We start from the raw sequence: 57,091 nt of genomic DNA, 5'->3' as shown, positions 1-57,091 counted from the left end.
CGACCTCGTCGTGCTCGACGTGAAGCTCCCCGACATGAGCGGTTTCGAGGTCTGCGAGAGGATCAAGACCGATTCGCGGTACGGCGTTCTGCCCGTCATCCACGTGTCCGCCCACGCGGTCGACGTCAACGACCGTACCCAGGGGCTGAACCGCGGCGCCGACGCCTATCTGGTCGAGCCGATCGAGCCGGACGAGCTGATCGCGACCGCGCAGGCGGTTCTGCGGTATTACCGGGCGCGCCAGCGGGCGGAATTGCTCGCCGCCCGGATGGTCCGGCTGGCCGAGACCACATTGGCGATCAACTCGGCGTCGACGCTGCCGGCCCTGCTGGAGGCGGCTGCGCTCGGGGCCGCGGACATCTTCGGTGGCCCGGTCGTGGTGGTCGCGGAGACGTCGGAGGGCGAGAGCCTGGCCGCGGCGGGGCCACCTCCGGCCGTACGCAAATGGGCAGTTCCTGGTCATCAAGTGGCGGTCGGATCGATGGTCCGCACCGACGAGGCAGCCGACTGGGATGTCGTCGAGTGGCCGCAGGGCGAGACCGTCGCGGTCGCGGCCGCGCGGCTGCGGGTCGATCGTCCACCGGTCTACGTCGCCGTCTCCGGCAGCTCGCAGACGCCCGGCTTCCCGGTGTTGCGGCAGCTCTCGCAGGCGGTCGCGGCCGCGGTGGAGGCGCAGCGCTCGTTCGACGAGGAGCACCGGATCGCGGTCACCCTGCAGCGCAGCCTGCTGCAGTCGCGGCTGCCCGAGGTGCCCGGGGTCGAGCTGGCCGTGCGTTACGAGCCGGCCGGCGCGCAGACCGAGGTGGGCGGCGACTTCTACGAGCTGACCGTGCTGGACGGGAAGCTGCTGGTGGCGATCGGGGACGTGGCCGGGCATTCGCTGCACGCGGCCACGGTGATGGCCGAGCTGCGGCACGCCGTCCGCGCCTACGCGGTGGAGGGCCATTCGCCGGGCGCCGTGCTGGGGCTGGCGAACCGGTTCATGCGCACGGTGCTGCCGGCCGACTCGGCGACCCTCTGCCTGTTCACGCTCGACCCGGCCACCGGGCGGATCCGGATGGCGTCGGCCGGTCACCTGCCGCCGCTGTTGCACGTCGACGGTGAGGTGCGTTTCCTGTCGCCGCGCGGCGCGCTGCTCGGCCTGGACGCGCCGGAGCGGGCCGAGCAGGAGCTGGTGCTGCCGCCCGGGGGCACACTGGTGCTTTACACCGACGGGCTGATCGAGCGCCGGGACGCGGACATCGACGAGGGACTGCGGGCGCTGGCCGAGTGTGCGGCCGAGGTCGGGCCGGATCTCGACGCGTTCTGCAGCCGCCTGCTCAACCGCCTCGGCGGCTCCGGTGAGCAGGCCGACGACATCGCGGTGGTCGCGCTCCGCCGGGTTTGAGCCTTTCGGCGTACGGCATCGTGTCTCCTTGACGTCGGCTATTCACTCGGTGAATAGTAGCTCACATGTCGACCGCATACGTGCTGCTCGGGCTCCTGGCCGGTGGGCCCCGGCACGGGTATGACCTGAAACGGGCGCACGACGACCGCCTGCCCCAGGCCAAACCGGTGGCCTACGGGCAGGTGTATGCCACGCTCGGCCGGCTCGAGCGGGACGGGTTCGTCACGCCGTCCGGCCAGGATCAGGAGGGCGGGCCGGAGCGCACCTCCTACGAGCTGACCGAGCTCGGCCGGGACCGGCTGGCCGCCTGGCTGACCGAGGTGGAGCCGCCGGCGCCGTATGTCAGCAGTGTGCTGTTCAACAAAGTGGTGGTCGCGCTGCTGACCGCCGGAACCGAGCAGGCCACCGACTACCTCGCCGCACAACGGGCCGCCCACGTGGCCCGGATGCGGGAGCTGACCGCGACCAAGACCAGGCCCGGCGCGTCCGTCGGCGATGTCGTCGCCGCGGATTACGCGATCGGGCACCTCGACGCCGACCTGCGCTGGTTGCAGACAACCCTCGCCCGGGTCGCCGACCTGCAGAAGGAAGTGACGGCATGAGCGAGCTTGCGAGCGGATCATCGAGCTCAGTCAAGAAGGTCATGACCACAGCACTGTTGAGCGGCAAAGGCATCACCAAGAGCTATGGCGCGACACCCGCTCTGCGCGGGGTCGACATCACTGTCGGTGAGGGGGAGATCGTCGCGATCACCGGGCCGAGCGGCTGCGGCAAGTCCACGCTGCTGCACTGCCTGGCCGGCCTCCTCCGGGCCGACGAGGGCTCGGTCGTCTACCGCGAGCAGGACCTGAGCCTGTGGTCCGAGGCGTCTCGGTCCCGGCTGCGGCGCACCGAGTTCGGCGTGCTGTTCCAGTTCGGCCAACTGGTGCCGGAGCTGACCGCGGCCGAGAACGTCGCCCTCCCGCTGCTTCTCGCCGGTTCGGGGCGGCGAGACGCACGGGAGGCGGCGCTCGGCTGGCTCGATCGGTTCGGTGTCGCCGACGTGGCCGACAAACGGCCGGGCGCGATGTCCGGCGGTCAGCAGCAGCGCTGCGCGGCGGCCCGGGCGCTGGTCACCGGTCCGCGGGTAATTTTCGCGGACGAGCCGACCGGCGCGCTGGACCAGCTCAGCGGCGAGCAGGTGATGTCCGCGATGGTTCAGGCCGTGCGGGCCGAGGGCAGCTCGGTCGTGCTGGTCACGCACGAGGCGCCGATCGCGGCGTACGCGGACCGGGAGATCGTGCTGCGCGACGGCGCGATCGACCCGAGCGGGATCGGGATCTTCGGATGAGGGCGGGCACGCTGGTCCGGCTCAGTCTGGCCGGGAACCGCACCGACCGGATGCGGACCGCGCTGACCGCGGGAAGTGCGGCGCTCGGTGCGGTGGCGCTGCTCGCGGCCGCGACCGTCGCGTCGATCCACGGCGGCGCGTCGATCGACGCCCCGACGGGCCTGAGGACTTTGTCGCCCGGTTCCGATCAGTACGCGAGTGCCCTGCTCGTCGAGCAGGGCCTGCGTCCCGGCGTGATCTTCGCGCTGATCATGCTGGCGTTGCCGGTCCTGGCCCTGGCCGGGCAGTGCATCCGGCTCGGTGCTCCGGCCCGCGACCGGCGGCTCGCGGCGCTGCGGCTGGCCGGGGCGACCCCGGGGCAGACCGTGGTGATCGCCGGGGCGGAGACCGCGGCGGCCGGGCTGCTCGGGTCGATCGCCGGGTTCGGTGTCTATCTGGTGCTGCGCGTCGTCCTGGACCGCCGGAACGGGGACGGGAAACTTCTGCTGCCCACCGACGTACGGCCGAATACGTTGATCTTGATTGTGGCTCTTCTGATCGTGCCGGTGCTGGCCGGGCTGATCGGGCTGCTGCTGATGCGCCGCGTGGTGATCACTCCGCTCGGCGTGGTCCGGCGACTGCGCGAGGACGGGCCGCAGCCGTGGCCGGGCGTGCTGATCGTGCTCGGGCTGGTCCTGTTCGCGCCACGGACGCTGCAGAAGATCCTGCACCTGGCGCCGGAGGGCGGGAGGCTGCCGGACTGGCTGCCGCTGCTCCTGATGGGTGTCGGTGTGCTCCTCGTGATGATCGGCGTGGTGGCCGGCACCGGATGGATCTCCTACACCGCCGGGCGACTGCTCCGACGGTACGGACGTGGTCCGGTCGCCCTGCTCTCCGGCGCCCGCCTGATGGCCGACCCGTGGAACGGCAGCCGCACGATCGGCGCCCTGCTCGCGGCCGTGGTGTTCGGCGCCGGAACGCTGGGTCTCCGGGCCGATCTCGCCACCGATTTCGCCGCGCAGAGGCGGTTCGACGAGCTCATCGACCCGGCGTCCGCCGCCCTGAACTCGGCCCAGGACACCGCTTTCTACTTCGGCGCGATCCGTCTGGTGATGGTCGCGGTGACGATCGCGCTGGTGGTCGCGGCCGGCGGGGTGCTCGTCGCGTTGGCCGAGGGCATCGTGGCGCGGCGGCGCACGTTCGCGGCGATGACCGCCGGCGGGGTGCCGCAGGCCAAACTCGGCGCGACGCTGTTCGTGGTCACGTTCGTGCCGCTGCTGCCGGCGTTGCTGCTCGCGCTGGTCTGCGGGGTGTCGCTGATGCGCAGCATGCGGACCGAGGTGGTGGTCACCGACGACACCCTGACCTTGGCCCTGCCGATCCCGGTCCCGATCGGGTCGCTGGCGCTGCTCGGTGCCGGGGCGGTGCTGGCCATGCTGCTGGTGGTCGGCGCCGGGATGCTGGTGCTGCGGTCGAGCACCGACCTCGAGGAGATGCGGGCAAGCTGACGGAACCCTCGGGAAACCCTCCCCGGCGGGTGAGGCGCCCGGCCCGGCCGCGGGGTCAGGGTGGGGCATGCCCAAGAACAAACACGAGGACGGCCCGCTCCCGCGCATGCGAGAGAAGGAATACCAGCACGAGTTGCGCCGGCTCCACGGCGAGCTGGTCGCCATGCAGGAGTGGGTGAAGCGGGCCGGCGCCAAGGTCTGCGTCGTCCTCGAAGGGCGCGACACGGCCGGCAAGGGCGGAGTGATCAAGGCCATCACCGAGCGGGTCAGCCCGCGCGTCTTCCGGGTGGTGGCGCTGCCGGCCCCGACTGATCGGGAACGGTCACAGCTGTTCCTGCAACGCTACGTGCCGCACCTTCCCGGCGCCGGCGACGTGGTCCTGTTCGACCGCAGCTGGTACAACCGGGCCGGGGTGGAACGGGTGCTCGGCTACTGCACGCCCGAGCAGACCCAGCAGTTCCTGCGGTCGGTGCCCGAGGTCGAACGGGCCATGGTCGACTCCGGGGTGATCCTGCTGAAGTACTGGCTGGAGGTCAGCCCGGAGGAGCAGACGCGCCGGCTGGAAGGGCGCATCAACGACCCGCGCAAAGTGTGGAAGCTCTCCGACCTCGACCTCAAGTCGTACAGCCGGTGGTACGACTACTCCCGCGCGCGGGACGAGATGTTCCGGACCACCGACACCGCCTGGGCGCCCTGGTTCGTGGCGCACACCGACGACAAAAAACGGGGACGGCTGAACATCATCAGCCACCTGCTGTCGAGCGTGCCCTACGAGCCGCTCGAACGCCACGACGTGAAACTGCCCAAGCGGGAGAAGCCGAACGGGTACCGGGAGCCGGCGCTGCCACTGCACCGGATCCCGGAACCGTTCTAGATCAGGCTGCTCCGGCGGTGTCGAGGATCCAGGCGAGGACGAAGGCCTCTTCCTTCCACGAGTCGTACCGGCCGCTCGGACCGGCGTGACCCGCGCCCATCTCCGTCTTCAGCAGGAACTGGCCCTCCGGGGCGACCACGCGCAGGCGAGCGACCCACTTGGCCGGCTCGTGGTAGAGCACGCGCGTGTCATTCAGGCTGGTCACGGCAAGGATCTTGGGGTATGGCAGCTTCGCGACGTTCTCGTACGGACTGTACGACTTCATGTACGCGTAGACCTCCGCCGACTCGAGCGGATTGCCCCACTCCTCCCACTCGGTGACGGTCAGCGGCAGAGACGGGTCGAGGATCGAGGTCAGCGGGTCGACGAACGGGACCTCGGCGACGATGCCGGCGAACGTTTCCGGCGCCAGGTTCGCCACCGCGCCCATCAGCAGGCCACCGGCCGAGCCGCCGCGGGCCACGAGACGGTCCGCGCTGGTCCAGCGGTTGCGGATCAGGGCCTCGGCGCAGGCGACGAAGTCGGTGAACGTGTTCCTCTTGGCCAGCAGCTTGCCGTCCTCGTACCACCGGCGGCCCATCTCACCACCGCCGCGGACGTGCGCGATCGCGAAGACCACGCCGCGGTCGAGCAGGGAGAGACGGGCGATCGAGAAGTACGGGTCGATGCTGTGCTCGTACGACCCGTAGCCGTAGAGCACGGCCGGGGCCGAACCGTCCCGCACGACGCCCTTGCGCGTCACGATCGACACCGGGATGCGCGTCCCGTCCGGAGCCGGGGCCCACTCGCGGAACTGCTCGTAGTCGGCCGGGTCGTAACCGCCCAGGACCGGCTTGCGCTTGCGCAGCGTCATCGTGCGCGTGACCAGATCCACGTCGTAGACCGACTCCGGGACGACCAGCGACGTGTAGCTGATCCGGACCGAGGCGGTGTCGTACTCCGGGTTGCCGCTGAGGCCGACGCTGTAGAGCGGCTCGGGGAACTCCATGTCATACGCGTCGGTGCTGCCGTCGCCCATCACGCGCAAGCCGGTCAAACCGTCCTTGCGCAGCGAGATCACGATGTGCCGGGCGAACGCGTCGACGGACTCCAGCCGGGTGCCGGGCTGATGGGCGACCAGCTCCACCCACTCGCCGGGGGCGTCGACCGACGTGTACGCCACGGCGAAGTCCTCGGCGTCCCGGTTGTGCAGGATCAGGAACCGGTGGCCGTGGTGCTCGATCTGGTACTCCACACCCTGCCGGCGTTCGGCGATCAGGACGGGATCGCTGGTGGGGGCGTCGGCGGGGATGACCCGTACCTCAGAAGTGATCTTGCTCTGGGCGTCGATCACGATGAACTTCTCGCTGCGGGTCAGCTCGACGCCGACCCAGAACCGCTCGTCGGTCTCGTGGTAGACGACCACGTCCTCCCGGGAGGGCTCGCCGACCACGTGCCGGTGCACCCGGTCGGGGCGCCACGCCTCGTCGACCGTGATGTAGAACAGCACGCTGCCGTCGGCTGACCAGGCGCTGCCGTAGAACGTGTCCGGCACCTCGTCGGCCAGCACCTCGCCGGAGCGCAGATCCTTGACCCGCAGGGTGAAGCGCTCGTCGCCCTCGAAATCGGTCGAGAAGGCCAGCCAGTTGCCGTCCGGACTGACGTCGAACGTGCCCAGCGCGAAGAAATCCCTCCCCTCGGCCAGCACGTTGCCGTCGAGCAGCACCTCCTCACCGGGGCGCTCGTCGCCGGCCGGCGGATCGGTCTCACCGGGGCGGACCGGGACGCGGCACTGGATGCCGTACTGCTTGCCCTCCTCGGTGCGCGTGTAGTACCAGAAGTTGCCCTTGCGGCTGGGGACCGAGAGATCGGTCTCCTGCGTGCGGCCCTTGATCTCCTGGAACACCTTGTCGCGCAGACCGGCGAGGTGTGCGGTGGCGGACTCGGTCCACGCGTTCTCCGCCTCCAGATAGGCGGTGGTGGCCGGGTCCTCTTTGTTCATCAGCCAGGCGAACTCATCGGTGACCGTGTCGCCGTGGTGGGTGCGCTCGGAGGGGTCCTGGCGGGCGGCCGGTGGGCCGGCGGGCGATTCGGTCGTCACCCGGACCACGTTACCGGCGGAATGGTCCGGGATCAGTTTCTTACACACCTCGACCTCGGTCATTCGAACATGTGTACGATATGCCAGAGTGGACGATCTTCAGCTCTGCGCTCCGGTCTGGTGGGGAGGCCTCGGACGTGACTGATTCCCTTCTCGACGCGCTCGTGGACATCTGTGGTCCCGACTTCGCCCGTCCGGCGAGGTCGGTGGACCAGGTGGGCGGGCACCGCGCCGGCTTCGTCGCGGTGCCCGCGACCGGGCCGGCCGCCGCGGCCACGCTGCGCCTCGCCGCCGAGAGAGGGCTCAGCGTCCGGGCGCGGGGTTCAGGCAGCAAAATCAATTGGGGTACGCCGCCGGCGGGGCTGGACATCATCGTCGACACGGGTCGCCTCAACGGCATGTGGCACCACCGCGGCGCGACCACGACGGTGGCCGCCGGGACACCCGTCTCCGCTGTTCAGGCCGCTCTCGCGTTGCAGGGCAAGCGGCTCGCGGTGGATCCGCCGTCACCCCGCGCCACGATCGGCGGGATGCTCGCGGTCAACGAGGCCGGCCCGCTCGCCCACCGGTTCGGCAGCCCGGCCGAGCAGACCGAGAGCGTCACGTTCGCCGAGGCTTCGGGCGCCGAGCGCGAGACCGACGGGGAGAACGGGCGGCCCGGCATCGCCGAGATCGACGGCGTGATCACGTCCGCGACTCTGCGGGTCCACCCGCTGCCTCCGGCCCGCCGCTGGGTGGGCCGCTCGGTGCGCACCCCGGCCGCGGTCGCCGAGCTGGTCGAGCAGGCGGTCGCGCAGAGCCTGGAGCCGAGCGCGATCGAGGTGGACCTGCCGGGCGCGGCCGAGGGCACGGTGGCGGTGCTGATCGAGGGCGACGCTGCGTCGGTCGACGGCCGCTCGGCGAAACTCGCGCAGGTCTGGGGTTCGGAGACCGTCCTGGCCGAGCAGGGTCCGCCCTGGTGGGGGCGCTACCCGTTCGGGTCCGGCGACGTGGCCGTGCGGATCTCGGTGCGGCCCGAGGGCCTCCAGGCCGTGACCTATGCGCTGCGTGATCTCTGCGGGGCGCCCGTGCCGTTGCGCGGGTCGGCCGGGTTGGGGACGGTGCATGCCGTGCTGCCCGCCGGCCTGCCCGTTCGCCGGTTGAGCGACATCGTGGCCGGGGTGGAGCAGGTGCTGCTGGCTCGGAGTGGGCGGGTCGTGGTGGTGTCCGCGCCGCCGGCCCTGGCGAGCGAGCTGGAGATGGCCGAGCCCCGTGACCTGTTCTAGATTTGCCCGCTCGGGAACCGGAGACTTGCCCCATGAGTTTGCTCGTCACCCTCGTCACTCCGCTCGGCCGGCTGCTGCGCAACAAACGACCCGATGAGAGCCTCAGCATCCGGCACGCCTCGGAGGTGGCCGCGCCGCGCGCCATCGAGCTGCGGTCGGCCGCGTTCGAGCACGGCGGTGAGATCCCCGACCGGCACTGCTCGCTCGACCTCGGGCCGAACATCTCACCCGAGCTCAGCTGGAGCGGCCTCCCCGACGGCACCGAGCAGTTGCTGTTCGTGCTGGAGGACATCGACGTGCCGATGAGCCGGCCCGGGCTGCACACGATCGCGCTGCTCCCGGCCGACCTCGACGGCCTCGCGGAGGGGGCGCTGACCACGGCGAACCCGGCGTTCCGGTTCGTGCCGGGCGCGCGGGGCCGGGTCGGCTACTTCGGGCCGCGCCCGTTGCCCGGTCACGGCCTGCACCGATACGGCTTTCACCTGTACGCCCTGGGCCGCGCGGTCCCCGCCGACGCCGCACTGCCGGGTCTCCCGGCCGTGCTCGCGACCGTTCGCGGTCACGTCCTCGCCGACGGCTTCCTGGAGGGCGTCAAGGCCGGCTGACAGACTTGGATCGTGGTCGACATCTATGAGCTCCTGCCCCGGGAGCGCACGCCCGGGCACTATCGCGACCTCGCCCTGGACCCGCGGATCGATCAGGAGGGGTTGCGAACTCTGGCGGTCAGCGGGTTTCCGTTCGTCCGCGCCGCCGTCGCCGGCAATCCGCGGGCCGACGCCCGGACGCTGGCCACGATCCGGTTGGACGACCTGGACAAGTACACACGCAACGGGCTGCTCACGACTCTGGCCCGGCACCAGAACGCGGACCGGGCGCTCCTCCTCGACCTGCTGCGCTGGGCGGTGTGGCTGCTCAACCAGCCGAACACGCGGCCGTATTCGCTCATGCTCACGCTGGCCGGGCGAGCGGAGCTCAGCCGGGCGGAGGTGCTGACCGTGACCAAGCAGCCCAACTCGTCACGGCGGATGAGCAACAGGGTGGCCCGTGCCCTCGACGAGCGCGGATCTGCCTAGAAGTGGGCGGGGAGCAGGGTGGCGGTCTCGGCGGCCAGGTGGCGGCCCATCCGGGCCACGTCACCGACCGCGTAGGTCAGGTAGGCGAACTGCCCGACCTCCCGCACTCCGGTCAGGATCAGCTCGTCGACGTGCAGCTTGTGGCGCAGCAGCGGCGTGCCCGAGCCCAGCACGGCCGGGGCGATGCCCAGAATGATCTCGTCGAGCAGGCCCTGCTGGGCGAACTGGGCGACCAGGTCGCCGCCGCCGGCCAGCCAGACGTTCTTGCCCTGGGCGGCGACGAGCATGGCCTCGTGGACCCGCCGGACGTCGCCGCTGATCATGAACACGTTGGCGTCCGGGACCGGCGGCAGGTCACGGTGGGTGAAGACCCAGCAGGGCACCTCGCCGTACATGTCGTGCCAGTTCTGCGGCTCTTCCAGCAGGTTGTCGTTCTCCAGCACCCATTCGTAGGTGGTCGCGCCCATGGCGAACGCGCCGACGCCGGCGAAGAACTCGCCGAACGGGTTCGCGGTTCCCTCGTCCACCTCGAAGAGCCAGTCCAGCGAGTTGTTCGCGTCGGCAATGTAGCCGTCGATGCTGGTGGCGGTGTAGTACTGCGTCTTCGCCATGCCAACACCATGCCACGCCGACGGCGACAAAAAGGGCAGATCGATCAAGCGGTTGGTGGGGTCACCGCGTACCGCAGATTGGCGAACTGACCGAGCTGACTCACCGACGTCAGGCTCAGGCGCTGCGAGGTGAGCCGCCGGGGCAGCAGCGGAGCACCGGTACCGAGCGTTGCCGGGGCCACCCCCAGGATCAGCTCGTCGAGCAGGCCGGCGTCGGCGAACGACCCGACCAGTTCACCGCCACCGACCAGCCACACGTTCTTCTCGCCGGCCGCGGCGGTCATCTCCCGGTGCACGGGGGCGACTTCACCGCGTACGAAATGCAGGTGTGCGCCGGGAATGCGCGGCAGCTCACGGTGAGTGAAGATCCAGGCCGGAGTGTCGCCGTAAGGCGAAAGCCACTTCTCGGGTTCCTCCACCGCGTTCTCGTGCGCGAGGACCCACTCGTAGGTGGTCGCGCCCATGGCGAACGCGCCGACCCCGTCGAAGAACTCGCCGAACGGGTTGGCGTCGCCGCCGTCGTCGACTTCGAAGAGCCAGTCCAGCGAGTTGTCCGGGTCGGCGATGAAGCCGTCGATCGTGGTCGCGGTGTAGTACTGGGTCTTCATCCACCCACGATGTCAGGCGTCGTTGCGCAGCACCAGAATCGCGATGTCGTCGCGCGGCTCCTCCACCGAGAAGTTGATCGTGGTGGAACGCAGCCGGGCCGCCATCGCGTCGGCCGGGTAACCGGCCAGCGGCGCGGCCGCCTCCCGCAGCCGGCCGGACCCGAAGAGCTCCCGCCCGCGGCGCCGCTCGGTCACCCCGTCGGTGTAGAAGATCAGCGAGTCGCCGGCGAGGAGCGTGACCTCGGCGTTCGGAGAAGTGATCGCCTCCAGCAAACCCAGCGCCGTGCCGCCCTCGCCGACGAACGTCGTCCGGCCGTCGTTGCGCACCAGCACCGCCCGGTCGTGCCCGGCCAGGTGCAGGCAGACGCGGAGGCTGCCGTCCGAGTGGCGGGTCACGGAGGCCATCGCGAGCGTGCAGTACCGCCCGCCGCCGCGCTGCACCAGCGTGCGGTTGACCCGCTGGAGAATCTCGCTCAGCGACTTGCCGTCGTCGACCAGGATCCGGATCACGTCGCGGACCAGGCCGGTCACGGTGGCCGCCTGCACCCCCTTGCCGGAGACGTCACCGACCACGACCAGCCAGCGATCCTCCCCGAAGGGCATCACGTCGTAGAAGTCGCCACCCACCTCGGAACCGGTCGGCACGTATTCCGCGGCGAACCCGATGCCGTCGACGTGCGGCAACGCCGGGGGGAGAAGAGAGGCTTGGAGCGTACGCGCAACCGTGCGCCGCTCGTCGTGAATCCGCGCGTTGTCGATGGCCAGGGCAGCCCGCCGCGCCACGTCCTCCAGCACCGCCACCTCGTCGGCGTCGTGCCGATGCTTCGCGTGCCGCCCCACCGCGAGCGTGCCGAGCCGCGCCCCGCGGGCCACCAGCGGCACCGCGAAGCCCTCCAGCGGCGCCCCGAACATCACCTGGGTGCCCAGCCGGGACGCCTCCTCGAGCCGGGCCAGTATCGACTCGGGGCCGGACTCGGCGAGCGTCGCGTGCAGGTTGGCCAGCGTGGACTCCTCGGCGTGGGTAGCCGCGGCCAGCTGCAGCCGCCCCCACGCGTCGGTGGTGTGCACCGCGCACCACTGGCCCAGCCGGGGCACCACGAGCTGCGGGATCAGCGCCATCGTGAGGTTCACGTCGAGGGACTGGGCGAGCAGCTCGGACGCCTCGGCCAGGAATGTGATCCAGGTGGCCCGGCGCACGTCGGCGCGACGCAACCGGTCGTTCTCCAGGTGCAGCGAGAACCGCTCGGCGACCATGGCGGCCAGCGACTGCGCGTAGCCGACCGGGGCCGCGTCCAGCTCCAGCTCCCCCGAGTACGGCCGGTGCACGCTCAACGGCACCCGGATCGTGTCGGCGTTGTCGCGCGGGGCCCGGCCGTACCGTGCGAGAAGTTGTCTTCCCATGCCGTCACCGCGGTCGACCCGCAGCACGCCGCCGGCCGCCCCGGTCAGCCGGGCCAGCCGGGAGAGCAGGTCGTGGGCCAGGTCCGCGAGACCCTCGTCGGTCTGCCGGTCGGAGCCGCTGCGCAGCAGCCCGGTCAGCGCACCCAGGCTCGGGGTGTCGGCCGTCGCCGGGATCCGCGACCCGTCGGTGCCGTCGGGCGCGTGATGGTCGAGGTGGAACCAGACGCCCTTGCCGTCGCCCTCGTGCACGGTGCCCCAGCGGCTGGCGAAGTGGTCGACCAGCAGCAGGCCACGGCCGCGCTCGGCGACCTCACCGATGTCCGGGCTCTCGTTCTTCGGCCCGACCGCGAGCTGCTCGACCGGGCCGGGCGCGAAGTCGGTGACGGTCACGGTCAGCCCGGACGTGTCGGCGGTGACCTCGATGTCCAGGTCGGTGTTGGCGTGCACCACCGCGTTGGTGGACAGTTCGGTGGTCAGCAGCAGGGCCTCGTTGAGCAGGCCGTCCAGCCCCGCCTCCTCCAGCACCGAGCGGACCAGCGCGCGCGCCGCCGCCGGAGTCCGGCGATCATTGGGGAGGCGGGCCCGGCGCACCAGGGTGCCGGACGTCGCTCCCGCGGGGATGCTCGTCCTGGTTCCTACCTCGGCTGGCACAGCATGCATCCTCTCCCTTGGGTGGGTGTATGCACAAAGTCGTCTCTCGCATTGACCCGGTCGGGCGAGAGAGGATAGGTACCCCCGGCAGCTTGGAACAGCGAGTGAGGACAGCATGACTGCGGCCAAGGAAGCCAGCGTCGGCGGCCCCGACGAGACCGTTCTGCTCGGTGAGCTCGCCGAGGCGCTGCGACGGGTCCGGCGCGGTGATCTCAAGGTTCGCCTGCCCCGGCGTGGCGGCCCGGCCGGTGCGGTGGCGGAGGCGTTCAACGAGGTCATCTCGCTGCAGGAGCGGCAGAATCTCGACCTCAAGCGGATCAGCCGGATCGTCGGCCGCGAGGGCCGGCTCACCGAGCGGCTGGACGAGGAAGGGCTGGACGGTTCCTGGGCCGACAGCGTCCGTTCGATCAACTCGCTGATCGACGATCTGGGCCGGCCGACGACGGAGATCTCCCGGGTCGTCGGCGCGGTGGCCGAGGGCGATCTCTCCCAGCACATGGCGCTGGAGATGGACGGTCGCCCCCTGCGGGGTGAATTCCTGCGCATCGGCCGGACCGTGAACACGATGGTCGATCAGTTGTCGTCCTTCGCCGAGCAGGTCACCCGGGTCGCCCGCGAGGTCGGCACCGAGGGTGAGCTGGGCGGTCAGGCCGACGTCCGCGGCGTCGCCGGCACCTGGAAGGACCTCACCGACTCGGTGAACACGATGGCGTCCAACCTGACCCATCAGGTGCGCTCGATCTCGCAGGTGGCGACCGCGATGGCCCGCGGCGACCTGTCGCAGAAGATCACGGTGGCCGCCCGCGGCGAGGTCGCCGAGCTGTCCGACACGATGAACGGGCTGACCGACACCCTGCGGCTCTTCGCCGAGCAGGTCACCCGGGTCGCCCGCGAGGTCGGCACCGAGGGCAAGCTGGGCGGTCAGGCCGAGGTGCCGAACGTGGCCGGCACCTGGAAGGACCTCACCGACTCGGTGAACTCGATGGCGTCGAACCTGACGAGTCAGGTCCGCAACATCGCCCAGGTCTCCACCGCGGTGGCCAAGGGTGACCTGTCGCAGAAGATCACGGTGGCCGCGCAGGGCGAGATCCTGGAGCTCAAGGACACCGTGAACACGATGGTGGATCAGCTGTCGTCGTTCGCCGACGAGGTGACCCGGGTGGCCCGCGAGGTCGGCACCGAGGGCCGGCTCGGCGGTCAGGCCCAGGTCCGGGGCGTCTCCGGCACGTGGCGTGACCTCACCGAGAACGTGAACCAGCTCGCCGCGAACCTCACCGCCCAGGTCCGCAACATCTCGCAGGTCTCCACCGCGGTGGCCAAGGGCGACCTGTCGCAGAAGATCACGGTCGACGCCCGCGGCGAGATCCTGGAGCTGAAGAACACCGTGAACACCATGGTCGATCAGCTGTCGTCGTTCGCCGACGAGGTGACCCGGGTGGCCCGCGAGGTCGGCTCAGAGGGCAAGCTCGGCGGTCAGGCCCAGGTCAAAGGCGTTTCCGGTACGTGGCGTGACCTGACCGACAACGTCAACTACATGGCGTCGAACCTGACGAGCCAGGTCCGCAACATCGCCTCGGTCACCACCGCCGTGGCGAAGGGCGATCTGGGCCAGAAGATCACGGTCGACGCGCGTGGCGAGATCCTCGAGCTGAAGTCCACTGTCAACACGATGGTGGATCAGCTGTCGTCGTTCGCCGACGAGGTGACCCGGGTGGCCCGCGAGGTCGGCACCGAGGGCAAGCTCGGCGGTCAGGCGCAGGTGCGCGGCGTGGCCGGCACGTGGCGGGACCTGACCGACAACGTCAACTCGATGGCCTCCAACCTGACCAGCCAGGTCCGCAACATCGCCCAGGTCTCCACCGCGGTGGCCAAGGGTGACCTGTCGCAGAAGATCACGGTCGACGCCCAGGGCGAGATCCTGGAGCTGAAGAACACCGTGAACACCATGGTGGATCAGCTGTCGTCGTTCGCCGACGAGGTCACGCGCGTGGCCCGCGAGGTCGGTTCGGAGGGCAAGCTCGGCGGTCAGGCGCAGGTGCGCGGCGTGGCCGGCACGTGGCGGGACCTGACCGACAACGTCAACTACATGGCGTCGAACCTGACCGCCCAGGTCCGCAACATCGCCTCGGTCACCACCGCCGTCGCCAAGGGTGACCTGGGGCAGAAGATCACCGTCGACGCCCGTGGCGAGATCCTCGAGCTGAAGAACACCGTGAACACCATGGTCGACCAGCTGTCGTCGTTCGCCGACGAGGTGACCCGGGTCGCCCGCGAGGTCGGTTCGGAGGGCAAGCTCGGCGGTCAGGCCCAGGTCAAGGGCGTTTCCGGTACGTGGCGTGACCTCACCGACAACGTCAACCAGCTCGCCTCCACCTTGACCATCCAGCTCCGTGCGATCGCTGAGGTCTCTACCGCCGTGACCCGCGGTGACCTGACCCAGAGCGTGGCCGTCGAGGCCCAGGGCGAGGTCGCCGAGCTGAAGGACAACATCAACCAGATGATCGTGACGCTCCGCGACACCACCAAGACCAACGCGGAGCAGGGCTGGCTCGACTCGAACCTGGCCCGCATCGGCGGCCTGCTGCAGGGCCAGCGGGACGTCGGCGAGGTCTGCCGCATGATCATGACCGAGGTGACGCCGCTGGTGGACGCGCAGCTCGGCGCGTTCTTCCTGGTCGACAACGAGGAAGCGGTGATGCGTCTGCGACTGGCCGCGGCGTACGGGTACGTCGCCCGCGACCACGAGGTCACCTTCGGCCCGGGTGAGGGCCTGGTCGGTCAGGCCGCGGTGTCGCGCCGCACGATCCGGGTGCGCGCGACTCACGACGGCATCCTGACCATGCGCTCGGCGCTGCTCGCGATGCCGCCGAACGACCTGGTCGTGCTGCCGGTGCTGTTCGAGGGGGAGATGCTCGGGGTGATCGAGTTCGCCTCGGTGGCCGCCTTCTCGGGCCTGCACCTGACCTTCCTGGAGCGCCTGGTCGCGACGATCGGGGTGGCGTTGAACACGATCCAGGCCAACCGGCGTACCGAGGAGTTGCTCGCGCAGTCGCAGCGGCTGGCCCGGGAGATGCAGGACCAGTCGGCCGAGCTGCAGCGGACCAACGCCGAGCTGGAGGACAAGGCCAAGCTGCTGAGCGAGCAGAAGGCCAACATCGAGCTGAAGAACCGGGAGATCGAGCTCGCCCGCCTCGGCCTGGAGGAGAAGGCACAGCAGCTGTCGCGGGCCAACACGTACAAGTCCGAGTTCCTGGCCAACATGAGCCACGAGCTGCGGACCCCGCTGAACTCGTTGCTCCTGCTGGCCCGGTTGCTGGCCGACAACACCGACCGGAACCTGACCGAGAAGCAGATCGAGTTCGCCCGGACCATTCACAGTGCCGGTTCCGACCTGCTCTCGCTGATCGACGACATCCTGGACCTGTCGAAGATCGAGGCCGGCCGGATGGACGTCGAGCCGGACGTGGTCGACTTCGACGGCATCCGCAGCTACGTCGAGCAGGCGTTCGCACCGCAGGCCGAGGACAAGGGGCTGCGGTTCGAGGTGGAACTGGCCCCCGACCTGCCGGACTCGATCGTCACCGACCCGCAGCGGCTCCAGCAGATCCTGCGCAACCTGCTCTCCAACGCGGTGAAGTTCACCGACAACGGCTCGGTGACGCTGAGCATCTTCGCCGCCTCGCGGGACAGTGATCGGGACGTCCCGTCCCTGGTCAGCGGGGAGCAGATGGTCGCGTTCGCGGTGCGGGACACCGGGATCGGCATCTCGGACGAGAAACTCGCGATCATCTTCGAGCCGTTCCAGCAGGCCGACGGCACGACCACCCGGAAGTACGGGGGCACCGGCCTGGGCCTGTCGATCAGTCGCGAGTTCGCGGCGCTGCTCGGCGGCACCATCGCGGTCCGCTCGGTGCCGAACGAGGGGTCGACGTTCACGCTCTACATGCCGGAGGCGCTGACCTCCGACGCGATTCCGATGCCGGCTCTGCCCGCGGCGCCGGCCAAGGCGATCTCGGTACGCCCGGTGGCGTCCCTGGACATGCCGCTGATCGAGCGCTCCCGCCCGGAGGAACCGGCGCCGATCCACCCGGCCGGCCGGCAGCTGGACGGCGCCACGGTGCTGATCGTCGACGACGACGTGCGCAACGTGTTCGCCCTGACCAGCGCTCTGGAGATGCACGGGCTGAACGTTCTCTACTCGGACAACGGGGTGGACGGCGTCCGCATTCTCAACGAGCATCCAGAGGTGGACATCGTGCTGATGGACGCGATGATGCCGGACCAGGACGGGTATGAGACCACGCGGGGAATCCGCCGGAATCAGCGCTTCCGCGACCTACCGGTAGTGTTCCTGACAGCGAAGGCGATGCCCGGTGACCGGGAGTCGGCTCTCGCCGCCGGCGCCAGTGACTACATCACCAAGCCGGTCGACCTGGACGAGTTGATCGAGTTGATGGCGCGCTGGGTGAACGCGGAGACCACGGAACCGGAACGCGGCTGAGACCGTCTCTCTGACGGGGAGCCGCGGCGGAAGGAACGAGGTGAGCACGCGTGGGTGAGCGCGCCAAGGCATTGCTGGTCGACGACCGGAAGGACAACCTGCTGGCCCTGGAGGCGATTCTGCAGGGTCTTCCGGTGACCGCGGTCGCCGTCGAGAGCGGTGAGGCCGCGCTCAAACAGCTGCTCACCGATGATTTCGCGGTGATCCTGCTGGATGCGCACATGCCCAACATGGATGGTTTCGAGACGGCCAGTCACATCAAACGGCGGGAACGGACCAGGCACGTGCCGATCCTGTTCCTGACCGCGGCCGACCGGGACGCCCAGCTCGCCCTCCGGGGTTACGCCGTGGGCGCGGTGGACTATCTGACGAAGCCGTTCGACCCGTGGGTGCTGCGGGCCAAGGTGTCCGTCTTCGTCGAGCTGTGGGGGAAGAACCAGCAGCTGAAGGCGCAGTCCGAGGCAACCCGGGAGCGAGATGCGCAGTGGGCCCGGCTGACCGAGACGGTCGACGAGGCGGCCCGCGTGCTGCGGGCCGGCGGCGAGGACGCGGCCACCGAGGCCCTGGCGCTACTGGAGAAGGCTCGCTGGGGTAGTTAACTGCATGTGACCTAGGTCACCTGGGGCAACGAAGTTGATCGCCCGCGCCACAAGCGGTCGAAGCCTCTTCCCCCAGGAGCTAGGAGCAACATGCGGCACGCACACCCCGACGACGCCATGGCCGCGAGCCGTCGTCGCCGCCGGATGATCACGGGCCTCGGCGCTGCGGGAGCCGCCGGTGCGGTCACCGCGCTCGTGGCGGTTCTCGTCCCCAACGCTTCGGCCAGCAGCACGACGTTCAGCGACGACTTCGAGAACGGCACGAGCGCCTGGTCGAAGTCCGGCGGCACCTGGGCCGTGGTGACCGACGGGTCGAAGGTGTACAACCAGTCCAAGGCGGACAGCGAGCTCGCCCGGGTCTTCGCCGGCGACACCTCGTGGGGCGACTACTCGGTGCAGGCCAAGGTCAAGGGCGGCACGTTCGGCAGCGGCGGCCTGGCCGGCATCGCGGCCCGGGCCAGCAGCTCCTCGACGATGTACCGGCTGGCCCTGCTCGGCACCGGCAAGGCCGAACTGCAGGCGGTCAAGGGCAGCACCGTGTCGGTGCTCGCCTCGACGCCGGTGAGCGGCGCCACGGCCTGGCACACGCTCCGCATCGACGCCTCAGGATCCACGATCAAAGGCTTCCTCGACGGTACGGCCATCGGTAGCGCCACCGGCACCCTTGCCGCCAAGGGCCGGATCGGCCTGGTCACCAGCTTCGCCTCGGCATCGTTCGACGACGTCGCGGTGACCCCGGTCTCCGCCGCGACCGCAACGGCCACCGCCACGGCGACCGCGACCGCCACGGCGACCGCCTCGCCGAGCGCGACCAAGACGGCCACGGCTTCCCCGAGCGCGACCAAGAGCGCCACCGCCACGCCGACCAAGACGGCCACGGCCACCCCGACCGCGACCACGTCCGCGTCGACCACCTGGCCGACCGCGACCGGGTCGAAGGCGGTCACCGCCACCATCGAGGTGAAGACCAGCCTGGACGGCGGCAACGTCCGCTACTTCGGCAGCGGTGACCTGGGCACCGACTCGCAGGACGAGGACCAGGGCCCGCTCTTCGAGCTCGCCGACGGCGCCACCCTGTCGAACGTGATCCTCGGCGACCCGGCCGCGGACGGCGTGCACTGCCTCGGCTCCTGCACCCTGACCAACGTCTGGTGGGAGAACGTCGGCGAGGACGCCGCGACGTTCAAGGGCGGCACCTCGGCCGTCTACACCGTGAACGGCGGCGGGGCCAAGGGCGCCGACGACAAGGTCTTCCAGCACAACGGCGGCGGCACTCTGACCATCAAGAACTTCCAGGTCAGCGACTACGGCAAGCTCTACCGCTCGTGCGGCAACTGCAAGACCCAGTACAAGCGCTCGGTCGTCGTGCAGAACGTGATCGCCACCGGCAAGGGCAAGGCGCTGGTCGGCATCAACACCAACTTCGGTGACACCGCGACGCTGTCCGGCATCACCGTGGTCGGCGCACCGACGCTGAAGGTCTGCGACAAGTTCAAGGGCAACAACACCGGCGCCGAGCCGACCGAGATCGGTTCCGGGGCGGACGGCGTGAACTGCATCTACTCGGATTCCGACATCACCTTCAAGTGATGTCCGGTGGCCGCCGGGTGCCAGCCCGGCGGCCACACACCCCGATTTGAAGGGTCCCGATGCGCGACGCCGCATTCCACGCGTACTTCGAGCGGCACTACGACTCGTTGTCGCGGCTTGCGTACCTGATGATCGGGGACGCGTCGGCCGCCGACGACCTGGCGGCCGACGCGATGACCGAGGTGTGGCGGCACTGGGACCGGGTCCAGGCCGCGGACGACCCCGCGGCGTACGGGCATGGGATCTTGATGAATCTCGCCCGGAACTGGATCCGCAGACGCAGCCGGGAACGCCTGTTCTCGCTGGAGGTCCTGAAACGGGCCCCGGAGTCGGACGTCCCGGCCGTCCTGGACGTGCGCCGGGCTCTGGCCCGGCTGCCGCACCGGCGGCGGGCCTGCGTGGTTCTGCGGTACGCGTTCGACATGTCCGAGCGCGAGGTCGCCACGACCCTCGGGATCTCCGAGGGTGCGGTGAAGAGCGCGACCTCGCGCGGAGCGAAACAACTGGCCGAGATGCTCGGCGGCAGTCTGGCCCGGATCAACGGATGGGAGGCGGCGGCGTGATGCTCACCGACGACGAGCTGCGCGCGGTGCTGCGCGCCGAGGCGGCGGCCCACCAGCCCGACCGCGCCGTGATCCTGAACCGGGTCACCAGGAGCGCGATGCGGACCGAGGCGGCGCGGCGACGCGCGCCCCGGGTCCGGATCGCCGGAGCGGCGGCGGCCGTGGCCGCCGTCATCGGGGGCGGCGGCTTCGCCCAATGGGCACTGGCCGGCGGAACGGGATCCAGCCGGCCGACGCCGCCGCCCCCACCCGTCACCACCACGGTGACCACCCCGGCCACCCCGCAGCCTTCGGCGAGCTCCTCGCCGAAGCCCAGCCGGACCAGCTCGTCGCCGAAATCACACCGGTCCCCGTCCGCGCCGCCGTCCTCCGCCGCGCCGGCCGGGACGTCGCCGCTGTGGGCCGACGGGTCGGTCGACGTCGGCGGGAAGACGCAGGCCAGCAGCGTGGTGACGATCAAGACGAGCGAGTCGCTGACCGCGCTGGACGTGACGATCCGGCTGGCCGAGACGGCCGAGCTGACCTCCCGGGGCGGCAGCCAGCAGGTGCCGGGCGCGAGCGTCAACAGCAGCGTCACCGAGGAGGCGGGCGTGCTGGTCTACCACTTCACGCTGTCGTCGGGGGACACGATCGCGCCGGGGACGTACACGTTCTTCGCGCGTTACACCTACGCCTCGGGCGGCCGGGATGCCGGTGCGGACACCTACGCCGTGTCCGCGACCAGTGGATCCGGGGCCGCGCTGACGGCCGGCGGCGCTTTCGGCTGAGCTTCCGGCTGAGCTTTTGGCTGAGCGCAGCCGCGGTTGTCCACAGGGGAAAACCGGCTCCCAGGCTGGTGTGACAGCATCGGGGCATGCCCGACCTGACGTTGCGGGAGATGCCCGCGAGCGACTTCGACGAGTGGTATGACGCCGCGGTCCGTGGCTATGCCGATCTTCAGACCTCGGCCGGCGTGTGGCGGGCCGAGGAGGCGCTGCGGCTCTCCGCCGAGAAGCACGAGAGCCTGCTGCCGGCGGGCCGGGCCACCCCGGAGACGATCCTCCTGCAGGGCCTGCGCCCGGACGGCGCGGTGGTCGGCACGCTGTGGATCAGCCTCGTGCACCCGCGCGGCGTCGCCGACTGCGCTTACCTGTTCGACATCGAGGTCGTCGAGGAGCATCGCTCCGCCGGTTACGGCCGGGCCCTGCTCACGGCGGCCGAGGGCGTGGTCCGCGACCGCGGGATCAGCGCGCTGGAGCTCAACGTCCACGGGGACAACACCCGCGCGATCAACCTCTACGCGTCTTCCGGATATCGGCTGGTGACCCAGCAGATGCGCAAGGACCTCGGCTCAGGGCGTGGTGATCATGAGGGCTGACCTCAGCCCGGTGATGTCCAGCACCCGCATCAGGAAGTCACCCACGTTGGCCAGCGCCAGCACCGACTGGTTGTGCTGGGCCTTGCGGCTGAGCACCACCAGCGTGCCGAGGCCCTGCGAGTCGCAGAACGTGACACCCGCCATGTCCAGCACGATCCGCGTCGGCGGGTCAGCCGCGAGGACGTCATTGACGAGGGTGGACAACTCCGTGACCGTGAGCACGTCGATCTCCCCGGCGAGCAGCATGGTCATCTCGTCCGGGGCGGTCTGAACCGTGATGGACAGCTCGGCTCGCTCCACGCGGCCAGCCTATCCTCTTGAGGGCGAATCGGCCCGTCCGGCGCGGTCGAACCGGGCCGATCCGGACATCATCCGGTGATGTGAACAACCCTCTCAACATAGGCGACCGTGCCCGCTGACAGAATGGGAACCGCTGTGACCACGACATATCCCACCGCGGATCTTCCGTACCCGGAGGACGCCCCGGTTTCCCAGGCCCTGTTCGACCGCGCCCAGGCCATCGTCCCGGGCGGGGTCAATTCACCTGTGCGGGCGTTCCGCGCGGTCGGCGGCACGCCCCGGTTCATGGCCCAGGGCAGCGGAGCGTGGCTCACCGACGTCGACGGCCGGCGGTATGTGGATCTCGTCTGCTCCTGGGGTCCGCTGATCCACGGTCACGCCCACCCGGCGATCGTCGAGGCGGTGCAGACCGCGGCGGCGCTCGGCACCAGCTTCGGCACGCCCACCGCGGGCGAGGTCGACCTGGCCGAGGAGATCGTCCGGCGCACGGCCGTCGACGAGGTGCGGCTGGTCAACTCCGGCACCGAGGCGACGATGACCGCGATCCGGCTGGCCCGGGGCTACACCGGCCGGTCGAAAGTGGTGAAGTTCGCCGGCTGCTATCACGGCCATGTGGACGCGCTGCTGGCCGCGGCCGGTTCCGGCGTCGCGACGCTCGGCCTGCCCGACTCACCCGGGGTCACCGGCGCGGCGGCGTCCGAGACGATCGTCCTGCCCTACAACGACGTCGACGCGGTGACCGCGGCCTTCGCGAAGGACGGCGGCGAGATTGCGGCGATCATCACCGAGGCCGCGCCGGGCAACATGGGCGTGGTCGCCCCGCGCGACGGCTTCAACCAGAAACTTGCCGAGATCGCCCACGCGCACGGCGCGCTGCTGATCGTGGACGAGGTGATGACCGGCTTCCGGGTCTCCGCCGGTGGCTGGGCCGGGCTGCACCCGGTCGACGCCGACCTGTTCACCTTCGGCAAGGTGATGGGTGGCGGGCTGCCCGCGGCGGCGTTCGGCGGCCGGCGGGAGATCATGTCCCGCCTCGCCCCGGCCGGCCCGGTCTACCAGGCCGGCACGCTCTCCGGGAACCCGCTGGCGTGTGCGGCCGGCCTGGCCTCGCTGCGGCTGGCCGACGCGGACGTCTACAAGCGCCTCGACCAGACCGCGAGCACGATCGGCGAGCTTGCCGTGGCGGAACTCGAGCGTGCCGGCGTCCCGCACCGGATCTCGTACGCGGGAAACATGTTCTCGATCTTCTTCACCGAGAACCAGGTGGTCGATTACGACTCGGCGAAGACGCAGGATGCGGCCGCTTTCAAGGCGTTCTTCCACTCGATGCTGGCGCACGGGGTCTACCTGCCGCCGAGCGCTTTCGAGTCGTGGTTCGTGTCCACCGCGATCGACGACACGGCATTGGAGCAGATCGCGTCCGCGCTGAAGCACGCCGCGCGGGCCGCCGCGGCCGGGAGCCGGGCGTGAGCGACCGAAGGGAGCTCACCATGGGGCTCAGTTCTCACATCCATGACGGTGTGGAGCGAAGCGGAGCAACGGCATGAATGAGTTGACGAAGACCACGGTGCACGTGTTCAGGCACGGCGAGGTCTTCAACCCCACCAAGATCCTGTACGGGCGCCTGCCCGACTTCCACCTCTCCGAGCTGGGTCACCAGATGGCGAAAGCCGCTGCTCAGGCCCTCTCCGGGCGGGACGTCACGCACGTCGTGGCGAGCCCGCTGGAGCGTGCGCAGGAGACCGCCGCCCCGATCGCCGGCGAATTCAAGCTCGACATCGCCAGTGACGTGCGGCTGATCGAGAGCGCGAACTTCTTCGAGGGCAAGAAGGTGTCGGTCGGCGACGGCGCGTTCAGCAACCCGCGGAACTGGTGGGTGCTGCGCGACCCGATCACCCCGTCCTGGGGCGAGCCGTACCTGGTGATCGCCCAGCGCATGTTCGAGGCGCTCCAGGCGGCCCGGGTCGCGGCCGAGGGGCACGAGGCGGTCTGCGTCTCCCACCAGCTGCCGATCTGGACACTCCGGCGGTATGTCGAGGGCAAGCGCCTGTGGCACGATCCGCGTAAGCGGCAGTGCGGGCTGGCCAGCCTGACCTCGTTCCGCTTCGAGGGGTCCAAGGTGGTCGGCATCGACTACACCGAGCCGGCCGCGCACCTGGTCGCGCTCTCCGCCACCGCCAAGACCGCCAAGGGAGCCTGACGTGCGCCGTCTCCTCGCTGCCGCCCTGGCCGCCACCGCCACTGCCGGCGCCCTGGCCGGTTGCGGTGGCGGGGAGAACTGGGCGAAGAACTGCACCACCACCAACGGTGTCGTCGAGTGCGACGTGGCCGATCGCCCGCAGGTCGGCGCGGTCACCGGCGAGCTGCTGGACGGCGGCTCCTACGACGTGGCGAACGACCGCGGCAAGGTGGTGGTCGTCAACTTCTGGGGTTCCTGGTGCGCTCCGTGCCGCGCCGAGGCCGCTGACCTGGAGAAAACGTACCAGGCCACGCAGTCGAGGAACGTGACGTTCCTCGGCATCAACACGCGCGACGACAAGGATTCGGCGAAGGCGTTCGAGAAGGGCCGGGTCACGTACCCGAGCATCTACGACGTCGACGGTGACGTCGGGCTGAAGTTCGACGTGACGCAGACCAGCACTCCCGCGACCCTGATCCTGGACCGCCAGGGCCGGATCGCGGTCGCGCTGCGCCGCTCGACCACCACCGCCGAGCTGCAACCCCTGGTGGAACGGGTGGCGGCGGAGGCGAACGGCTGATGGGCGCCACCTTCCACGACGCCGCGATCAGCGCCCCGCTGTTGCTGGCGATCGGTGCCGCCCTGATCGCCGGCCTGGTCAGCATCCTCTCGCCGTGCGTGTTGCCGCTGGTCCCGGGCTACATCGCCTACGTGACCGGCCTGGCCGGCTCGGACCTGGAAGCCGTGGTCGGCAGTTCGGGGCCGCCCACGACCACGAAGACCCGCACGGTGACGCTGAAGAGTCGCGTCCTGGCCGGCAGCCTGCTCTTCGTGCTCGGCTTCTCGGTCGTGTTCTCGCTGGTGGTCACGCTGGTGGCCAACGTCGCGTTCACCCTGCAGACCAACCGGGACACGCTGAACCTGGTCCTCGGCATCCTGATCATCCTGCTCGGCGTGATCTACCTGGGCTGGATCCCGGGGCTGCAGGGGGAGGCCCGGATCAGCAAGCTGCCGTCGGCCGGCCTGCTCGGCGCTCCGGTCTTCGGCGCGATCTTCGCGGTCTCCTGGCTGCCCTGCACCGGCCCGACCCTGGGCGCGGTGATCGGCCTGGCCACCACGACCGGCAGCACCGACCGCGCGGTGATCCTGGCGCTCGCCTTCAGCCTCGGGCTGGGCGTGCCGTTCATCCTGTTCGGGCTCTTCTTCCGCAAGCTGATCGGCGTCTTCAAGGCGATCCGGCGCAACAGCAAGTGGGTCACCCGGGTCGGCGGCGTGCTGCTGATCGCGGTCGGGGTCACCCTGGTCAGCGGCCAGTGGCTGGTCTTCCTGGCCTGGCTGCAGACCGCGTTCCCCTTCTTCGGCGACGGGACGCTGCTGTGACGATCGTCGAGGACCGGCCGGAGACCGCCGAGGTGCCGCCGCCGCGCCGGGTGAACCCGGTCTGGGCCCTGCTGCGCAACTCGTGGCGGCAGCTGACCAGCATGCGTACCGCCCTGGTCCTGCTCTTCCTGCTGGCCGTCGCGGCGATCCCGGGGTCGTACTTCCCGCAGACCTCGGTGAACCGCGAGAAGGTCTCGCAGTACTACACCGCGCACCCGCAGCTCGCGCCGTGGGTGGACCGGCTCGGCGGCTTCGACGTGTTCGCGTCACCGTGGTTCGCGGCCATCTACCTGCTGCTGTTCACCTCGCTGATCGGTTGTGTGCTGCCCCGGCTGCGTGACCACGCCCGCGCGCTGCGCACCGTGCCGCCGGACGCTCCGAAACGCCTGGAGCGGCTCCCGCGGCACGCCCCGGCGCGAACCGGCCCGGAGTCGCCCGCCGACGCGGCGAACGCGCTGGCCAAGACGCTGCGCGGCAAGCTGTTCCGCACCCGGGTACGGGAACTGCCGGACGGCCGGTTCTCGGTCGCGGCCGAGAAGGGCTACCTCAAGGAGACCGGCAACCTGCTCTTCCACTTCGCCCTGCTGTCGGTGCTGATCGGGGTCGGGTTCGGGCACTGGTACGGCTGGCACGGCAACCGGATCCTGGTCGCCGGCGAGGACCAGGGCTTCTGCAACTCGATCACGCAGTACGACGACTCGGCGCTCGGCCCGCGCGTGACCGCCGCCGACCTGCCGAAGTTCTGCCTGCGGATGACCGACTTCGAGGCCACCTACCAGAGCACCGGCCAGCCCAAGTCGTTCATGGCGAACGTCGAGGTCAAGGAGGGCTCCGGGGCCTATCGGGCGGACAGTTTCACGGTCAACGACCCGCTGCGGCTGCACCACGCCAACGTGCACCTGATCGGCCAGGGCTACGCGCTGGAGCTGCGCTACACCGACCGGTACGGCGTCTCGCAGACCAAGGTCGTCCCGTTCCTGCCGACCGACGGCATGCAGACCAGCGAGGGCGTCGCCCAGTTCCCCGACGTCAACATCGACCCGAAGACCAACCGGCGCGACGATCAGTTGCAGGTCGGCTTCGAGGGCGTCTACCTGCCGACCGGCGGCACCGACGGCAGCGCGGTGTCGAAGTTCCCGGCCGAGAACAATCCGGTGCTCTACGTCGCCGCATACCGCGGGAACCTGGGGCTGGACGTCGGCCGGACCGGTTCGGTGTACGCCCTGGACCGCGGTCAGATCAGCAACGGCGAGCTGAAGAAGGTCAGCGGCGAGCGCCCCCAGGCGTTGAAGCCCGGCCAGTCCTGGACCCTGGACGACGGCACCAGGCTGGAGTTCGTCGGCACCCGCAAGTACGCGACGCTGTCCATCCGCTACGACCCCACCCAGTCGTTGCTGCTGGTCGGCGCGGTGCTCGGGCTGATCGGCCTGATGCTGTCGCTCTTCGTTCACCGTCGTCGCGTCTGGTTCGTGGTGTCCCCAGCCAACGATCAGGAAGCCGGGGGTAGCGTGATCGAAGCCGGTGGTTTGCCCCGCACCGACTATCCAGGGTTCGCGGCCGAGTTCGCCGCGCTCACCGGGCCTGCCGAGGAAGGAACGCCCTGATGGCGCAGTTGTCCAACCAGCTCATGGCGCTGACCGTGCTGGCCTATCTGGCCGCGATGGTCTGCTACGCGGGAGAGTATGCGTTCGGCAAGCGCAGCCACGTCGGCCGGGCCGCCGCCCGCCAGCTGGTCGGGGCCGGCGCCCCCGTGGAGGAGTCCGCGCCGGTCGTCGTCGCCCCGGCAAAACTGGGCCGCAGCGAATGGTCCGGCTGGATCGCCGCGGTGCTCAACGTCATCGCCCTCGTCCTGCACCTCGGCACCCTGGTCACGCGCGGGATCGCGGCCGACCGCATGCCGTGGGGCAACATGTATGAGTACATCCTCTCCGCCACCTTCGTCGGCTCGGCGGTCTGGGTCGGCGTGCTCCTGCGCCGTCCGGCTCTGCGGCACCTCGGCCTGTTCTCGTCGCTCGCCCTCGTGGTGCTGCTCGGCGCGGCCGCGCTGGTCGCCTACACCCCGGTCGGCCCGCTCGTCCCGGCCCTCCACTCGTACTGGTTCATCGTCCACGTCTCCAGCGTGATCATCTCGTCCGGCATCTTCCTGATCGGTGCGGTGCCGGCGCTGATGTTCCTGATCAAGAACGGTTACGACGAGGGCAAGCGCAGCTTCCCGTACACGCTCGGCAAGCGCGTCCCGACCCCGGCCGTGGTGCTGGAGCGGTTGACGTTCCGCCTGCACGCGTTCGCGTTCCCGCTGTTCACTTTCGGCGCGCTGATCGCCGGCCCGCTGTGGGCCGAGGCGTCCTGGGGCCGTTACTGGGGCTGGGACCCGAAGGAGGTCTGGGCGTTCATCTCCTGGATCGTCTACGCGGCCTACCTGCACGCGCGTGCGACGCCGAGCGTGAAGCGCACCGTGGCGACGTGGATCGCGCTGTTCGGCTTCGTGACGATGCTGATGAACCTGTTCGGCGTCAACCTCTTCTTCGAAGGCCTCCACAGCTACGCCAACGCCAAGTAACGACGTCAGCAGAGACCCGCCCACCGCGCCCATCGCCTGGTGCAGCAGTGACGTTCGCGGCCGGCGAGGTGTGTTCGTCGTGCTGTCGCCGGTCGGGTTCGCGAGGTGGGCGGCTGGACGCGGTAGCGGCTGGATACAGCGCCGGCCGGCCGGTCAGGTGGTGCAATCGCCGGCGTTCCAGGTGTCGTAGCGGGTGACCCAGTTGAGGCAGTAGTCACCGCTGCGCTGCTGCTGGCCCGGAGCGACCCCGGTCAGCGTGCTCACGTCCTCCCGCCAGAACCGCGCCGGCCCACCGCCCGGCGGCCGCAGCTGAACGTTGTCGGCCTTCACCGGCGGCACGTCGATCCGGCCGGGCTGTTTCGCGTCGGCGTGCACCTCGACGTACTGCTCGACGGACGCGCTGCTCCCGATCGGCAGTTTCTGCGCGGTCAGCAGGTTCCACCGGTTGTTCCACCACAGCCACGCCTGCCACACCCCGCCCGAGTCGGTGTGCAGGTCCAGCCAGACGGTGTCCCCGGCCTTGATCGGGTACTGGTCGTAGAACTGCCACGCCTTGGTGTTGGTGTTGTAGGTGTAGACGCGCGGCTGCCCCGGGGACCGCCACCCCGTTTCCGCCCATCCGGCTTCCAGCCAGGCGATGTTCCCCTTGCCCAGATCCCGTTTCACCATGAACCGGCTGGCGACGAAGTCGTAGGTCCCGGCCCGTACCGTGCCGTCCACCACGGAGAACCGCCCGGACACCCCACCCCATTCGCCGGCCGTGCCCGCTCCGAGGTGGTGGTAGCCGCTGGGCGTGAAACCGGGGGCCTGCGACAGCCGTACCGCGGACTCGGTGAGAGCGACCCGGCAGGCACCCGGCGCCGATGGGGATGCCGGCGCCGGAGGCGGCCGGTCCGAGGCCGGACCGGTGGTGCAGAGCGGCAGCCGGGCGGGCGCGGAGTCGGCGGGGGCGGTGACGGCCAGCGCCGCCAGCAGACCACCCAGCGCGAAATACCGGGCCGTTCTGCGGGGAGTCACGACCCCTCAACGCGAATCGCAGATCACGAGTGACGGCCCCGGCACGCTTGCTCGCCGGTGCGGTGCCAGACTGGTGCGCATGGCGTCTCGTGGGTTTCCCTATGCCGATCTGCAGAGCTTCCTCGCCGCCCTTGAGCAGGCCGGTGAGCTGCGCCGGGTCACCGTTCCGGTGGATCCGACGCTGGAGATCAGCGAGATCGTGACCCGGACGGTGCGGGCCGGCGGCCCGGCGCTGCTGTTCGAGAAGCCGACCCGCGGCGAGATGCCGGTGGCGATCAACCTGTTCGGCACCGAGAAGCGTATGGCGATGGCGCTGGGCGTGGAGACGCTCGACGAGATCGGCGACCGGATCGGTGCGCTGGCCAAGCCGGAGTTGCCGGTCGGCTGGTCCGGGATCCGCGAGGGCATCGCGAAGGTGTTGCAGCTCAAGTCGGTGCCGCCGAAGAAGGTGAAGGTCGCGCCGTGTCAGGAGATCGTGCTCAAGGGCGACCAGGTCGACCTCAACAAGCTGCCCGGGCTGCAGGTGTGGCCCGGTGACGGCGGGATCTTCCACAACTTCGGGCTGACCCACACCAAGCACCCGGAGACCGGGAAGCGCAACCTGGGGCTCTACCGGTTGCAGCAGCACTCGAAGAACACGCTCGGCATGCACTGGCAGATCCACAAGGACTCGACCGCCCATCACGCGGTTGCCGAGCGGCTCGGGCAGCGCCTGCCGGTGGCGATCGCGATCGGCGCCGACCCGGTGGTCTGTTACGCGGCCAGCGCCCCGCTGCCCGGTGACATCGACGAGTACCTGTTCGCCGGTTTCCTGCGCGGCGAGCGGGTCGAGATGGTCGACTGCGTGACCGTGCCGCTGCAGGTCCCGGCGAACGCGCAGGTGATCCTGGAGGGCTATCTGGAGCCGGGCGAGCGGTTGCCGGAGGGCCCGTTCGGTGACCACACCGGTTATTACACGCCGGTCGAGCCGTTCCCGGTGCTGCACATCGAGTGCGTGACCATGCGCAAGGACCCGATCTACCACTCGATCGTCACGTCGCAGCCGCCGCAGGAGGATCACGGCCTCGGCAAGGCGACCGAGCGGATCTTCCTGCCGCTCGCCAAGATCCTAATCCCGGACATCGTCGACTACGACATGCCGGCCGCCGGTGTCTTCCACAACTGCCTGATCGTGTCGATCCGGAAGCGCTACCCGAAGCACGCGCAGAAGGTGATGAACGCCATCTGGGGCGCCCACCTGATGTCGCTGACCAAGCTGATCGTGGTGGTCGACGAGGACTGTGACGTTCATGACTACAACGAGGTCGCTTTCCGGGCGTTCGGAAACGTTGACTACGCGCGGGACCTGTTGCTGACCGAGGGCCCGGTGGATCATCTTGACCACGCGTCCTACCAGCAGTTCTGGGGTGGCAAGGCGGGAGTCGACGCCACCCGCAAGCTGCCGGCCGAGGGCTACACCCGCGGCTGGCCCGAGGAGATGGTGATGAGTCCGGAGGTCACGAGCCTGGTGGACAAGCGCTGGAAGGAATACGGCATATGACAGCGGCCGCCCCGGAGAAGCCCGGCAAGGTCAAGGCCTTCCTGCGGCTGGTCATGATCGAGCACTCGGTCTTCGCGCTGCCGTTCGCCTACCTGTCGGCGCTGGTCGCCATCGACCGGGACGGGACCGGACGGCACTGGGGTGACCTCGCGCTGGTCACGGTCGCGATGGTGTCCGGGCGGACGTTCGCGATGGCGGCGAACCGGATCCTCGACCGCAGGATCGACGCGCTGAACCCGCGGACGCAGAACCGGGAGCTCGTCACCGGCGCGGTGAGTGTCCGTACGGCCTGGACCGGCGCGATCGTCTCGCTGGTGATCCTGGTCGTGGCGGCCGCCCTGCTCAACCCGCTCTGCCTGGTGCTGTCGCCGCTCGCGGTGATCCCGCTGGTGATCTACCCGTACGCGAAGCGGTTCACCAATTTCCCGCACTACGTGCTCGCGCTCGCGCAGGCCGTCGCCCCGGTCGGCGCGTGGCTGGCGATCACCGGCACGTTCAGCGGCTCCGGCCCGGCCTGGGTGCTCGGCGTCGCGGTCGGCCTGTGGATCGGTGGCTTCGACATCATCTACGCCTGCCAGGACGTGGAGGTGGACCGCCGGATCGGGGTGCATTCCACCCCGGCCCGGTTCGGCGTCAAGAACGCGCTGATCATCTCCACCGTCACGCACGTCGTGTCGTTCGTGCTGTTCGTCACGTTCGGTCAGCTCGTCGGCCTGAGCTGGCTGTGGTGGGTCGGTCTCGCCATCACCGCGGCCGGTCTGATCTACCAGCACGTGGTGGTGACCGCCGATGATCTCTCCAAGGTCGGCCGGGCGTTCTTCACCGCGAACGGGTTCATCGCCATCGCGCTGTTCGTCTTCGCCCTCCTGGACCTGATCCTGCTGTAACCGAATCGACGATGACCTCCGTCCTATCCGCGTGAGCGATAGAGAGTCCGAGTTCCGGACGTTCGCCGCCGCGCGGATGGAGTCGCTGCGCGGACTGGCCTACCTGACGTGCGGCGACTGGCAAACAGCCGAGGACGCGGTGATGTCCGCGCTGTCGAAGCTCTACGTCAGGTGGAGCCGGGTCGAAAACCCGGAAGCCTATGCGCGTACGGCCGTGGTCCGCGCCGCCATCGACGAAACCCGCCGCCCGTGGTGGCGCCGCGAGCGGGCGCACGGCCACGCGCTGCCCGACCGTGTCGTCCCGGACGGCGCCCCGGTCGTCGACGAGCGCCTCCGGATGCGGGCAGCGCTGGGCCGTCTGCCCGCCAAGCAGCGCGCCGTGATCGTGCTGCGCTTCCTGGAGGGCCTCAGCGTCCAGCAGACCGCGTCCACCCTCAAGTTCCCCGAGGGAACCGTGAAGGTCTACACCGCGCGTGGCCTCGAAACGCTCCGGCAGATTCTCGGCACCGAGCTGGAGGCTTGTCATGAAGCAGCTGTCTGACCTGCTGTGGGAAGCGAAGGCTGACGCCCCGCCGCCCCGCTTCGATGTCGACGACGTGGTGGCCGCCGGTCGCCGCCGGAAACGCCGCCGATCCGCGACGTGGGCTGCGGCTGCCGCGGCTGTGCTGGTGACGGCCGGGGTAGCGCAGGTCGTGCCGCGGGGGCCGGCCGTCACCACGGCGGCCCCTTCGGTCGCGCCGTCCTCGACGGGGTCCTTTTATACATTTTTGTTCCGTGGTTACCGGGCCGGGGACTTCGTGGTGGACGATCCCAGCCAGCTCGACTTGGGGGCCAGCACGTCCTATGTGCGGAAGACCGGCTCCACCGAGGTCGTGGCCAATGTCATCGTCTACCCGCCTGGGGTCGTTCCACTCGGCATGGGAACGCCGGGGAAGGACAAGGGGACCGTCAACGCCGAGCCGATCAACGGCCGCCGGGCCTACTACCAGGGTCCGCAGCTCTTCTGGGAGTACGCCGACAACGCTTTCGCGGACGTGGTCGGGCTCAAGCCGTCTCGAGCGGACCTCCGGGCGATTGCCGAGGCTTTTGTCCCTGGTCAGGGACAGCCCGGACGGGTCGCGGCGAGGGTCGGCTACTTCCCGGCCGGGTTCCGGTTGATCTCGATCAACGGGTCGACCGAGAGCTTCTCGATGAACTTCCTGCCCACGTCGACGACCTCGAAGCTGATGGCCGGCCCGGATCGGAACGTCGAGGTCGGCCTGCTCAGCGAATTGCTCCAGATCAGGATTGCCGAACCTGTCCGCGGACGCGCGATTCCTGACGTACTGACCTGCGACGCCCGTGAGAAGACCTGCGCGGTCTCGGCCGGTGGGGGTAAACAGCTGACCGTGAGCGGCGGCGAGATCCCACTGTCCGAGGTCAGGAAGATCGCCGAGAGCATCGCGCCGGCCGACCTGACCGATGTCGGGAGCTGGCCCACGGTGGGTGAGGCGTTGCCCACGTCGGCCCTGCTCACCGAAACCAGGTAGCACACTGGAAGCATGCGCGAACCGTGGATCATCGGCGTCTCCGGAGCCTCCGGCACCCCGTACGCCAAGGCGGTGATCGGAGCCCTGCTGGACGCCGGTGAGTCCGTCGACCTGGTCGTCTCCAAGGCGGCCAGGTTGACGCTCCTGGACGAGACCGGCGCCACGATCCGCGACGCGCATTGGAAGGACGACGTCGCCACCTGGCTGGGCCGCGATCTGGGCGACCTGGCGTACTGGCCGGCCAACGACCTGGCGGCCGGCCCGAGCAGCGGCTCGTATCCGGCCCGTGGCATGGCCGTGGTTCCGGCGAGCACCGCGGCCTGCGCGGGGATCGCCATCGGCCTCTCGAAGGACCTGCTGCAGCGTGCTGCCGAGGTCAATCTGAAGGAGCGCCGCCGCACCGTCGTGGTGCCGCGGGAGACTCCGGTGACCCGCAGTCACCTGGAGCACCTGATCGCCCTGATCGATGGCGGTGCGGTGGTGCTGCCGGCCAGTCCCGGTTTCTACGGGTCCGGTGCAGACGCCACCGCACAGCAACTCATCGATTTCATTGCGGGCAAGGTGCTGGACTCGCTAGGGGTGGAACACACCCTGATGCGGCGATGGAGCGGACAAATCGGTGAGCGCTAGCGCAGACCGTTCGGCGGGCCGTAACCCGCACCCGGGTTGGTCGGGCCGCTGTTCCGCGGCTTGTTCGCCGCGTCGTCCTCGCGCATTTCCTCGATCACGCCGTCGCCCTCAAGAAGGGCCTTGACTTCGGATTCGCGGAATCGGCGGTGTCCACCCGGAGTACGGATGCTGCCGATACGGCCGGCTGCGGCCCAGCGCGTGACCGTTTTCGGATCGACGCGAAACAATGCGGCCACCTCGCCCGGTGTCAGCAGACGGTCTCCAGTGTCCACAACCCCCTCCTCGGTTCTGTTTTCTGGAGCGGCCGGTGGTCACACTGAGTGTCGGCATGCTCGATCGGGACGTAAAGCCATTAGAGCACCGCCCCTGAAGCAAGTCCGTGAAATGCGGAAAAAGCCCCGATTGCGACAACGATCATTATCCTGCCCCCCATTCGCCGCTACCGGGCGTGAGTACCGGCGAGCCACCCGATTAGGGTTTCAGGCATGGACTCCATCGACCTCCGGCTGATCGACCTGCTACGGGAGAACGCGCGCTCGTCGTACGCCGAACTGGCTCGCAAGGTCGGGCTCTCCGCCCCCGCGGTGCACGAACGTGTGGGTAAGCTCGAAGCCGCCGGCACCATCCGTGGCTACCGGGCCGACGTCGACCACGAGGCGGTCGGCCTCGGCGTCACGGCGTTGATCGGCATCGTCGAGGATTCCGGCGCCGACACCGACGACGTGCTCACCGCGGTCCGTGCCATGCCCGAGGTGGAGAGCTGCTACTTCATGGCCGGCGTCGAGTCGTACCAGCTGATCGTCCGGGTCGGCACGATCGCGGAGCTGGAGCAGCTGATCGTGCGGATCAACCGGACCCCCGGCGTCGCCTCGACCCGCACCGCGATCGCCCTCTCCACCAAGTGGGAAAATCGCCCCCAGCCCGGCGTCGCCTGAATGCAGATTCCGATTGGGTACGCCCACAGCGGTTCACTGCCCACGCCGCGTTCCGTGCCTGTCCCCCGCGGCGCCCGCTCTTGCCCCCGCGCCTCCCACCCCAACTGGCTTGAGGGGTCTCTCAGAGCCCTCGAAGCACCTCTGAGAACCAGCCGGAACCGGGAGTCGCGCTTCGACCGTGAGGCGGGATCGGCTCGCGGGCCCGGCCCGGGTCGAGCGTGCGAGCCGATCCGTGCCGCGTAGGTTCCGGTGAGGGCGGGCGTGGCTATCGCCGTACGGGAAAATGGGTTGAATTTGGGTGAAGCGGACCGAGCGCACGGCAGCGTCTAGGCCACATCGATGCGTCGTGATTAGATCCGGCGCGTGGAAGATCTTTCGCATCCGGAGCGCCCCGAGCCGTTGGCGCCTCCGGAGCACCCGGCGCCCTCCGGAAATCCCCACCCGGAGCACCCCGCCGCGCCGGGGTACCAGTACCCGGCGCCCCCTGGATATCCACATCCGGAGCACCCGGGCTTCCCGGCTGCCGTGTGGCACCCGAACCCGGGATACCCGGCGCCGATGGGGCACTCGAACCCCGACTGTCCGGCGGCTATGGGGTACCCGAATCCGAGCCGTCCGGCGCCGGCAGCGCACCCGGGCCCGGGATGGCCGCAGTTCGCCGGATATCCGGCACCGCCGCAACGGTCGCGCAAGCCCGCCCTCATCGCCGCCTTGATCGCGATCGTCCTGGCCGGCGCCGGCGCGGTCGTCTTCTGGCCGGCGAAGGACGACGCCGCGGTCGCGACCGCCACCCCTGAACCGTCCCGGCCGGCCACGCCGTTCGAGCTCGCCGCGCAACGCCTCGAACTGCAGGCGAAAGCCCTGCAGGACGGGGATGAGAAGGGCTGGCTGGCCCCGGTCGACCCGGCGAAGACGGTGCTGGTCACGCGGTACCGCGCGATCTTCCGCAACCTGCGCGCCCTGGAGATCACCCACGCCGAGTTCCACAGTGACAAGCTGGAGATCGTCCCGGGGCGGGTCGTGGTCCAGGCGGCGCTCGGCTACTGCCTCTCCGGCGTGACCTGCCCGGACTGGCACGGCAACTACGGCGAGGGGCCGGCCAAGGCCACGTACAAGCTGACGTTCCAGATCATCGGCGGTGTGTGGACGATCACCGGGCTGGACGACGCGACCGGGGTGAAGGACAACTACCTGCAGCCCGCGCCGTGGGACAACGCGACGCTGACCCTGGTCAAGGGCGAACGGGTGATCGTCGCCGGCCCGCGCGGCCAGGCCACGAAACTCAAGCAGGTGCTCACGATGGCCGAGAAGGCGGCCAGGGTCGTCGACAAGTACGCCGGTTACGTCGACAACCCGCAGAAGCGCTACCGCATCTACGTCGCCGACGAGAACGGCTGGAAGAGCTGGTACGGCGGGGTCAAGCAGGACTGGATCGTCGGTTACGAGATGCCGCTGAACTCGACCGGCGGTGACATCATCCTGCGCGCCAAGTCCAGCGCGAACTCCCGCCAGCTGGCCGTGACGATTCAGCACGAGCTGACGCACGTCGTCACGCTCGGCGGCGAGGACTGGGCGTCCGACAACGATCAGTGGCTGGTCGAGGGCATCGCGGAGTACGTCGGCGCGCTGCCACGGAAAGCGCCGGACACCGGCAACCGGGACGTGCTCGCCGAGGCGTTCAAGAAACGCGGCGCGCCGAAGACGATCGCGCTGCCGTCGCTGGCCGACAACGCCGACGACCTGACGGTCAACACGCTCTACGCGATGGGGCATTACGCGACGGCGTGCATGGCCGACAAGTTCGGCGAGCGCAAACTGTTCCAGTTCACGAACCTGGTGCTGCGTGAGGCGAAGAAGCCGGACGAGGCGTCCCGGACCGCTTACGGCAAACCGTTCGCGACCGTCGACAAGGCGTGTGTCAGCTGGATTCGGCAGCGGGTCTGACACCGGCCGCGACCCGCCGCGCCACCCCCGGGTACTCCACCACGAAGCCGTCGCCGTCGACGGTCAGATCGGCCGCGAACGTCTCGCTCGCATACCGCACCTGATCCCCGCCCAGCGGCGTGTAGATCTGGTCGGCCTGGACCACCTCCAGGCTCGGCACCAGCACCCAGGCCACGCTCAGCCGGTGCGACAGACCGATCTCGCCGTGCAGCAGGTCCAGCCGCCGGATCGGCAGCGTGTTCGTCAGCGGCGAGCAGCCCAGGTCCACGTCGAACGCGCCGAACAGCCGGTCCGGATCCTCGATCCCGGGCAGGCCGGCGCGAGCGTGCCCGGCGGCGGCCAGCGCCGCGTCGAGGTCACCCTGCTCGGAGGTGGTCACCCGCCAGCGGCCGGCGGCCATCTCGAGCCGCACCCCGCGCGCCCAGCCGGCGCCCTCGGTCCGCACGTCCAGCGAGACGCTGGCCCAGCCGGGATCGGTCTGGAGCTCATACCGGCAGGAGTAGATGACCGGCGTCGCCGCCAGCGCCACACCCTGCGCATACAGCCCGTTCTGTGCGTCGAGGCGCACATGCTCGCTGCCGGGGGCATCCCGGCGTTCCCAGAACAATCCCGTAGACAGCATGCCCATACGGGCAAGCTACCTGCGCGGCGCCGCTTTCGCTGCCGGTGGCGGCCGCGGCTCTCGCCGCGTTCAATTTTCTTCCCGTACGGCATGAGCCGCCCGCCCCCGAGCTACCGCCCGGATCCCGCTCGTGCGGCGCCTGTGGACAGCCCTGTGGATAACGAAAGCCCCGGCTCGCGGATGCGAGTCGGGGCTCCCGTGCGATTCAGTTGAGCAGCCGTGCCGCAGCCACCCGGTCAGCGGCCGTCAGCCACCGGATCAGCGGCCGTCGGCCGGGCTTCTCGCCGCTGGGTCAGCGGCCGTCAGCCACCGGATCAGCGGCCGTGGGCCGGGCTTCTCGCCGCTGGGTCAGCGGCTGGGAGCCCGGCTTGCCGGCTGCCTGATCAGTGGCTGCGAGCCGGCCGGGACGTGTTGAAACGGCCCGGGCCCTCACGACGGTCCGTGCGCTGCCCGTCCCGACGCTGGCCGGAGGGCCGGTCACCGAACGAACGGTCGCTGCGCGGACGGTCGCCGAAGCGCCGGTCCCCACCCCGGTCACCGAAGTTCCCACGCTCACCCGAGCCGGCACCCTGCCGGTCACCGAAGCCGCCACGGTCACCCGCGGGACGGTCGCCGAAGCCACCGCGGTCGCCCGCGGGACGGTCGCCGAAGCCGCCACGGTCGCCCGCGGGACGGTCACCGTAGCCACCGCGCTCGCGGTTCGGGCGGTCACCGAAGCCCGCACGGTCGCCGGCCGGCCGGTCACCGTAGCCACCGCGCTCGCGGTTCGGCCGGTCACCGAAGCCGCCACGGTCGCCCGCCGGGCGGTCACCGCGGTAGCCCCCACGGTCGGGACGGTCGCCGAAACGGTCGTTGCGGTCGCCGTAGGAACGCTGCGGCCGGTCACCGTAGCGCGGCCGGTCACCCCGGTCGCCACCGAAGCGGCCACGCCCGCCACCGGACCGCTCACGACGCGGCTCCGGCTCCTCGACCACCGGGACGCCGCTCGGCTCCTGAGCGCCGGTGATCGCGGCGAGCTTCTCGTCGCCGACACGCACCCGGACCTCGGCCGGCGCGACGCCCGCCTTGGCCATCATCGCCTGGGTGGAACGACGCTGCTTCGGCAGAACCAGCGTCACGACCGCACCGGACTCGCCGGCTCGCGCGGTGCGCCCGGCCCGGTGCAGGTAGTCCTTCGGGTCCTTCGGCGGGTCCACGTGCACGACCAGGGAAACCCCGTCGACGTGGATGCCCCGGGCGGCCACGTCCGTGGCGACCAGGACGTTCGTCCGGCCTTCCTTGAACTCGGCCAGAGTCCGGGTGCGCACCCGCTGGGTCTTGCCGCCGTGCAACGCACCGGCCCGCACACCGACCGCGTGGAGCTGCTCGACCAGCCGGTCGACGCCCATCTGGGTCCGCGCGAAGACGATGGTCTTGCCGGCCCGGTTCGCGATCCACGAGGTGATCGGGAACTTCTCGGCCGGCGGGATCAGCAGCAGGTGGTGATCCATGGTGGACACGCTGGCCTCGGCCGGCGCGGTGGAGTGCGTCACCGGGTCGTGCATGAAGCGCTTGACCAGGGTGTCGACGTCACCGTCCAGAGTGGCCGAGAAGAGCAGGCGCTGCGCGTTCTCCGGAGTCTTCGCCAGCAGCTCGGTGACCTCGGGCAGGAAGCCCATGTCGGCCATCTGGTCGGCCTCGTCGAGAACCGTGACCTCGACGTCGTCGAGCTTGCAGGCGCCCCGCTCGATCAGGTCGGCGAGCCGGCCCGGGGTCGCCACGATGACCTCGACGCCGCGGCGCAGCGCGTCCATCTGACGGTCGTAGGGAACACCGCCGACAGCGGTCTTCAGGAAGACGCCGACCGAGCGGCCGACCGGCATCAGCGAGTCGGCGACCTGCATGGCCAGCTCGCGGGTCGGAACCAGGATCAAAGCCTTCGGGTAGTGCGGGCGCGCCTTGCCGCCCTGGGCGGTGCGGGCCAGCACCGGCAGGCCGAAAGCGAGCGTCTTGCCGGAGCCGGTCTGGCCACGGCCGAGCACGTCACGGCCGGCCAGAGCATCCGGCACGGTCGCGGCCTGGATCTCGAAGGGGGTGGTGATGCCCTCACGGGTGAGGACTCGCACGATCTCGGCCGGGAGGCCCAGGTCGGCGAAGCCGGCGACGGCGACCGGCTCCGGCTCGACGGCGGACGGCTCGGTCTCGATGATCTCGACGGTCGCGGTGGTCTCGACGACCTCGGGGGTTTCGGTGCTCGTCGCCGGAGCTGTGGTGCCAGTGTTCTCGGCGGTGGTGCTGGTGTTCTCGGGGGTGTTGCTGCTGTTCTCGGGGGTGTTGCTGTCGAAAACGGACGGGAACGTGCTGGGGTCAGCGAAAGTGGTCAAGAGAACCTCTCTACGGGGGCGCATGCTCGCGAATAGCCCGCCGCGGTTGTCGAGAACCGCCCGCTGAAATGCCCGCAAGAACGCCCGAGGCGCGCACCGGGTGGGCGCGCCGCGTCAATAACTGCCATAAGTGTACGTGTGAACGCTCGCCCCACCGACCGCATTCCCGTCGGGTAGTGGGCAGGCTCACCTCAGTGCACAACCTCGCCAGCTTAGAGCAGCTCTCCCCGAGCAGCAAAATCCGGGGAGAACCGCCGTGGCGATCGTTCAGCCCGTGGCGCCCTTCAGCATGTCGGTGAAGCTGGAACCCACAGTGAGGACGAAGATCAGGCTGACCGCCACCAGCAGACCGAGAACGATCAGCATGGCGATCACCACCTTGAGGTTGCCGCGGCGCTGGTCGACCTTCGCGTCGTGCCAGCCCTGGGCCAGGATGTGCCCAGTCAGCGACCCCGAGTTCTCCACCGGGTCGCCGACCGGCATCGTCATGTCGATCGACGGGTAGCCGCCGGTGCTGCCGTAGACCTGACCACCCGGATGGCGCTGCGCGGGCGCGTGATTCGGCTGCGTCGGCACGTAGTTCACCGGCATGGTGGCGTCGATGTTCGTGGCCGCCGCCAGGTTCACCGGCAGGGTCATGTCGCTGGTACCGGGCGCGGCCAGATTCACCGGCATGGTCATGTCGGCGTTGGCGCCGGCCAGGTTGAGCGGCGTGGTCCGGTCGAAGTCACCGTTCGCGGCCGCGGTGGACAGCGGCATCGTCATGTCCGGGTTACCGGCGCCGGTGCGCAACGGCTGGGTCAGGTCAGGATTTGCCGGGGCCGGCGGGAAGCCGGGGATGCCGTTGGACATGGGCGGAAGGACTCCCGTCGGGCCGCCGCTCTCCGGCGGCATCGTGTACGTAGGCAGACCGTTCCCGATCACCGGAGGCGGCGGGAACACCGGACCCGGGCCGGGCGGCGGCGCGGGCACCGGACTCGGCCCGGGCGGCCCGGGAACCGGGCTCGGCATCGGGCCGGGCGGAACCGGGGACGGACCGGGGCCGGGCGGCACCGGAGAAGGGCCGGGACCGGGAGGAACGGGGCTCGGCGGGTACGGATCCGGCCCCGGGCCGGGCGGCGTGGGCGCCGGACCGGGCTGGGGCGCAGGCGTGGGGAACGGGCCCGGCTGCGGGCCTGGGATCGGCCCGGGCGGCGGCTTGATCGGGTCCGGGACGGTGGGCTCCGGCTCGGCCGGTTTCGGCGCACCGGGCTTCGGCGGTGCCGGGACGGGTCGGGGGTCGGCCGGGCGAGGCTCGGGCTTGTCCGGCTTGTCCGGCTTGTCCGGCTTGTCCGGCTTGTCCGGCTTGTCCGGCTTGGGCTCGGACGGCTCGGGCTGGCCGGGTTTCGGCTCGGCGGGCTCGGGCTGGCCCGGTTTCGGCTCGGACGGTTTCGGGTCGGCGGGCTTGGGATCAGCCGGCGTTGGGTCTTTGGGCTCGGCCGGTTCGGGCTCGGCCGGCGTCGGGGCCGGATCGCCCGGCTCCGGCTCGGGAGTGGCGGCCTTGCCGTAGATGGTCGGGTGCTCCGAGGTGGGAGTGCCGTAGACCCGCCCGGCCCCACTGGTCGGCGCGGCGGAGACCGGGGCCGAGCCGAACGCCTTCGCGCTGGCGACAATAGCCGAGGTCGCAGTGCCGGAACCGGACCTGGAAGCCTGCTTCGGCACCGAGGCCGACCCGGCCGCCGGAGCCGCTGAGACGGGCGCTGAGCCGGACGCCGGGGCTGCCGAGACGGGCGCTGAGCCGGAAACCGGGGCCGCGGAGACGGGTGTTGAGGCGGTGGGGACCGAGGCCGAGGTGGAGACCGGGACAGCGGAGACCTGGGCCGAGCCGGAGACCGTGGTGGGCCGCGCGGCGGCCCACAGGGCACCCGGCCCCGGCGGCGGAGGCGGCGCGTAACCCTCGGTGTCGCCCGCGGGCTGCCGGCCCGGCGGCGGCGTGGAGCTATCGCCGTCCCTGGTCGCCTGCTGCTCGTCCATGGGGCCTCCCGACCGCCGCTGCCGACGGTTGAGGACGTCGGTCGCTGACCTTAACCGTGCCACATCAGTCGGTGTTGACGCACCCGGCATAGACCCGACCAGCCCTCCGACAAAACGGTCGAGGGGCTGGTGCCTTGTTACCTGATTCGCGGACTAGTTGTCACTAGCACTGGAGGAGGACGACGAGGCTTCCGCCGACGAGGAATCGGCCGACTTCGTTGCGGTGGCCGACTTGGTCGCGGTGGCTGACTCGGTGCTGGCCGCCGACTTGGTGGTGGTGGCCGACTCGGCGGGCGTCGAGTGATCGTCGTCATCCGAGCCGCCGGACGAGCTCGAGCCGCCGTTGGACGGTGTCGTGCTGTCCGACTTGTCCGGCTCCGGGCTCGTGGACGGGGTGCCCGACGAGGTGCCCGGGTTCGGCGTCTTGACCGGCGTGCTCGGGGAGGAGCTGCCCGGGGTCGGGCTGCTCGAGCCGGTGCCGGCGCTCGGCTTGGTCGTCGAGGACCCCGACGGCTTCGGCGTGCCGGTGGACTTGCTGCCGGACGGTTTCGGCGTCGCCGTCTTCGTCGGTGTGGTCGGTTCCACCTCGGGGTCGGGCGTGCCGAGGTCGATCGCGCCGGCGCCGCCCTCGACGGAACCGAACACCCGGGTCGCGCCGAAGAGCGTGCCCCAGCGGACCGGGACGAGCCGCACGTTCAGGCCGGTGCGCGGGGCCTCGACCATCATGCCGTTGCCCGCGTACATCGCGACGTGGTGGATGCCGGTCCAGCTGTTGGTGTAGCTCCAGAACAGCAGGTCACCGGGGAGCAGCGAGTAGCGGTCGACCGCCTTGCTGCGGGTCTGCCAGTACTGATCGCGGGAGACGCGGACCAGCGGGAAGTTGACCGAGTGGTACGCCGCGTACATCAGGCCGGAGCAGTCGTACTCGTCGGGGCCCTCCTCGGACCACACGTACGGGTCGCCGCGCTGGGCCAGGGCGAACTGCAGTGCCTGGATCGCCCGCGGGTCGGCGCCCTGCCCCTGCGGGGTGGCGGACAGGTACTGCGAGCCGAGCGCCTGGTCGTTGGCGCTGGCGAGGGCCTCGGCCGCGTCCAGCTCGGGCTTGTGGGCGGCCTCGTACTTGTCCTGGGCGGCCTGCTTCTGCTTGAGCTTGGTGTCCTGCTCCTGGTACTGCTTGAGCAGCGCGTTGTACTTCGCGTCGGCGGTGCTCTGCTCGTCGAGCGCGAGCTGCGCGGCCACCTGCGCGGACTCCAGCCGCTGGATCGCGGACGAGTCGACCGGTTTCTCCCCGCGCTGCAGGCGGGCGAGCTGGTCGAGGCTGAGCAGGCCCGAGTCGAGAGCGCCGGGCGGGACCGCGGCGGCCGCCTGCAGGCCCTGGTTGGCGGCGGTGGTGGCGTCGGTCTGCGCGCCCTGCAGGTTGGTCTGCGCGTCGGCGACCTTCTGCTGCGTGGTGGTGACCTGGGTCTGCGCGAGATCGCGGTCGGCCTTGAGCTTCACCAGCTCGTCACCGAGCTGGTCGATCGCGACGCGACCCTTCTCGATCGTCTGCAGGACCGGGCTGGTGGCCGAACCGGGGATGCTGCTGACCGTGGTGGTGCTGATCGGGGTGTTGGGGAGCACGAGCGAGCCGACCTGGGTGGGGCGCGAGCCGGAGTCCGGCACGCCCGCCGCGAGGGGCTGATCGCCGTTGGGCGCGGCCATCGCCGGGACCGGCGCGAACAGCGCAGCCAGTGCCGCGGCGACCGCCGCCGAGATGGTGACGGGCAGCAATCGCGTGAGCACGGAATGTGACGAACCTGATCCGTACCGCAATGCCTTGGACATGAGCTCCCCGGTCCGCGACGGCCACCGGACCATCGCTAGTCGTTCCTAAAGGTTCATACCGCAGCAACGCACCGCTGTCGATCGAAAGAAGGTGAAAGACGCCTGAGAATTTCTCGACTTGCTGGTGCTCAAGTCCGTATCGCCTGGTCAGTGAAGGTCGCTCCGGGTGGGATGCGACACCGGGCGGCCCGGCGCCGTGTTCGGTGTCATACGGGGCACGTAGGCTCGACGGCGAGAACGGGAAAGGGGCGCACATGGATGCCGGACTGAAGCGTGACCTCGAGGCGAAGGTCTACGCGGGTGAGCGGCTCAGCCGCGAGGACGGCATCGCGCTCTACGACAGCGATGACCTCGCCTGGCTCGGCCGCCTCGCCCACCACAAGCGCACCGAGATGAACGGTGACCGGGTGATGTTCAACGTCAACCGGCACCTCAACCTGACGAACGTGTGCTCGGCCAGCTGTGCCTACTGCTCCTTCCAGCGCAAGCCGGGGGAGAAGGACGCTTACACGATGCGCATCGACGAGGCGGTGGCCAAGGCCAAGGAGATGGAGGGTGAGCAGCTCACCGAGCTGCACATCGTCAACGGCCTGCACCCCTCGCTGCCCTGGCGTTACTACCCCAAGGTGCTGCGCGAGCTGAAAGCGGCTCTGCCGGACGTGAAGCTCAAGTGCTTCACCGCCACCGAGGTGCAGTGGTTCGAGAAGATCAGCGGCCTCTCCGCCGGCGAGATCCTCGACGAGCTGATGGATGCCGGGCTGGAGTCGCTGACCGGTGGTGGCGCCGAGATCTTCGACTGGGAGGTCCGGCAGCACATCGTCGACCACAACTGCCACTGGGAGGACTGGTCGCGCATCCACCGGCTCGCTCACGAGAGGGGCATGAAGACGCCGGCGACGATGCTCTACGGGCACATCGAGGAGCCGCGGCACCGGGTCGACCACGTGCTGCGCCTGCGTGAGCTGCAGGACGAGACCGGTGGTTTCGCCGTCTTCATCCCGCTGCGCTACCAGCACGACTTCCACGACTCGGCGGACGGCAAGATCCGTAACCGGATCCAGGAGCGGACGACGATGGCGGCACCGGCCGAGTCGCTCAAGACGTTCGCGGTCTCCCGGCTGCTCTTCGACAACGTGCCGCACCTGAAGAACTTCTGGGTGATGCACGGCCTGTCGGTGGCTCAGCTGTCGCTGAACTTCGGGGCCGACGACCTCGACGGCTCGGTGGTGGAATACAAGATCACGCACGACGCCGACTCGTACGGGACGCCCAGCACGATGCACCGCGACGATCTGCTCAACGTCATCTGGGACGCCGGTTTCCAGCCGGTCGAGCGCAACACGCGCTACGAGGTCGTCCGGGAGTATGAGAGGCCGGTCAGCCTGGCCGAGCGGCGCAGTGAGCCGCAGAAGGTCTGGGCCTAGGATTTTCTGATGACCCAGCAGCGGAGCACGGGTGGTCTACGGCGGAATCCCGGTCCGGTGGCGACCGTCGGCGATCTGCTCGGCGCGGCCTTCGCGGGCCTGGTCGTCGGCATCGCGGTGGTGCTCGTCCTGGAGGGCATTCTCGCCGTGACCGGGGTGGCCCGGTTCGGCCAGACCAACGGCTGGCTGATCGTGATCCTGCCGGTCTGGCTCTTCGTCGAGCAGTTCCGGGCCGAGGGCTTCGGGGCGGAGCGGGTGCTGGCCGCGGTGCTCGGTATCGGCTTCGGGACCGCCGCGGGCTTGACGATCGCCGGTCTGGTCGCGCCGTACACTCCTCCCCTGGTGAGCGGTGGCGCCGGCGCGGTGACCGCCACGATCGTCTACTGCTTCGTCTGGTTCTACGGCCTTCGCTGGCTTCGTCAGCGGTCCGGCTGAGGGAGAGAGATCATGAGTCCCGCCATCAAGTACACGCTGGGTCGCATCGGCCTGTTCCTGCTGGTGTTCGCGGTCCTCTTCCCGACCCCGCTGAACATCCTGGTCAAGGCCATGATCGCATTCGTGGCATCGGCTGCGTTCGCGTTCTTCCTGTTGCGCAACTGGCGTGACCAGATGGCCGAGCACCTCGCCGACGCGGCCGCGCGCCGCTCCGCGGAGAAGGCCCGCCTGCGGTCCGCGCTGGCCGGCGACGACTTGGCCGCCGAGGCCGGCGACCGGGTGGCCGCCGCCGACGCCAAAAAGCCCGCCGACGCCCAAAGGCCCGCCGACGCAAAAGAGCCGGTCACCGTCACCCAAAAGTCCGTCACTGGCGCGCAAAAGCCGGTCACGCCCGCGGCCGACGCGAAGAATCAGGTCACGCCCGACGCCGCCGAGGGCCGGGTTGCGACCGACGCCGGCGTCACGGGCAAGACGGGGACCGAGGTGGAGGGCGCTACGGCCGCAGGTGCCGCGGACACCGCCGACGCAGTGAAGACCGAGCACAAGACCGACGCCGGCAAGTAATCTCGCGCGCCGCGGCCCTGTCGGCGAAGCACCACCTCCGACCGACAGAAGGACCTCATGAAACGCGTACTGATCGCTGCCACGGCGGCGTCCGCCCTGCTGCTCGCCGGCTGCGGCACCTCTGACGAGAACGACAAGTCGTCCAACCCGGCGAGTTCGGCCGCGGCCAGTTTCCCGGTGACGGTCGGGACGCTGACGCTCGGCGCGCGCCCGGAGAAGATCGTCTCGCTGAGCCCGACCGCCACCGAGATGCTCTTCGCGATCGGCGCCGGCTCGCAGGTGACCGCGGTCGATGATCAGTCGAACTACCCGGCCGAGGCGCCGAAGACCGATCTCTCCGGCTTCAAGCCGAACGCCGAGGCGATCGCCGCGAAGGATCCCGACCTCGTGGTGCTCTCCGGCGACGCTGATCAGATCGTCGCTCAACTGGGCAAACTCAAGATCCCGACGTTGGTGTCGCCGGCGGCGGGGACGCTCGACGACACGTACCGGGAAATCAAAGATCTTGGGATTTTGACCGGTCACGGGGCCGAGGCGAACGCGGTGACCGACGGGATGAAGGCTGAGATCGATCAGATCGTGAAGTCGATGCCGGCCCGCGCCAAGCCGCTCACCTACTACTACGAGCTCGGGCCGGAGCTCTACTCGGCGACGTCGAAGACGTTCATCGGTGGCGTCTTCAATCTGTTCGGGATGACGAACGTGGCCGACGCCGCGGACGCCGACGGCAGCAAGGGCGGGTATCCGCAGCTCTCGGCGGAAGCGCTGGTCAAGGCGAACCCGGACACCGTCTTCCTGGCCGACACCAAGTGTTGCCAGCAGACCGCGGCGACGGTGGCCGCGCGGGCCGGCTGGTCGTCGATCACGGCGGTGCAGAAGTCCCAGGTCTATCCGTTGGACGATGACATCGCGTCGCGCTGGGGACCCCGTACAGTCGATCTTGTGAGGTCCGTGGCCGACGCGGTGAGCAAGGTCTCGTGAGACCGGCCGGGATGCGCCCGGCCTGGCTGGCCGCCGGCGTCGTGGCCGTGCTGGTCGCGGTCGTCGCCGGCCTCGCCTTCGGCTCGGTGTCGCTGCCGCCCGGCGGCGTCGCCGTCGAACTTCTCAACCTCATTCCCGGCGTACGCCTGCACAGCGGACTCACCGAGCGTGAGGTCGCGATCCTCACCGAGTTGCGGTTGCCCCGGGTCGTGCTCGGTCTCCTGGTCGGCGCGATGCTGGCGCTGGCCGGCGCGGCGTACCAGGGTGCGTTCCGTAATCCGCTGGCCGACCCGCACCTGCTCGGGGTCGCCGCCGGGGCCGGTCTCGGCGTGACCGCGGTGCTCGTGCTGCGTCCGGCGGGGACGGAGCTGCCGATCGGCGTGCCTGCGGCGGCCTTCGTGGGAGCTCTGAGCGCGGTCGCGCTCACGTGGATGCTCGGCGCCGCCGGTGGCCGCGATCGATCACCGGCCGCTCTGATCCTGGCCGGGGTCGCGGTCGCCGCCTTCCTCTCCGCGATCCAGACCTATCTGCTGCAACGGCACGTCGAGTCGCTGCGCGAGGTGTACTCCTGGCTGCTCGGCCGCCTCGGCACGGCCGGCTGGCACGACGTGCTCGTGGTGCTGCCCTACACCGTGGTGACCGCCGCGATCATGCTCACCCAGCGGCGTGAGCTGGACGTTCTCACCGTCGGCGACGAGGAGGCGACCAGCCTCGGCCTGCACCCGCAGCGCAGCCGGTACCTGTTGATCGTGGCCGCCTCGCTGGGCACCGCCGCGGCCGTCTCGGTCTCCGGGCTGATCGGGTTCGTCGGCATCATCGTCCCGCACACACTGCGACTGCTGACCGGGCCGAGCTACCGGTCGTTGCTGCCGTTGTCGCTGCTCTTCGGCGCGGCGTTCCTGGCGCTGACCGATCTGCTGGCCCGGGTCGCGGGCGGTGCGGCGGAGATCCCGATCGGGGTGGTCACGGCGTTCCTCGGCGCGCCGTTCTTCATCGTGGTGCTGCGCACCACGCGATCGGCGTCCACATGATCAAAATCGAGGATTTGACGGTACGCCTCGACAACGCCCTGATCGTCGACCACATCAGCCTGGACGTGGCCGACGGCGAGTGGGTCACCGTGATCGGCCCCAACGGTGCCGGCAAGTCCACCGTCCTGCGTGCCGTGGCCGGTCTGCTCCCGTTCGACGGCACGATCCGGCTGGACGGCCGTCCGCTCGGTGACCTGCCTCGGCGGGAGCGGGCCAAGGCGCTCGCCGTGGTCGTCCAGAACCCGGTCGTCCCACCCGCGATGACCGTTTTCGACTACGTCCTGCTCGGGCGTACGCCCTACATCGCGCCACTCGGCCGGGAATCCGCCGCCGACCTGGCCGCCGTCGAGGCTGAGTTGACCGCCCTCGACCTGGTCCCGTTCGCGGGCCGCCGGCTGGACACGCTCTCCGGCGGCGAGCGGCAGCGGGTGTTCCTGGCGCGGGCGCTCGCCCAGGGTGCCCGGATCCTGCTGCTCGACGAGCCGACCAGCGCGCTGGACATCGGCCACCAGCAGGAGGTTCTCGAACTGGTCGACGACCTGCGCGCCTCGCGGGGCCTGACCGTGCTCGCCACCATGCACGACCTGTCGACCGCGGGGGAGTACGCCGACCGCATGGTTCTGCTGTCGGGCGGCCGGGTCGCGGCGGCCGGCACCCCGTCCGAGGTGCTGACCGAGGCCAACCTGGCCGAGCATTACCGGGTCCGGGTGCGAGTCATCCCCGGCGATCATGGCCCTCTGGTCGTCGCCGTCCGCTCCTGACCCCGTGGCACCTCTGGTAGCGAGCCGCCGGCTGTCGGCCGGTTCTCAGAGGTGTTTCCATGCGTTTCAAGCGCCCCTGAGAGCTAGTCGAGAGCGGGTGGCGCGGGGTGCCGAGAGTGGCGGCGGCATCGCGCGGGTGTCAGCGGCCGGCGGCGAGCAGGGCGAACGTCGCGCCCTGGGGATCGGCCAGGACCGCGTAGCGACCGATGGCGATCGTCGTCGGCGGGCTGATCACACGCCCGCCGAGCGCGAACGCGTGCTGTGCGGCCACGTCGCAGTCGCCGACCGCGAAGTAGACCAGCCAGTACGGCGGGACGTCGTCGGCCCACCCCTCGCCGGCCATCGGCTGCAGACCCGCGACGGGGTGACGCAGGTTGTCGCAGAGCACGTACGGCCGCCCGCCGACCGCCGTCTCCCGGAACGTCCAGCCGAAGACGGAGGCGTAGAAGTGGCGCGCCCCGTCGACGTCCCTGGTGTTCAGCTCGCTCCAGGTCAGCGCCCCGGGCACGTTGAAGACCCCGGCGCCGGGCATCGTGCCGGGCTCCCACACGCTGAACGGCGCGCCGGCCGGGTCGAGGAACGCCGCCATCCGGCCCTGATCCATCACGTCGAACGGTGCGACCAGCACCTTCCCGGCGGACGCCTCCACCCGGGCAGCGATCAGGTCGGCGTTGTCGGTGGCGATGTACGTGCTCCAGGCGGTCGGCTGCCCCTCGCCGAACAGCGGACCGGCACCGGCCACGGGCAGGCCGTTGAGCAGGAACGTCGTGTATCCGCCGAAGTCGTCGCCGGAGACCTCGGCGGTCCAGCCGAACAGGTTCGTGTAGAACCGGGTCGAGTCGCCGAGATCGGACGTGGCCAGATCCACCCAGGTGGGCACGCCAGGCGATGGAACGGTCATATCCGCATGGTCGCATCCGGACACCGGCGGCCGGGCCGGACTGTCAGTCTTCTAGCCGATCCAGGCTCGGACGGCCTTAAGGTGACGGCCGTGGAGAAATTGACCTTGCGGGCGGCGCAGCGATCCGAACTGGACACCGTGCTGGCGTTCTGGCAGAGCGCGGCCGAGAACGACAGCCGCCCCACGGACACCCCGGCGGCGATCGAGGCGCTGACCGGCCGGGACCCGGAGGCACTGATCCTGGCGGTGGCCGACGGCGAGATCGTCGGGACGATCATCGCGGGGTGGGACGGCTGGCGCTGTCACCTCTACCGGCTGGCCGTCTCGCCCGGACACCGGCGTCAAGGCATCGGCGTCCGGCTGATCGAGGCCGCCGAGGAACGGTTCCGCCGGCTGGGCGGCACCCGCGTGGATGCCATGGTGCTGGACGCGAACGAGCGCGCCCACGGCATCTGGGCCGCACGCGGCTACCGTCGGCAGGACGAGTGGTCGCGTTGGGTGAAACCGCTCGACACGTCCGAAGAGTGAGATCCAGCCGCAATCGAACAAGCCTTCCCGCCGGGCGGTGGAACGGCGAGGATGCTCGATCGTGGATGACCTCCTGGTGGCGCTGGCCGGCAATCCGGCCCTGCCGCCCGCCCTGGTCGACCGTCTGATCGGGCGGGCCGACGAGGATCTCGCGCAAGCCCTCGCCTACCGCTCCGATCTGACTTCGGCCCAGGTCCGCGCGCTGGCGGTCCGGGACAGTGGCGCCGCCGAGGCGCTGGCGCGCGACGGCCGGCTGTCGGCGGAGGACCTGGTTGTGGAGGAAGCGCTCGATACGACGTACCTCCAATTGGTTCTGCTCGACGAGGGACGTGGCCGGGAAGCCTGGGCCCGGCGGATCGCCACCGACCCGAGCGCGGAGGTGCGGCAGAAGCTCGCGGCCTGCCCGGGACTGCCGGCCGAGGTCTCGGCGGTGCTGGCCGACGACCCGGACCTGGACGTGGTTAGCGAAACGGCGATCTTCACCACCGATCGTGAGCTGCTGGAACGCCTTGCGAAGCACCGGCACGCCGCGGTCCGGGCGATGGTCGCGGCCAACCACGCGGCGTCGCCGGAACTGCTGGCCGCGCTGCTCGTCAACGATCCGCCGCCGGAAGCCTGCCGGGTTTGTGACCAGGAGCCGATCCCGTTCACGCACGGCCGGGACTGCGAGCGGCCGGACTGCGCGCTGCTGCCCGGTGACGCGTGCGACGGCAGCCACCAATCCGCTGTCCACAGCCTGCGGTGTCATGCTGTGGATAACCCTGCGACGCCGATGTCTTCGCTGGTCAGCCTGGCCGACTCGCCGTCCACTGTGCTGCGCTGGACCCTCGCCGAGCGGCCCGACCTGCCGCCTGTGGTGGCCGAGCAGCTGGCTGGCGACCCGGTCGCCGGGGTGCGGCACTACCTGGCCGGGAACCCGGGACTGCCGCCGCACCTGATCGAACGGCTGGCCGCGGACCCGGCCCACGAGGTGCGCCGGCAACTCGCCCACAACCCGAACATTCCGCTCGACGTGCTCGCTCGGGTGGCCGCCACGACCCGGCTCGGGCCGACCCTGCTGCCGCGCGTCGCAACGGCGACCGACGACGAGGTCCACGCCTTGGCGACAAACACCGATCCGGAGGTACGGAGGCTGCTCGCGACCCGCCGTGACCTGCCCGCCGACGTCCGGGACGGGCTCGCCGCCGACCCGGACGCGAAGGTGGTCGCGGCGATCGCCGGCCATCCCGGGCTGAGCGGCGAGGCGCTGGCCGGGATGGTGGCGGCTCACGGCGTACGCGTGAAAAGCGCCGTCGCGGCGAACCCGGACGCGCCCAGCGACCTCCTCCTGGCCCTGGCTCGCGAAGATCCGCGGGTGCCGAAGGCGCTCCGCGAGATCGCCCGGCACCCGAACGCGGACGCCGAAGTGCTGGAGATCTGCCTGGCCGACGAGGACGGGCGGCTGCGGGCGATCGCGGCCGCGCATCCGGCGCTGCCGGCGGAACGGGTCGCCGGACTGCTTGCCGACCCGGACCCGCAGGTAGCCGAGTCGGCGGCCGGCAACCCGTCCCTGCCGCTCGCGGAAATGAACCGCCGGATCAGCGGCCGAGAGCGGTGAGGGCGGCCTTGAGCTGCGGAATCGGGTCCGGCCCGAGCGGTCGCAGCACGATCGTCCCCGCGCCGGCCCCGACCAGCGAGTCCACCTTGGACGGCACCTGGTCGACCGGGCCGATCAGCGAGAACACCTCGGAGGGCGGCACGCCGAGCCAGCTCGCCTGACCCTCGACCATCGAGCCGGTGACCTTCGCGGCGTCGTCCGGATCGTCGTTGACGTGCAGATACGTGAAGACGATCAGCTCGTGCTCGTCGGCCGCGCCGCCCCGCCGGAGGTGCGAGAGCGCGTCCGTGAGCTGCTCGGGCCCGTTGCCCTCGGCGATGATCGTGCCGTCCGCGACCCGGCCGGAAAGCTCCAGCGAGCGCGGCTTCACCACGCCGGTGACGATCGGCGGCAGAACGGCCGGCGGGTGCACCAGGCGAACGCCGTCGATGCACACCTCACGCCCGTTCATCGTCACCGTCTCGCCGCGGAGCAGGCCCTGCACCACGACGATCGTCTCCTCCAGCATGGCCAGCGGCGACTTCGGCTTCACACCGAGCTGCTCCATCCACTGCGTCACGCCGTGCCCGAGCCCGGCCACCAGGCGACCCGGGTGCACCCGGGCCAGCATGGCCAGCTCCATCGCGAGCAGCGCGGGGCTGCGCAGCGGGGCCGGCGCGATACCGATGCCGACCCGGATGCGGGACGTGGCGGCGAGGGCCAGCGCGGCCGTACTGATCGAGCCGGCCCAGCCGAGATCCTCGACGACCCACAGGTCATCGGCACCGGCCTCCTCCGCGGCGACGGCGAAGGCGGTGAGGTCCTCGGGGGGAAGGTCGCGGTCGAACATCACTCCGATGCGTGGCATCAGTCGATGTTAAGCGGTTCAGGAAGCGGTTTCGCGTGGAGCACCGAAAGGCGGGTGACCGCTCGCGTGAGCACGACGTAGAGGCGGTTCAGCCCGCGGGGCTCGGCGGCAACGATGTCGGCGGGCTCGTGGACGATGACGTGGTCGTACTCCAAGCCCTTGACCAGCGTGGCCGGGACCACCATGACGCGCGCCTCGGCCTCGAGGTCGTCGGGCGTCGCGTGCTCGACGCCGGCGGCCGTGAGCTCACCGCGCAGCCGGTCCACCGCCGCGTCCGCCGCGATGATCGCGATCGAGCCCTCGTGCTCCAGCGCCGCGGTGACCTCGACCAGCGTGCGCGCGTCCAGCTCGTCCGCCTCGGCGACCGGAATGACCGCAAGGTCACCGTCGCGGCGCAGCGACACCGCCTCCGGCACGTTGACGCCGAGCGCCGGCAGCAGCCGGTTGGCCAGCGTCACCACCGCCTCCGGGACGCGGAAGCCGACCGTCAGCGGCACCACCGAGGCGTCCGGTTTGCCCAGGTGGCGCAGGATCTCCCGCCAGTCGGTGGTGGCCCACGGCGCGGTGCCCTGGGCCAGGTCGCCGAGCAGCGTGATCGAGCCGTGCTCACTGCGCCGGGCAATCGCGCGGGCCGCCATCGGGGACAGATCCTGAGCCTCGTCGACGACCACGTGACCGAAACTGTTCTCCCGTTCCAGCAGCCCGGCTGCCTCGTCGAGCAGCAGCAGGTCGCCCGCCGCCCACTTGGCCGACTTCGGGGTCTTGGGCGGTTTCACCCAGCGGATCGCCGCCTGCTCCGCCTCGGTCAGCAGATCGGCTGCCGAGGGGTCGGTCAGCAGCTCGGCGACCAGCGACTCCGGGGTCACGGCGGGCCAGCAGGCCTCCAGGAACCCGGTCACCGGGGCGATCCTGCTCATCTTGCGCAACCAGGTCTCACTCGGCGAATTGCCGGTCCGGTACTCCGACTGGCGCTGCAACAGGCCCACGACCCGGGCCCGGACGCGCTCGCGGCCGACCGAATACGGCAACTCCTCGCGACGTGCCTCGTCGACGATCCGGCGCAGCGGCTCGACGTCGATCCGCCAGCGGTAGGAACCGTCCGACACCATGATCGGCTCGGTCGGTTTGGCGATCCGGCTCCAGAGCAGGTTCTTCAGCGTTTCCGCCATGCGCACGTCATTCTTGACGAGCGCGGCCGCAGGAGCATCAACCGCTTTGACCGGATTTTTTGCCACAAGCTCGTCCAGGGTGGATTGCTGGACCTCGACCTCGCCCAACGTCGGCAGCACCGCCGAGATGTAGGAGAGGAACGCGGTGTTCGGCCCCACGATCAGCACCCCGGACCGGCGCAGACGCTCCCGGTGCAGGTAGAGCAGGAACGCCGCCCGGTGCAGCCCGACCGCGGTCTTCCCGGTGCCCGGCGCGCCCTGCACGCAGATCGAATCACCCAGCTCGGCCCGGACCAGCTCGTCCTGCTCAGGCTGAATGGTGGCGACGATGTCCCGCATCGGCCCGACGCGCGGTCGCTCGATCTCCGCGGTCAGGATCCGGCTGCTGGTCCCCAACTCCTCGCCACGATCCAGGTGTTCATCCTCAAAACTGGTCAAGTCACCCTTGACGAACCCGAACCGCCGGCGCGTCGCCACACCCTGCGGATCACGGACGCTCGCCCGGTAGAACGACCGCGACAGCGGCGCCCGCCAATCCAGCACCATCGGCTCACCGGCGTCGTCAGTCACGTGCCGCCGGCCCACGTGATAGGCGTTCTCCTCGATGTCGAGACGCCCGAAGAACAGCGGAGTGTCGGGATCGTCGGCCAGCTCCTTCACCCGGCGGGCCATGTGCCGGCCCAACTGCTCCGCGGTGTAGGCGTCGCCGGCCACCTTGTCACCGGTCGAGAAGAGCGCCTCGGCTCGGCCGCGCATCCGTTTCAGCGCGGCCCTCGACTCGACGAGGTGGGATCGTTCGGCAGCGAGCTCTTCTTGCATGTCAAACGTGGACACGGGGCATCCTCGGCAGGCTCATCACGGCTGCGCTCGCGTTTCCGGACGGCGTTTCGGCCGCCGCCCGGCGCGGGGACGTCCGCTGCGGTGCTTGCTCACCACGGCCGTCGAGCGGCCCTCCACGCTACGCACCCTTCACCATCTGTCCACCGATTTATCACTTTTTGAAGATCAACTTCAGGATCTTCATGTCCCCTCTCCGCTGTGGTCCGGATCGTCGCTCCCGCGGGGGCCCCTACGGGCTTTGCAGGCCGTGGCCGGCCAGAACGCAAAGCCCTCCAGGGCGGCCTCCGTGGGTGGTTGCGCTCACCCCGCAAAACCCGGTCACGCCCGGCGTCGGCTCACGGAATCGACGCCGGGCGCGACCGGCCCGGGCTGGTACTGACGGGCGTGATTCGTCCCTCGCCCCGCTGGACGTGAGCAACGAGACGCTGCTTCGATAAGCGAACTCGCCGAGGTCAGGGATACCGTCGGGTCATGAACGACAGCGTCAGTCGGCCCCGGGTCGGGCACATCCAGTTCCTCAACTGCCTGCCGATCTACTGGGGGCTGATGCGATCGGGCGCACTGCTCGACGTCGATCTGCACAAGGACACGCCCGACCGGCTCAGCGCCGCGCTCGTCGCCGGTGACCTCGACATCGGGCCGATCACGCTGGTCGAGTACTTGAAGCACGCCGACCAGCTGGTTCTGCTGCCCGACCTGGCCGTCGGCAGTGACGGGCCGGTGCTCTCGGTCAACCTGGTCACCACCCGGCCCCTCGATGAGCTGGACAAACGGCCGGTCGCACTGGGGTCCACCTCACGGACCGGGGTGCTGCTGGCGCAGATGCTGCTCTCCGAGCGATACGGGGTGGAGCCGACCTACTTCCGCTGCCCGCCCGACCTGTCACTCATGCTGCGCGAGGCCGACGCGGCGGCGCTGATCGGGGACCCGGCGCTGCGCGCGCTGTACGAAGCGCCCGCAAAGGGCCTGCAGGTGATCGACCTGGCCGACGCCTGGCGGGAATGGACCGGGCTGCCGATGGTCTTCGCCGTCTGGGCAGTTCGGAAGGACTTCGCCGCCGCCTACCCCGGCCAGGTCAAGGATGTGCACGAGGCGTTCCAGCGCTCGAAGGAACTGTGCCTCGGCGAACTGGACGCGGTGGCCGAGGCGGCGGCGCGGTGGGAGCCGTTCGACGCGGCGACCCTGGCGAACTACTTCCGGGCGCTCGACTTCTCGCTGGGGGAGCGGCAGCAGATGGGGGTTCGGGAGTTCGCCCGGCGGGCTGCGGCCCGTGGTGAGGTCCCGGCCCTGCCTGCTGACGGTTTGCTCTTCGCCGACGTGTGACCGCCGGCGTCTGACTGTCGGCCGTCCGGCCCCTACCGTCTGACTGCCGGCCGTCCGGCCTCTGGCTGCCGACCGCGGGCTGACGGTCGTCATCGAACCCGAACGACGACCGTCAGCGCTGGTTGAACTCGGTTGGCTGGTCGGGCGCTTTCGACAGTGGCCGTCCGTGCCGGCTCTTGACCGGCGCTGTCCGGAACAGCAGCCACGGCCGGCTCTTGACCGGGCGCTGTCCGGAACAGCAGCCACGGCTGGCTCTTGGTCAGGCGCTTTCCGGAACAGCAACCAGTCGGCTCTTGGTCAGGCGCTGAGGATGGCGTCCAAGGCGGCGACGTCCTCGGCGGTCAGCTCCCAAGTGGCCGCGGCGGCGTTCGCGCGGACCTGGTCGGCGGTGGTGGCGCCGGCGATCACACTTGTCACCGCGGGACGGGCGGCCAGACCCGCGATCGCCACGTCGAGCAGGCTGTGGCCGCGCTCGGCGCCGAACGCGGTGAGCGCCTCGATGGTGTCCCAGTCGGCGTGCTCCAGCCACGGCGCATACCGCTCCTGGGAGAGGCGGGTGCCCGAGGCCGGCTTCTCGCCCCGCCGGTACTTCCCGGAGAGCAACCCCGAGTCGAGTGGGAAGAACGGCAACAACCCCAGCCCGAAACGCTCGCACGCCGGGACGACCTCGATCTCCACATCCCGGTGCAGCAGGCTGTAGCGGTTCTGTGCACTGATGAACGGGGACAGATTCGACGCCCGAGCCGTCCAGTCGGCGTCCGCGATCTGCCAGCCGGAAAAGTTGGAGTTACCCAGGTAGCGCACCTTGCCGGAACGGACCAGATCGTCCAGCGCGGCCAGGGTCTCCTCGATCGGGGTGGCCGGGTCCGGCTCGTGCAGCTGGTAGAGGTCGAGGTAGTCGGTCTCCAGCCGGCGCAGCGACGCCTCGACCGCACGGACCACGTAGCGCCGGGAACCGCGGGCTCCGAAGTCCCGCCCGTTCAGGCCTTCCATGTTCATGCCGAATTTGGTGGCCAGCACGATGTCGTCACGGCGACCCTTCAGAGCCGCGCCGAGCAGTTCCTCCGAGCCGCCATGCGGGGTGCCGTAGATGTCCGCCGTGTCGAACAGGGTGATGCCGGCGTCGATCGCGGCGTCGACGACCTCGCGGGTGCCGTCCGCGTCGAGCTTCCGGCCGAAGTTGTTGCAGCCGATGCCGACGACGGACACGACCAGGCCCGAATCGCCGAGACGCCGATAGCTCATTTCAGTCATGAGCCAAACCTAGTCCGCCCGATGCGGTGAGCCCGGGAAGAACCATATATCGGTCATAGTCTATTGACACGGCTTGTCACGCCTCGCATGCTGATGCGTACTCTCCGAGAGGCGAAATCCCCTCAAGTCGGGTAGTCTCCAAGCCGCCGCGTCCATCGTGGACTCGCCCACGATCGGTCCACGATGGGCGCGGCCCGCCACCCCCTGTCACCCCCCAGCGCCGCCGGGCGGCAGCGGCCCAGCGCCGCCGGGCGGCATCGGCTCAGCGCCGCCGGGCGGCATCGGCTCAGCGCCGCCGGGCGGCATCGGCTCAGCGCCGCCGGGCGGCATCGGCTC

Annotated in this window: 51 protein-coding genes (1 of these 51 cut by a window edge); 36 read left to right on the top strand and 15 right to left on the bottom strand. The window is 70.1% G+C overall.

Going from position 1 to position 57,091, the window contains the following annotated elements; translation table 11 throughout:
• From ACH442_RS35835 to ppk2, 5 genes are all read left to right on the top strand, one after another.
• Nucleotides 1–1,387, top strand: partial view of a SpoIIE family protein phosphatase gene (locus ACH442_RS35835; protein ID WP_396342508.1) — the 3' portion only. 182 nt of this gene lie to the left of the window's left edge; 1,387 of the gene's 1,569 nt are visible here — the last part of the coding sequence; its start codon lies off the left edge, out of view; it ends in the stop codon at nt 1,385–1,387.
• A gap of 65 nt (nt 1,388–1,452) precedes the next feature.
• Nucleotides 1,453–1,989 (top strand): PadR family transcriptional regulator, encoded by a 537-nt coding sequence (locus tag ACH442_RS35830; protein ID WP_396342507.1) that lies wholly within the window; start codon nt 1,453–1,455, stop codon nt 1,987–1,989.
• 41 nt (nt 1,990–2,030) lie between these two features.
• Nucleotides 2,031–2,717: an ABC transporter ATP-binding protein gene (locus ACH442_RS35825; RefSeq protein WP_396342506.1), complete on the top strand. Its 687-nt coding sequence runs from the start codon at nt 2,031–2,033 to the stop codon at nt 2,715–2,717.
• Nucleotides 2,714–4,204 (top strand): FtsX-like permease family protein, encoded by a 1,491-nt coding sequence (locus ACH442_RS35820; protein WP_396342505.1) that lies wholly within the window; start codon nt 2,714–2,716, stop codon nt 4,202–4,204. The genes ACH442_RS35825 and ACH442_RS35820 overlap by 4 nt, the downstream gene beginning before the upstream one ends.
• Before the next feature lie 67 nt (nt 4,205–4,271).
• On the top strand, nt 4,272–5,078 hold the full coding sequence (gene ppk2, locus ACH442_RS35815) for a polyphosphate kinase 2 (RefSeq protein WP_396342504.1): 807 nt from the start codon (nt 4,272–4,274) through the stop codon (nt 5,076–5,078).
• A 1-nt stretch (nt 5,079) separates the two neighbouring features.
• Here ppk2 and ACH442_RS35810 read toward each other — a convergent pair whose 3' ends face one another.
• A complete protein-coding gene (locus tag ACH442_RS35810) occupies nt 5,080–7,158 on the bottom strand; it encodes a S9 family peptidase (protein WP_396342526.1) in 2,079 nt (692 codons plus the stop codon).
• Between the two features lie 137 nt (nt 7,159–7,295).
• On the opposite strand from ACH442_RS35810, the gene ACH442_RS35805 reads away from it, so the two are divergent.
• Genes ACH442_RS35805 through ACH442_RS35795 form a run of 3 tightly spaced genes read left to right on the top strand, consistent with a single transcriptional unit; the run spans nt 7,296 to nt 9,496 of the window.
• Nucleotides 7,296–8,423, top strand: coding sequence for an FAD-binding oxidoreductase (locus ACH442_RS35805; protein WP_396342503.1), 1,128 nt, complete (start codon nt 7,296–7,298; stop codon nt 8,421–8,423).
• A gap of 32 nt (nt 8,424–8,455) precedes the next feature.
• Nucleotides 8,456–9,028, top strand: coding sequence for a YbhB/YbcL family Raf kinase inhibitor-like protein (locus ACH442_RS35800; RefSeq protein ID WP_396342502.1), 573 nt, complete (start codon nt 8,456–8,458; stop codon nt 9,026–9,028).
• Nucleotides 9,029–9,040: 12 nt separating this feature from the next.
• The gene (locus tag ACH442_RS35795; protein WP_396342501.1) at nt 9,041–9,496 is read left to right on the top strand and encodes a hypothetical protein; all 456 of its coding nucleotides are present in this window, start codon (nt 9,041–9,043) and stop codon (nt 9,494–9,496) included.
• On the opposite strand, the gene ACH442_RS35790 is transcribed toward ACH442_RS35795, so the two are convergent.
• Genes ACH442_RS35790 through ACH442_RS35780 form a run of 3 tightly spaced genes read right to left on the bottom strand, consistent with a single transcriptional unit; the run spans nt 9,493 to nt 12,776 of the window.
• Entirely contained in the window at nt 9,493–10,107 is a 615-nt protein-coding gene (locus ACH442_RS35790) for a dihydrofolate reductase family protein (RefSeq protein ID WP_396342500.1), read from the bottom strand. The two genes, ACH442_RS35795 and ACH442_RS35790, sit on opposite strands and share 4 nt — an antisense overlap.
• A 44-nt stretch (nt 10,108–10,151) precedes the next feature.
• Nucleotides 10,152–10,715 carry a dihydrofolate reductase family protein gene (locus ACH442_RS35785; protein ID WP_396342499.1) on the bottom strand — a complete coding sequence of 188 codons (564 nt, stop codon included), beginning with the start codon at nt 10,713–10,715 and terminating at the stop codon, nt 10,152–10,154.
• Between the two features lie 12 nt (nt 10,716–10,727).
• Nucleotides 10,728–12,776, bottom strand: coding sequence for a SpoIIE family protein phosphatase (locus tag ACH442_RS35780; RefSeq protein ID WP_396342498.1), 2,049 nt, complete (start codon nt 12,774–12,776; stop codon nt 10,728–10,730).
• 106 nt (nt 12,777–12,882) lie between these two features.
• On the opposite strand from ACH442_RS35780, the gene ACH442_RS35775 reads away from it, so the two are divergent.
• The 6 genes from ACH442_RS35775 (at nt 12,883) to ACH442_RS35750 (ending at nt 21,377) form a co-directional block, all read left to right on the top strand.
• Nucleotides 12,883–17,268, top strand: a complete 4,386-nt coding sequence (locus tag ACH442_RS35775; protein ID WP_396342497.1) for a HAMP domain-containing protein — start codon at nt 12,883–12,885, stop codon at nt 17,266–17,268.
• A 50-nt stretch (nt 17,269–17,318) separates the two neighbouring features.
• Nucleotides 17,319–17,867, top strand: coding sequence for a two-component system response regulator (locus ACH442_RS35770; protein WP_396342496.1), 549 nt, complete (start codon nt 17,319–17,321; stop codon nt 17,865–17,867).
• A 90-nt stretch (nt 17,868–17,957) separates the two neighbouring features.
• Nucleotides 17,958–19,457 carry a pectate lyase gene (locus tag ACH442_RS35765; protein WP_396342495.1) on the top strand — a complete coding sequence of 500 codons (1,500 nt, stop codon included), beginning with the start codon at nt 17,958–17,960 and terminating at the stop codon, nt 19,455–19,457.
• Between the two features lie 59 nt (nt 19,458–19,516).
• Nucleotides 19,517–20,020 (top strand): SigE family RNA polymerase sigma factor, encoded by a 504-nt coding sequence (locus ACH442_RS35760; RefSeq protein ID WP_396342494.1) that lies wholly within the window; start codon nt 19,517–19,519, stop codon nt 20,018–20,020.
• Entirely contained in the window at nt 20,017–20,787 is a 771-nt protein-coding gene (locus ACH442_RS35755) for a hypothetical protein (protein ID WP_396342493.1), read from the top strand. Before ACH442_RS35760 ends, ACH442_RS35755 begins: the two co-directional genes overlap by 4 nt.
• Before the next feature lie 86 nt (nt 20,788–20,873).
• The gene (locus tag ACH442_RS35750; protein WP_396342491.1) at nt 20,874–21,377 is read left to right on the top strand and encodes a GNAT family N-acetyltransferase; all 504 of its coding nucleotides are present in this window, start codon (nt 20,874–20,876) and stop codon (nt 21,375–21,377) included.
• Here ACH442_RS35750 and ACH442_RS35745 read toward each other — a convergent pair.
• Entirely contained in the window at nt 21,351–21,677 is a 327-nt protein-coding gene (locus tag ACH442_RS35745) for an STAS domain-containing protein (RefSeq protein ID WP_396342490.1), read from the bottom strand. The genes ACH442_RS35750 and ACH442_RS35745 overlap by 27 nt on opposite strands.
• Nucleotides 21,678–21,800: 123 nt before the next feature.
• On the opposite strand from ACH442_RS35745, the gene hemL reads away from it, so the two are divergent.
• The 6 genes from hemL to ccsB all read left to right on the top strand — a co-directional run bounded on the left by hemL (nt 21,801) and on the right by ccsB (nt 27,796).
• A complete protein-coding gene (hemL, locus tag ACH442_RS35740; RefSeq protein WP_396342489.1) occupies nt 21,801–23,147 on the top strand; it encodes a glutamate-1-semialdehyde 2,1-aminomutase in 1,347 nt (448 codons plus the stop codon).
• Nucleotides 23,148–23,220: 73 nt separating this feature from the next.
• Nucleotides 23,221–23,877 carry a histidine phosphatase family protein gene (locus tag ACH442_RS35735; RefSeq protein ID WP_396342488.1) on the top strand — a complete coding sequence of 219 codons (657 nt, stop codon included), beginning with the start codon at nt 23,221–23,223 and terminating at the stop codon, nt 23,875–23,877.
• A 1-nt stretch (nt 23,878) separates the two neighbouring features.
• The gene (locus ACH442_RS35730) at nt 23,879–24,436 is read left to right on the top strand and encodes a TlpA family protein disulfide reductase (protein ID WP_396342487.1); all 558 of its coding nucleotides are present in this window, start codon (nt 23,879–23,881) and stop codon (nt 24,434–24,436) included.
• The gene (locus ACH442_RS35725) at nt 24,436–25,236 is read left to right on the top strand and encodes a cytochrome c biogenesis CcdA family protein (protein WP_396342486.1); all 801 of its coding nucleotides are present in this window, start codon (nt 24,436–24,438) and stop codon (nt 25,234–25,236) included. The genes ACH442_RS35730 and ACH442_RS35725 overlap by 1 nt, the downstream gene beginning before the upstream one ends.
• Entirely contained in the window at nt 25,233–26,840 is a 1,608-nt protein-coding gene (locus tag ACH442_RS35720; RefSeq protein ID WP_396342485.1) for a cytochrome c biogenesis protein ResB, read from the top strand. Before ACH442_RS35725 ends, ACH442_RS35720 begins: the two co-directional genes overlap by 4 nt.
• On the top strand, nt 26,840–27,796 hold the full coding sequence (gene ccsB / locus ACH442_RS35715; protein WP_396342484.1) for a c-type cytochrome biogenesis protein CcsB: 957 nt from the start codon (nt 26,840–26,842) through the stop codon (nt 27,794–27,796). Before ACH442_RS35720 ends, ccsB begins: the two co-directional genes overlap by 1 nt.
• A gap of 153 nt (nt 27,797–27,949) precedes the next feature.
• Here ccsB and ACH442_RS35710 read toward each other — a convergent pair whose 3' ends face one another.
• Nucleotides 27,950–28,813, bottom strand: a complete 864-nt coding sequence (locus ACH442_RS35710; RefSeq protein WP_396342483.1) for a hypothetical protein — start codon at nt 28,811–28,813, stop codon at nt 27,950–27,952.
• 79 nt (nt 28,814–28,892) lie between these two features.
• On the opposite strand from ACH442_RS35710, the gene ACH442_RS35705 reads away from it, so the two are divergent.
• Genes ACH442_RS35705 through ACH442_RS35685 form a run of 5 tightly spaced genes read left to right on the top strand, consistent with a single transcriptional unit; the run spans nt 28,893 to nt 33,399 of the window.
• Nucleotides 28,893–30,353, top strand: coding sequence for a menaquinone biosynthesis decarboxylase (locus ACH442_RS35705; RefSeq protein WP_396342482.1), 1,461 nt, complete (start codon nt 28,893–28,895; stop codon nt 30,351–30,353).
• Nucleotides 30,350–31,240 (top strand): menaquinone biosynthesis prenyltransferase MqnP, encoded by an 891-nt coding sequence (mqnP, locus tag ACH442_RS35700; RefSeq protein WP_396342481.1) that lies wholly within the window; start codon nt 30,350–30,352, stop codon nt 31,238–31,240. The genes ACH442_RS35705 and mqnP overlap by 4 nt, the downstream gene beginning before the upstream one ends.
• 31 nt (nt 31,241–31,271) lie before the next feature.
• Entirely contained in the window at nt 31,272–31,781 is a 510-nt protein-coding gene (locus ACH442_RS35695; RefSeq protein WP_396342480.1) for a SigE family RNA polymerase sigma factor, read from the top strand.
• A complete protein-coding gene (locus ACH442_RS35690; protein ID WP_396342479.1) occupies nt 31,765–32,769 on the top strand; it encodes a hypothetical protein in 1,005 nt (334 codons plus the stop codon). The genes ACH442_RS35695 and ACH442_RS35690 overlap by 17 nt, the downstream gene beginning before the upstream one ends.
• Nucleotides 32,770–32,781: 12 nt before the next feature.
• Nucleotides 32,782–33,399 (top strand): UbiX family flavin prenyltransferase, encoded by a 618-nt coding sequence (locus ACH442_RS35685; RefSeq protein WP_396342478.1) that lies wholly within the window; start codon nt 32,782–32,784, stop codon nt 33,397–33,399.
• Here ACH442_RS35685 and ACH442_RS35680 read toward each other — a convergent pair.
• Nucleotides 33,396–33,671: a BldC family transcriptional regulator gene (locus ACH442_RS35680; RefSeq protein WP_185038736.1), complete on the bottom strand. Its 276-nt coding sequence runs from the start codon at nt 33,669–33,671 to the stop codon at nt 33,396–33,398. The genes ACH442_RS35685 and ACH442_RS35680 overlap by 4 nt on opposite strands.
• 213 nt (nt 33,672–33,884) lie before the next feature.
• On the opposite strand from ACH442_RS35680, the gene ACH442_RS35675 reads away from it, so the two are divergent.
• Nucleotides 33,885–34,334, top strand: coding sequence for an Lrp/AsnC family transcriptional regulator (locus ACH442_RS35675; RefSeq protein WP_396342477.1), 450 nt, complete (start codon nt 33,885–33,887; stop codon nt 34,332–34,334).
• Between the two features lie 711 nt (nt 34,335–35,045).
• Nucleotides 35,046–36,278, top strand: a complete 1,233-nt coding sequence (locus ACH442_RS35670; protein ID WP_396342476.1) for a hypothetical protein — start codon at nt 35,046–35,048, stop codon at nt 36,276–36,278.
• Here the strand turns inward: ACH442_RS35670 and ACH442_RS35665 are convergent.
• The 4 genes from ACH442_RS35665 to ACH442_RS35650 all read right to left on the bottom strand — a co-directional run bounded on the left by ACH442_RS35665 (nt 36,253) and on the right by ACH442_RS35650 (nt 43,058).
• A complete protein-coding gene (locus ACH442_RS35665; protein WP_396342475.1) occupies nt 36,253–36,906 on the bottom strand; it encodes a putative glycolipid-binding domain-containing protein in 654 nt (217 codons plus the stop codon). The two genes, ACH442_RS35670 and ACH442_RS35665, sit on opposite strands and share 26 nt — an antisense overlap.
• Before the next feature lie 377 nt (nt 36,907–37,283).
• Nucleotides 37,284–39,263 (bottom strand): DEAD/DEAH box helicase, encoded by a 1,980-nt coding sequence (locus ACH442_RS35660; RefSeq protein ID WP_396342474.1) that lies wholly within the window; start codon nt 39,261–39,263, stop codon nt 37,284–37,286.
• Nucleotides 39,264–39,530: 267 nt separating this feature from the next.
• Nucleotides 39,531–41,276 carry a hypothetical protein gene (locus ACH442_RS35655; protein ID WP_396342473.1) on the bottom strand — a complete coding sequence of 582 codons (1,746 nt, stop codon included), beginning with the start codon at nt 41,274–41,276 and terminating at the stop codon, nt 39,531–39,533.
• Nucleotides 41,277–41,429: 153 nt separating this feature from the next.
• Nucleotides 41,430–43,058 (bottom strand): C40 family peptidase, encoded by a 1,629-nt coding sequence (locus ACH442_RS35650; RefSeq protein WP_396342472.1) that lies wholly within the window; start codon nt 43,056–43,058, stop codon nt 41,430–41,432.
• Nucleotides 43,059–43,354: 296 nt separating this feature from the next.
• On the opposite strand from ACH442_RS35650, the gene mqnE reads away from it, so the two are divergent.
• Genes mqnE through ACH442_RS35620 form a run of 6 tightly spaced genes read left to right on the top strand, consistent with a single transcriptional unit; the run spans nt 43,355 to nt 48,296 of the window.
• Nucleotides 43,355–44,524: an aminofutalosine synthase MqnE gene (gene mqnE / locus ACH442_RS35645; RefSeq protein ID WP_396342471.1), complete on the top strand. Its 1,170-nt coding sequence runs from the start codon at nt 43,355–43,357 to the stop codon at nt 44,522–44,524.
• A gap of 9 nt (nt 44,525–44,533) precedes the next feature.
• On the top strand, nt 44,534–44,959 hold the full coding sequence (locus ACH442_RS35640) for a hypothetical protein (protein WP_396342470.1): 426 nt from the start codon (nt 44,534–44,536) through the stop codon (nt 44,957–44,959).
• A gap of 12 nt (nt 44,960–44,971) precedes the next feature.
• Nucleotides 44,972–45,523 carry a DUF4229 domain-containing protein gene (locus ACH442_RS35635; protein WP_396342469.1) on the top strand — a complete coding sequence of 184 codons (552 nt, stop codon included), beginning with the start codon at nt 44,972–44,974 and terminating at the stop codon, nt 45,521–45,523.
• 57 nt (nt 45,524–45,580) lie between these two features.
• A complete protein-coding gene (locus tag ACH442_RS35630; RefSeq protein ID WP_396342468.1) occupies nt 45,581–46,504 on the top strand; it encodes an ABC transporter substrate-binding protein in 924 nt (307 codons plus the stop codon).
• Nucleotides 46,505–46,515: 11 nt separating this feature from the next.
• A complete protein-coding gene (locus ACH442_RS35625) occupies nt 46,516–47,535 on the top strand; it encodes a FecCD family ABC transporter permease (protein WP_396342525.1) in 1,020 nt (339 codons plus the stop codon).
• Nucleotides 47,520–48,296: an ABC transporter ATP-binding protein gene (locus ACH442_RS35620; protein WP_396342524.1), complete on the top strand. Its 777-nt coding sequence runs from the start codon at nt 47,520–47,522 to the stop codon at nt 48,294–48,296. Before ACH442_RS35625 ends, ACH442_RS35620 begins: the two co-directional genes overlap by 16 nt.
• Nucleotides 48,297–48,435: 139 nt before the next feature.
• On the opposite strand, the gene ACH442_RS35615 is transcribed toward ACH442_RS35620, so the two are convergent.
• Complete coding sequence (locus tag ACH442_RS35615; RefSeq protein ID WP_396342467.1) at nt 48,436–49,197, bottom strand: VOC family protein; 762 nt, start codon at nt 49,195–49,197, stop codon at nt 48,436–48,438.
• Between the two features lie 90 nt (nt 49,198–49,287).
• Between ACH442_RS35615 and ACH442_RS35610 the strand changes: the two genes are divergently transcribed.
• Both ACH442_RS35610 and ACH442_RS35605 read left to right on the top strand, forming a co-directional pair.
• Nucleotides 49,288–49,725 (top strand): GNAT family N-acetyltransferase, encoded by a 438-nt coding sequence (locus tag ACH442_RS35610; RefSeq protein WP_396342465.1) that lies wholly within the window; start codon nt 49,288–49,290, stop codon nt 49,723–49,725.
• Nucleotides 49,726–49,786: 61 nt separating this feature from the next.
• On the top strand, nt 49,787–51,322 hold the full coding sequence (locus tag ACH442_RS35605; protein WP_396342464.1) for a hypothetical protein: 1,536 nt from the start codon (nt 49,787–49,789) through the stop codon (nt 51,320–51,322).
• Here the strand turns inward: ACH442_RS35605 and ACH442_RS35600 are convergent.
• Nucleotides 51,303–52,169: an LLM class flavin-dependent oxidoreductase gene (locus tag ACH442_RS35600; RefSeq protein WP_396342463.1), complete on the bottom strand. Its 867-nt coding sequence runs from the start codon at nt 52,167–52,169 to the stop codon at nt 51,303–51,305. The two genes, ACH442_RS35605 and ACH442_RS35600, sit on opposite strands and share 20 nt — an antisense overlap.
• The gene (locus tag ACH442_RS35595) at nt 52,169–54,157 is read right to left on the bottom strand and encodes a HelD family protein (protein WP_396342523.1); all 1,989 of its coding nucleotides are present in this window, start codon (nt 54,155–54,157) and stop codon (nt 52,169–52,171) included. Before ACH442_RS35595 ends, ACH442_RS35600 begins: the two co-directional genes overlap by 1 nt.
• 492 nt (nt 54,158–54,649) lie before the next feature.
• On the opposite strand from ACH442_RS35595, the gene ACH442_RS35590 reads away from it, so the two are divergent.
• Entirely contained in the window at nt 54,650–55,501 is an 852-nt protein-coding gene (locus ACH442_RS35590; RefSeq protein ID WP_396342462.1) for a menaquinone biosynthetic enzyme MqnA/MqnD family protein, read from the top strand.
• Nucleotides 55,502–55,798: 297 nt separating this feature from the next.
• Here ACH442_RS35590 and ACH442_RS35585 read toward each other — a convergent pair whose 3' ends face one another.
• Nucleotides 55,799–56,755: an aldo/keto reductase gene (locus ACH442_RS35585; protein ID WP_396342461.1), complete on the bottom strand. Its 957-nt coding sequence runs from the start codon at nt 56,753–56,755 to the stop codon at nt 55,799–55,801.
• Nucleotides 56,756–57,091 lie beyond the last annotated feature (336 nt).

Source organism: Actinoplanes sp. NPDC020271, assembly GCF_044388125.1.
Taxonomy (GTDB): domain Bacteria; phylum Actinomycetota; class Actinomycetes; order Mycobacteriales; family Micromonosporaceae; genus Actinoplanes.
The sequence above is the reverse complement of the archived record's forward strand: the minus strand, read 5'-3'. Positions and strand labels throughout refer to the sequence as shown.

What these genes read in the sequence shown, in the direction of transcription:
- ACH442_RS35830 (WP_396342507.1), top strand. Translation starts at nt 1,453, where the DNA reads ATGTCGACCGCATACGTGCTGCTCGGGCTCCTGGCCGGTGGGCCCCGG.
- ACH442_RS35825 (WP_396342506.1), top strand. Translation starts at nt 2,031, where the DNA reads ATGACCACAGCACTGTTGAGCGGCAAAGGCATCACCAAGAGCTATGGC.
- ACH442_RS35820 (WP_396342505.1), top strand. Translation starts at nt 2,714, where the DNA reads ATGAGGGCGGGCACGCTGGTCCGGCTCAGTCTGGCCGGGAACCGCACC.
- ppk2 (WP_396342504.1), top strand. Translation starts at nt 4,272, where the DNA reads ATGCCCAAGAACAAACACGAGGACGGCCCGCTCCCGCGCATGCGAGAG.
- ACH442_RS35800 (WP_396342502.1), top strand. Translation starts at nt 8,456, where the DNA reads ATGAGTTTGCTCGTCACCCTCGTCACTCCGCTCGGCCGGCTGCTGCGC.
- ACH442_RS35790 (WP_396342500.1), bottom strand. Translation starts at nt 10,107, where the DNA reads ATGGCGAAGACGCAGTACTACACCGCCACCAGCATCGACGGCTACATT.
- ACH442_RS35785 (WP_396342499.1), bottom strand. Translation starts at nt 10,715, where the DNA reads ATGAAGACCCAGTACTACACCGCGACCACGATCGACGGCTTCATCGCC.
- ACH442_RS35780 (WP_396342498.1), bottom strand. Translation starts at nt 12,776, where the DNA reads ATGCATGCTGTGCCAGCCGAGGTAGGAACCAGGACGAGCATCCCCGCG.
- ACH442_RS35775 (WP_396342497.1), top strand. Translation starts at nt 12,883, where the DNA reads ATGACTGCGGCCAAGGAAGCCAGCGTCGGCGGCCCCGACGAGACCGTT.
- ACH442_RS35765 (WP_396342495.1), top strand. Translation starts at nt 17,958, where the DNA reads ATGCGGCACGCACACCCCGACGACGCCATGGCCGCGAGCCGTCGTCGC.
- ACH442_RS35760 (WP_396342494.1), top strand. Translation starts at nt 19,517, where the DNA reads ATGCGCGACGCCGCATTCCACGCGTACTTCGAGCGGCACTACGACTCG.
- ACH442_RS35750 (WP_396342491.1), top strand. Translation starts at nt 20,874, where the DNA reads ATGCCCGACCTGACGTTGCGGGAGATGCCCGCGAGCGACTTCGACGAG.
- hemL (WP_396342489.1), top strand. Translation starts at nt 21,801, where the DNA reads ATGGGAACCGCTGTGACCACGACATATCCCACCGCGGATCTTCCGTAC.
- ACH442_RS35735 (WP_396342488.1), top strand. Translation starts at nt 23,221, where the DNA reads ATGAATGAGTTGACGAAGACCACGGTGCACGTGTTCAGGCACGGCGAG.
- ACH442_RS35725 (WP_396342486.1), top strand. Translation starts at nt 24,436, where the DNA reads ATGGGCGCCACCTTCCACGACGCCGCGATCAGCGCCCCGCTGTTGCTG.
- ccsB (WP_396342484.1), top strand. Translation starts at nt 26,840, where the DNA reads ATGGCGCAGTTGTCCAACCAGCTCATGGCGCTGACCGTGCTGGCCTAT.
- ACH442_RS35705 (WP_396342482.1), top strand. Translation starts at nt 28,893, where the DNA reads ATGGCGTCTCGTGGGTTTCCCTATGCCGATCTGCAGAGCTTCCTCGCC.
- mqnP (WP_396342481.1), top strand. Translation starts at nt 30,350, where the DNA reads ATGACAGCGGCCGCCCCGGAGAAGCCCGGCAAGGTCAAGGCCTTCCTG.
- ACH442_RS35690 (WP_396342479.1), top strand. Translation starts at nt 31,765, where the DNA reads ATGAAGCAGCTGTCTGACCTGCTGTGGGAAGCGAAGGCTGACGCCCCG.
- ACH442_RS35685 (WP_396342478.1), top strand. Translation starts at nt 32,782, where the DNA reads ATGCGCGAACCGTGGATCATCGGCGTCTCCGGAGCCTCCGGCACCCCG.
- ACH442_RS35675 (WP_396342477.1), top strand. Translation starts at nt 33,885, where the DNA reads ATGGACTCCATCGACCTCCGGCTGATCGACCTGCTACGGGAGAACGCG.
- ACH442_RS35665 (WP_396342475.1), bottom strand. Translation starts at nt 36,906, where the DNA reads ATGGGCATGCTGTCTACGGGATTGTTCTGGGAACGCCGGGATGCCCCC.
- ACH442_RS35655 (WP_396342473.1), bottom strand. Translation starts at nt 41,276, where the DNA reads ATGGACGAGCAGCAGGCGACCAGGGACGGCGATAGCTCCACGCCGCCG.
- mqnE (WP_396342471.1), top strand. Translation starts at nt 43,355, where the DNA reads ATGGATGCCGGACTGAAGCGTGACCTCGAGGCGAAGGTCTACGCGGGT.
- ACH442_RS35640 (WP_396342470.1), top strand. Translation starts at nt 44,534, where the DNA reads ATGACCCAGCAGCGGAGCACGGGTGGTCTACGGCGGAATCCCGGTCCG.
- ACH442_RS35635 (WP_396342469.1), top strand. Translation starts at nt 44,972, where the DNA reads ATGAGTCCCGCCATCAAGTACACGCTGGGTCGCATCGGCCTGTTCCTG.
- ACH442_RS35630 (WP_396342468.1), top strand. Translation starts at nt 45,581, where the DNA reads ATGAAACGCGTACTGATCGCTGCCACGGCGGCGTCCGCCCTGCTGCTC.
- ACH442_RS35625 (WP_396342525.1), top strand. Translation starts at nt 46,516, where the DNA reads ATGCGCCCGGCCTGGCTGGCCGCCGGCGTCGTGGCCGTGCTGGTCGCG.
- ACH442_RS35615 (WP_396342467.1), bottom strand. Translation starts at nt 49,197, where the DNA reads ATGACCGTTCCATCGCCTGGCGTGCCCACCTGGGTGGATCTGGCCACG.
- ACH442_RS35600 (WP_396342463.1), bottom strand. Translation starts at nt 52,169, where the DNA reads ATGCCACGCATCGGAGTGATGTTCGACCGCGACCTTCCCCCCGAGGAC.
- ACH442_RS35595 (WP_396342523.1), bottom strand. Translation starts at nt 54,157, where the DNA reads ATGCAAGAAGAGCTCGCTGCCGAACGATCCCACCTCGTCGAGTCGAGG.
- ACH442_RS35590 (WP_396342462.1), top strand. Translation starts at nt 54,650, where the DNA reads ATGAACGACAGCGTCAGTCGGCCCCGGGTCGGGCACATCCAGTTCCTC.
- ACH442_RS35585 (WP_396342461.1), bottom strand. Translation starts at nt 56,755, where the DNA reads ATGACTGAAATGAGCTATCGGCGTCTCGGCGATTCGGGCCTGGTCGTG.